We start from the raw sequence: 57,671 nt of genomic DNA, 5'->3' as shown, positions 1-57,671 counted from the left end.
TGCCGTCACCGGTCTTGTTGATAGGCACGGAGCTCTTCCATGCTTCAGGGTCTCTGTGACCCCATTCGGCAACTTTCTTCGGATCGTCGCCAAAGCTTCCGGAAGCGAGAATGACCGCTTTGCCGGAAATGTGATAAGTGTTGCCCTTGTTGTCTTTAGCGATAACGCCAACGACTTTGTCGTCTTTCTTAATCAGATCGACGGCAGGTGTGGCAAGCATGGTCTGCACACCGAGTTTATCGGCGGCATCTTTCATGCCCTTGATAAGACCGGCACCGTGGTTAACACCTTTGTAGTTCTTAATGATGTGCCAGGTGTTGTCCTTGAGCGGTGTTTCGCGAATGACTTCAAACTCAATGCCGTGCTTGGAGAGCCATTCGATGTTTTCAGCGGACCCTTCAACGAAATCCTTGTTTTTATACGGGTCTACGAGGTGGTTTTGGCGTTCGATGAACTGACGATAGGCTTCCTGACGTGTGAGCGGATCGCCTCTAAGACGGTTCCATTCGGAATCCACGGCAAAAAGGCCTTCGGCGTGTTGGGAATTGCCGCCGACATACGGATTCTTTTCAAGCAGAATCACTTTTTTACCGAGTTCAGCGCCCTGAACGGCAGCGGAAAGTCCGGCGGAACCCGCACCGACGACGATAAGGTCAGTGTTCAGATTCTGGTCCGCTGCGAAAGAATGACTGCCGAAACATAAGACGACAGCAGCGCATAATCCGGAAATTTTGATTTGAGACATCTTATTCTCCTGGTCTTTGTAAGGTTATGAAAATGCTAGCAAATCAGCGAAACGTACCCCGTTAAGCAGTTAACACATTTGAACAGCGTGAAATTCCCGAGTAAGAGTAAAAAAAGCGTTTTTTGCGTGAAATCCTTGAAGCCTCGGTGGCTATAATCCCCTGTATTGTTACTTAAAGCACAGAGAAAGAGAAAATGAAGATTCTTGTCCCGGTAAAACGGGTCGTGGATGCGAACATTAAAGTCAAACTCGGTGCGGACGGCACGCTTGATGTGAGTTCGCTCAAGAAATCCATGAACCCGTTTGATGAGATCGCCTTGGAACAGGCGGTTCAGATGAAAGAAAAAGGCATTGCGCATGAAGTTATCGCGGTCTCCGTCGGTGAAGCGCAGTGCGCAGAAACGCTTCGTGTCGCGCTTGCCATGGGCGCCGACAAAGCAGTCCTTTTGCAGACATCTCAGGCCTACGAGCTTGAGCCGCTGAATGTGGCCAAGATTCTGGCCGCTTATGTGAATCAGTCGACTCCTGATTTGATTATCTGCGGCAAGCAGGCCGTGGATGACGATGCGAATCAGGTCGGTCAGATGGTTGCCGCGCTTTGCGGCTACCCGCAGGGTACGCATGCATCTGGCGCGGAAATGAAAGAAGGCCGCCTTGTCGTTACCCGTGAAGTAGACGGAGGTTTTGAGATCGTCGAACTGACGCTGCCCGCGGTGGTGACCGCGGATCTGCGTCTGAACGCACCGCGTTATGTGACGCTGCCGATGATGATGAAGGCAAAGCGCAAGCCGCAGGAAGTCATTGAAGCGGCTTCGCTCGGCGTACAGCTTCGTGCGCACACTGAAGTTGTCGGCTATGAGGCTCCTGCCGCAAGAAAAGTCGGACAGCGTGTTGCCAGTGTCGATGAACTGATCGACAAACTCAAGAACGAGGCTAAGGTACTTTAAGGAGCGAAAACAATGTCTGTATTAATTATTGCTGATCACAATCAGGTCGCTCTGAATCCTGCGGTTTACTCGCTTGTGACCGCCGCTCAGAAAATCGGCGGAGATATCGATGTGTTTATCGCGGCACAGGACGGGTCTAAAGTGCTTGAAGAGGCGAGCTCTATTAAAGGCATCAGACGCGTTCTTCTGACGGAAGCGCCTTATTTTGCCGAAGAACTTCCAGAAAACATGAGCGCCTCTGTATTAGAAGTCAGCTCGGAATATTCCCATATTCTCTTTATCGCCAATCCGAGCGGCAAAGCCGCTGCGCCGCGCGTCGCGGCAAAACTCGATGTCGCACAGATTTCTGAAGTGACCGATGTGGTTGACGGCAAAACGTTTAAGCATCCGATCTACGCAGGCTCCGTGATCGAGACCGTTCGTACGCTTGACGAAAAAGTCGTTCTTACTGTCCGCGCGACCGCTTTTGATCCGGCAGAGAAGGGTGAAACTTCAGTGCAGATTGAGCGTGTGGTTCCGATTTCTCCTGTGATCAAAGTGACTTTCGTCCGTAAAGAGCAGGTTAAGAATGATCGTCCCGATCTGCAGAGCGCGAAGATTGTGCTTGCGGGCGGCAGAGGCTTGGTCGATGAGGCGGAGTTCGCAGAAATGGGCCGCTTAGCCGATAAGCTTGGCGCAGCGGTCGGCACAACGCGCGCGGTTGTGGACGCGGGCATTGCGCCCAATGATTGGCAGATCGGTCAGACCGGCAAGATCATTGCGCCGAACCTTTATATCGGTTTCGGTATTTCAGGCGCGATCCAGCACATTGCCGGCATTAAAGACGCCAAAGTCATTGTTGCGGTCAACAAGGATCCGGAAGCGCCGATCTTCGAAGTAGCTGATTACGGATTGGTGGCTGACGCCATGGCGACAGTCCGCGAATTGGAACAGAAGCTTTAATTTGTGATCCGGGAAAGGACGCGGCGTGCCGCGTTCTTTCGCTTTCCGCTTTTCCGTAACAATTCGGCAACAAATTATCGCTTGTGGATTGTTTAATTAGGAAAAATGGGATAGAATCACGTGTTTTCAGGCGTTATAGCGCCTACTATTTTCATTTTTAAAATATATTTCTATAGAGGTAATTTAACTATGGTCGTTATTCGTCTGGCTCGTGGCGGCTCCAAGAAGCGCCCCTTCTTTAACATCGTCGCGACCGACTCCCGCAATCCCCGTGACGGACGTTTCAATGAACGCATCGGTTTCTACAACCCGATGGCCAGCGGCGCTGCTCAGCGTCTCTCTATCAACGAAGCCAGCCTCAACGCTTGGGTTGCTAACGGCGCAAAGATGAGCGACACAGTTGCCCGTCTTTACAAGGAATTCAAAAAGACAGCCGCTCCCGCTGCCTAATTTTCCTCACCGTTTGTGACAAACGAAAAGAATTTCAGCGCCGAGCCTATACTGCTCGGCGTTTTGCATGGTGCTTACGGCTTGAAGGGCTGGGTTCGCGTTCAGCCTTTTCAGGACACTCAGGCGCTTCTGTCCTCCGAAAACTGGTTAATCTGTGATCGGGAGGGCGGTGTGCGTCCTATTCGCATGGAAAAAGCCAAGGTGCACGGAGCCGGTCTCATTGCCAAGCTCGAAGGGATTGAGACTCCGGAGCAGGCTGCCGAACTTAGAGGCGCTGTCGGCATGTACCGAAAGGATTTTCCGCAGATCGAAGAAGGCGAATTCTACTGGGTGGATCTGATCGGCTGTGAAGCGGTGAACAAGGCAGGCGAGACGATCGGAGTGGTTAAAGGTCTGATCGACAACGGCGTTCATGACATTTTGGATGTTCAGAAGCCTGACGGAAGTTCTGTTTTGATTCCCTTTGTGGACAGCTACTTTGTTGAGGCGGATTTAGAGAACAGAAAGATTGTTCTTGACTGGGATCCCACCTGGAGCTGATCGGCCGATGCGTATTGACGTCGTAACCCTTTTTCCGCAGATGCCGGCACTGATTGCCGAGTGCGGTATTACTTCGAGGGCTGCAAAGCTTGGCCTTTGGCAGCTCAAGATATGGAATCCGCGCAAATTCACGCATGATGCGCACCGCACTGTCGACGATCGTCCCTTCGGGGGCGGCCCCGGCATGGTCATGATGGCTGAGCCTTTAGCTCAGACGATTGACGCGATCCGCGCAGACGGAAACCGGGGACGTGTGTTCGCATTTGCGCCTTCTGGCCGTACGCTTTGCGATGAGCGAGTGCTTGAGCTTGCGGAAAGCGACGAGGACATGATTCTTGTCTGCGGGCGTTATGAAGGCATCGATCAGCGGTTTCTCGACACTTATGTGGACGAGATTATTTCCATCGGCGACTATGTCCTCTCCGGCGGAGAACTAGCGGCAATGGTTCTGATGGACGCGGTTGTGAGGCGTCTTCCCGGAGCCATTAAAGAGCTCTCGGCTTCGGACGAATCTTTCTCCACAGGTCTTTTGGACGCGCCGCACTATACGCGGCCGGAAGAGTGGAGAGGGATGAAAGTGCCGGAAGTGCTGGTCAACGGGCACCATAAGCATATTCAGGACTGGACGAGAAAAATGGCGTTACAAACAACCGCCACAAACCGTCCGGATTTGGTTAAAATAGCGCGCTCGAAGAATCTTCTCTCCGAAGAGGATGAGAAAGTTCTGAGAACGCTTAGTTCGGAGTCTTCGGACTTCTTGGTTTAAAACCCATCCTCTCGGCAGTTTAAGACGAAAAGATCTGCATGATGATGGTCATTGGAGATTACAAATGAATTTGATTGAAACACTTGAAAAGGAAGAGATTGCCCGTCTTTCTGAAGGCAAAACTTTCCCGCAGATCAACCCCGGCGACACCGTTGTTGTTAACGTCAACGTTGTTGAAGGTTCCCGCAAGCGTGTACAGGCCTTTGAAGGCGTTGTGATCGCTAAGCGCAACCGCGGTCTGAATTCCGCTTTCACCGTTCGTAAGATTTCCAGCGGCGAAGGCGTTGAACGTACTTTCCAGCTGTATTCTCCGATGATTGCCAGCATCGAAGTTAAGCGTCACGGCGATGTTCGCCGCGCTAAGCTTTACTACCTGCGCAATCTGTCCGGTAAGGCTGCCCGAATCAAAGAAAAACTGGTTCGCAAGGCCTAATCTTAGGATATGGGCGGTCCTTCCTAAAGCGGGGGACCGAGAAAGAGCTCGGAGCGCATCCGGGCTTTTTCTTTGTCCGGAAGAGATAAAAAAAGACCGCCGATCGGGCGGTCTAAGTATTTCAAGCCTTGGATAATCTGTAAGGCAGTGTCTTTCGGTTAGCTGCGCAGTACATTAGAGATTCTTTCGCTGGTCTTCATCAGATCATATGTCTGGCTGTCATCGAATGCGGCAAAGACGGTGCCGATCTTATCGGTGATGACGTACATGTCTTCGGGTGTCTTCTCGATCCAGCCAAGTTCGACGAGTTTTGCGAGTTTGCGGCGAACGGTTTCGCGAGGAATACCGGTCACGTCCGAAATAGAGAGTGCGTTGCACGGAAGCAGCTGTCTCTGACCGTGTGCGTCAGCCGGCATATAACCGCGGCGCTCGTCATAGAAACGTTCGGTATTGCGCGAAGCGATTTCACCGAGGACCAAACAAAGTGTCAGGTCACCGTCATAGGCCTGGTACATGGCGCGAAGTCTGCTTGTCATGAAACGAAGCAGCAGTACTGAGAGAATATCGCGATGAGAAGCATAAACTTCAGGAGAGACACCGGCCGGAATATGAAGTCCTGTAGGGAGTTCAGTGGGGAAAGCAGCTCTGTCTTTGGGTGTGCGGCGTGTTCTTAACATCTTTATCACTCCTATGTAATTTTTTAACCTCGACCTTTGATGAAATTCTTTTTTGTTTCCATCTAAGTTGAGAACATAATATCGGGAAATCCCGTAATGAGCAAGTGATTACACTAATTACAAGATAACTAGAACACGCTATTTTGAAGAAAATCTATAGGATTTTCTAGGTTTTTAAACCTAGGTATTTCCTCTAATCCCTTGATTGACAGGCACTTCGGGTTACTACTTAAATAAGTTGAGTTGCTTTAAAAATATATGTAATTAATTGTAAATTACTCATTAAGGCGATTAGTCAGCGAAGAATTGATAAACCCAAAATGTTGTGACGCACCAAAATGGTAAGAGCTGCGGTTCAGTGATTCCCAAAGATTACGGTTAGCATATGAAGAGAATTGTCCTGAGCTCTTTGGCAGGAATTGATTTCATTTGTACGAACATTTATTGGGCGGTTTGATCCTTGACAATCAATTTTCTTATTTAATCGAGAACGGATTTCTCTCTAATTTTTCTAAGTCAGACGAGTTTATAGATCACGTGAATGCGTTATATGATAAAAAAATACCGCCCGACGATTCCGTCGGACGGTGTTAAAACGCTGTCTTAGTATCTGCCGCTTTCTCTGGCAATCGCCTCTTCCGCGAGTTCCTTATAGAAGGCGTAGCGCTCGGGATCGATTTCTCCGTCTTCAACCGCCTTCTTCACCGCGCAGCCAGGCTCCTGCAGGTGACGACAGTTCGTAAAGCGGCAATGTTCCACACGATCACGAATTTCCGGCATGCCGCGCATAATATCGTTCAGTGTCAGGTGAGACAGGCCGAACTCTTGAAACCCCGGTGAGTCAACGAGCGCACCGCCCTCGAAGTTAAACCAGCGCGCGGCGGTAGTCGTCTGCTTGCCAAGATCGAGCGCGACGGAGTATTCCTGAGTTCTCTGCGCTGCGCCCGGAATCAGAAGATTAAGGATTGTGGATTTACCCATGCCGGACTGTCCGATCAGAAGCGTGATCTTATCCCTAAAGATCGGCTCTAAGATTTCCCTGGTTTTTTCCGGATCTTTGGTCGCGGAGACTTCAACAACCTCGGCTCCGAGTTCTTTAAGCTGATCGATAAAGGGGCGCACTGCAGCTTCATCCTGTATGTAGTCGCATTTATTGCGGATAATCACGGTCGGAATGTCCGCCGTTTCAGCCGCAAGGAGCGCCTTCCAAATAAAGTGCGGGTTGTAACTCGGTCGTGTGGCAAAGACGACCGCAACCTGATCTATGTTGGCTGCCAGCGGTTTCGTGCGCAGATCGTCGCTTCGATAAAGAAGTGATTTTCTCGGTTCAATCTTTTCAACGGAAACCTGCGTCGGTGAAGTCTGCAGGCACTGCGCAATATCTCCGACCACCACATCGCCTTTTTTGCCTTTACGCGTGGCTTCGAGTACCGTGCCGTCGTTTTTTTCCACAAAACTATGTTTGCCGTGGGTGGACACCACACGAGCATTAAACCGAACAGATTCAGCCATTATCTAGAACACCTTAATGAGACGCAGCTTTGGCTTTTTCGGCTTCTTCGATCGCCTGAATGCGGATTGCCGCGTCCGGGTGCGAAGAATAAAAGGCCGAATAAACCGGATCAGGCGTCAGCGTAGACGCATTGTCAGAAAAAAGCTTAACCAATGCACTAATGAGGGCATGTCCGTTGGAATATTTGACGGCAAAGGCGTCTGCTTCAAATTCATGCTTGCGTGAGAAGTAACTGCTGAGCGGAGCAAGAGGAAACATGAAGACAGGTACTGCGATGGAGAAGAGCACAAGCGCGGTTCCGTGACTTGCGCCTTGAATCAGGTTGACACCGAGTCCTTCATAGAACCATTGACAGTCAGCAAGAACGCTCAGAAGCCAAAAGAAGAGCAGGGAGAAAACGCAGGAGAAGGCGAGCATCTTATAAATGTGATTGAGCTTGTAGTGTCCGAGTTCGTGCGCAAGCACCGTTTCTGTTTCCTCAGGTGTGAGTTTATTCATGAGCGTGTCAAAAAGAACGATGCGTTTGTTCTTTCCAAAGCCGGTCATGTAGGCGTTGCCCTTAGCGCTGCGCTTGGAGGCATCCATGCTGTAAAGCCCGCGGGACGAGAAACCGATTCTGGAGAGCAGGGATTCGAGTCTGTCTTTGAGCTCACCATCGGGAAGCGGAGAGAATTTATTAAAGAGCGGTGCGATCACAGCCGGATACAGCCAAAGAATAATGACATTGAAAAGCATGTAAGCGGCCCAGGCCCAAACCCACCAGTAGGGGCCGGAGACATTCCAGAGCCAGAGAATCAGCGAAACAATGGGCACGCCAAGCACAATGCTGAGCGCAGCTGACATCAGTGTGTCCTTGATAAATCTTGCCGGCGTTGTGGTGTTGAAACCGTACTTTGCTTCAATCTTGAAGGTCTGGTACCAGCTGAAGGGAAGATCAATGAGGCCGGAGATAAAGCCGATCAGAAGGATGATGACGACCTGAGCGAGAATGGTGTTGCCAAGCCAGCCGGTTGTCATGAGATAAATAATTTGGAGCAGCCCGCCCACGGTAAGTATCAGCGTTAGCCCTAGAGAAACCAGTCTGGAGAGTTCTCCGAAGCGGACATTTTCAATTGAGTAATCCGCCGCTTTCTGATGAGCTTCCAGCGTTATTTTTTCTGCAAAGGCCTCCGGGACTTTTCCGCGATTCTCTCGGATACATCGAATTTCACGACAGTCCAAATAATATTTAAGCGCGAAGCCACCGAAAAGGAAGAAAAGAAAAAGAGTTTCAAAAGCAGAGGAATAGTTCATTTTTGGATATTTATAGTCCGATGTAAGAGCAAAGATAGCGCATTTTGCAGAGAAACGGACAGCTGCAGGATTATTAATCGCTAAAACGCTCAGAGTGGTTTGAGCAAAAAGCAGTGACAGACGGAATCTCTATACTTAAAACGAAAAGACATGGAAGGAGCTTCCTATGAATTTCAGAAAAATTTTAAGCGCATGCTGTTTATCAGTTTGTGTACTTCATTTTTCATCACCTATCGCACAAGCCGGTATTCATCTTGATGTAAATGTCGGTGTCGGAGCCCCGGGATATTATGGGATTCTTCCAATTCAGGGTGTCGTGCCTCAGGTTTTTAACAGTAATCCGGTTATTGCAGTAGGGACGGCAATTCCGGGTGTCGGTCCGATTTATCTTACTGTTCCTTTGGAACACAGAAAACATTGGGATAGGTATTGCGACCGCTACGATGCGTGTTCAAGACCTGTGTATTTCGTCCAACGCCCTTGGTACGATAAGCATTACGTGAAACACCACCATCCACATCACCGCCCGCATTTTGACCATGATGATCATCATCATGGGCATGATTTTCATAAGCATAAAAAATGGAAAAAACATCACAAGCATGACGATGATTAAGCGCGATCAAGCAAGCGCATAATTCGATGCATTAAAATGCGTCCATTCGTTTTGTGAGAATTTTGGAATGTCAGTCAATGAATTTAAAAGCGAGAGAAGCCCGCTTTTTAATGAACAGAATTTAATCTGGATGGATCTGGAAATGACAGGCCTGGAGCCTCAGATTAACCGTATTATTGAGCTGGCCGCGATCATCACGGATCCGCAGCTGAATGTGATCGCAGAGGGTCCAGTTATTGCGATTCATCAGGATAAAGCCGTTCTCGATACGATGGACTCGTGGAACACAGCGACACATACAAGAAGCGGATTAGTTGATCGCGTGCTGAAGAGCACGGTTGGTGAAGCCGAAGCCGCGAAAATTTATATTGATTTCTTCTCTCAATATGTACCGGCAGGCAAGAGTCCGCTTTGTGGGAATTCCATTGGTCAGGACAGAAGATTTATGGCGAGATGGATGCCGGATTTGGAGCAGTTTCTTCACTACCGCAATCTGGATGTCTCTTCCTTTAAGGAATGTGTTAAGCGCTGGGCTCCGGAAGTGGGTAAAAAGTATCAGAAGACTTCCAAACATGAGGCTTTGTCAGACATCTACGATTCGATTGAAGAGTTGAGGTTTTATCGGCAGGAAGTGATGAAGATTTAGGGACGGGCCCGCATTTGCGGGCTCTGTTGTTTATTGCTTCGGCTTTTGATTTAGTCGCAGAATGAGGCTTGACGTATCTAATCTTCCGCCGCCCATGTTCTGAATGTCACCATAGAACTGATCCACCAGCGCGGTAAGCGGAAGCGACGCACCGCTGCGTCGAGCCTGACTGAGCGCAATGCCTAAATCCTTGCGCATCCAATCCACGGCAAAACCAAAATTAAATTGGTTCTCAATCATAGATTTTCCTCTGCCGTTCATTTGCCAGGAACCTGCGGCGCCTTTGCCGATAACTTCCAAAACGAGTTCCATATTCAGGTTCGCGGTTTTACCAAAGGCGATCGCTTCAGAGAGTCCCTGCAGGATTCCTGCGATGCAAATCTGGTTGCACATCTTGGCAAGCTGGCCGCTGCCGCTATCTCCGATTCTTTTGACGGAACAGGCAAAAGCGGATGCGATTGGCGTGCAGCGCTCGATAACATCTTCGTCACCGCCGCACATAACAGTCAGAACGCCGTTTTCCGCACCTGCCTGTCCTCCGGAAACCGGAGCGTCTACAAAACTCAGGCCGAGTTGCTTAGCTTTGGCGTACATTTCCTGGGCTACCTCTGCAGAGTCGGTAGTTGCATCCCAAAGAACAGCTCCTTTCTTCATTCCGGCAAAAGCGCCGTTTTCTCCTAATAGAACGCTTCTGAGGTCTTCATCATTGCCAACGCATGTAAAAACGATGTCTGCGTCTTTGGCTGCTTCTGCAGGAGTTGAGGCGTATTTGCCGCCGAAGGTTTCAATCCAGTCTTTCGCTTTTGACGTGGTTCGGTTGTAGACAGTCATTTCGCACCCGGCCGCTTTCAAATGCGCGGCCATTGGACTGCCCATGACACCAAGGCCGATAAAAGCGGCTTTAGTTCCGGCCGGAATCGGTGTGTAATCTGTTTTAGGGAAGAAGTTCATAGCTTACTTACTCCATAAAAATCCCGCCGTGAAAGGCGGGAAAAATTAAAAACTCTAGCGGCGTCCTCGGATCTTAATGATCTCTTCGGCAACCTTCACAACTCTTCGGGAGAGAGAAGATGTCGGGTCAATAACAGCCGCGCTGCAGTCGCCAAGATCGAGATTGTCTGTCTCATCAAGAATCAGAGGGAGTTCCGTACAGCCGAGTACGAGAACAGTCGCACCTTTTTCCTTAGCGAGGTGGCGGGCTGCCTTCAGAAGAACCTCTTTGCAGTGTCCTTCGGTGTAACCGGCTTTCGCGCCGAGCTCACCGTAAATCGCTTCCATGACAAGCGCCTGATATTCCTTATCCGGCGTGACCATGGAAAGATTCATGCTCTTAGCCTTATTAGAATAAATTCCGGTTTGGATGGTGCCGTCGGTGGCCATAAGGCCGACCACTGCGTTTTTACCGTACTTCTCGATAATCTCTTCGAGTGTGACCTGCTGCATATTGATGAGCGGGACGGACAAATGAGGAAGGATGGTTTCGAAGTAAGCGTGGGCTGTGTTGCAGGCGATTACGATGGCGTCGACGTCATCGTTTTCCAGTCGTTTACAGGCCTGGTATAAGGCAAGTGTCGGGTCAACACCGCCTTCGAGCAGGTATTTCGTGCGGTCAGGAACCTGAGGGTTCTGCTCAACCGCGACTTTAATATGCTTTTGATCGGTTTTAGCCAGTGTAAAGCGCGTAATTTTATCGTACAGGTCAACAGTCGCAGCCGGTCCGAGGCCGCCCACAATACCGATCTTGAAGGGTTTCGGAAGGTTGTGCCACTCGGTGAAGCAGAGATAATCAGCGAAGGCTTTGACGACATCGATAACCGGATAGCCTTTGGCGTTTAAAGCTTCCGAGAGAAGTGCCTGAAGGCCGCAGGTCGGAAGGATTTTTTCTGCGCCGCCTCTGACTAATTCGGAGCAGAGCATGGCGAGTTTATCGAGCGCTTCCTTTTCATCGGAAGATTTGCCCTTATGGAGCAGTTCCTGGATTTCTTCAACGATCGGGTCGAAAGACTTGTCAAGATCAACCCACTGCGGCTTGAAGACCTTTTCAACCGCTTCTTTGATCGCAGCTGCCTTCGGAGCGGAAGTGCTTCCCAAATAGCCGAGTTTTAAATTCGGGTTCTCAGAGACGGCATGCGCGCATGCAGTGGGGAAGTCAGTAATCGGCGTTGTGATTTCTTCCTGAAGCTCATTTTTAAAACCGAGAGTGCGGCAGTTTGTCACAGCTGCGACCTTAGCACCAGCGGCTCTCAGTCGGCTGACTTCTTCGAAGGCGCGGATCTTGAAATCTCCGTCGCGTACGAGTTTAGAAGCATCGCTATTTGGGCTCTGCCACTCAAAATCGACGGTTTTGAGGATGGCTTTTGTACCGTCGGGTAAGTAGGTATTCGCGATTTTTTCTTTCAGGGCTTTAACAAAGGGGGCAGGGGAACCGACTTGGCAAAGTCCGATGATTGTCTGATCTTTGGCTGACATAGTTTTATCGATCCGGGGAATGTAGATAGAGGAAGTATAGACGCAATAACACATGCAATGGCCAGAAACAGCAATGACGTTCTTGATTTTTTCTCAGCAGATTTCTCCAGTAAAAAGAGGGGAATCAAAAACGGTTCAATTTGAATCGCGTATTTATAATTATGACGTCTAATGCGTTTGCCTAAAAATAGGCTTACCTACTAATACTAAATAAAAATTTATGTCTGTACTAAAAACGATTCTTTCAAGTGTACTGTGGGCGCTCTTAGTTCTTTTTATTCCTATCTTTGGTTTAGAGACAGTGTCTCAGTCCTCCCTTGGTATTGGACTGTTTAAATTTTTTATCCTTGCGCTGATTTCCCTCTTTTGCTTCAGTGGTCTCATAACGTCTATTGAGTCCGCTTTACTCCGGCGTTATCGCCTGAAGCTGCTCTTCTATCTGTCCCTGCTCTTAGGTTTGATACCGGTCATCATTCAAATTTTTGTTGCCGGCTCGATATCTGCTCGACCGCTAACAACAGCTATTTACTGGCTCGCCGGGATTTCAGTTGTTCTCGCGCTAATACCTTATGTTGCCGGGGGTTGCTTTTCAAAGATCGGTAACGACAATGCTGCCCGAGTATTGAGTGCGTTTCTTGTCTTCTTATGCATGGCTATTCCGGCCTTTCTCAGCTTGTCTTTTTTCTCTTATTACTTAGTCTCCGGTTCCGTATTATCTGCAGATACTTTGCTTGCAATCGCCCAGACAAACAACAATGAGGCTTTTGCGTATTTAAAAGAGAATATGACTGTCGGTTCGTCGCTGCTTTTTGTCGTTGCCGCTCTTTTCATTTTCTGTTTAGTTATTCTTCTTGCTAAATCAGTAGTGACACAGCAGACAGATCATGGGACTACAAATAAGGAAACAAGGTCGTATACTGATGCAAAGAAACTAAGGATTAGGCTCTTTGGTACTGCATTTATCTCGCTGCTTGCGATTGTTATTTCTTCCATTTTGATTAGTAAAACTAGTCACAATCTAATCACTAAACCCTTTATAGGTTTAGCTGAAGGCTTGAAACTATATAAAGACTTTAAAGATGCCTCTCTTGAGAGGATTCACAAATTTGGAACACTCGCTATAGAGAAAGACGGATATAAAGGTTTATACATCCTGGTGATAGGAGAGTCTCAGAACAGAAATCACATGTCCGCTTACGGGTATAAGCGAGAGACGACACCGTGGCTATCGAAAATGAAGAATGATCCGAATGCGGTTATCTTTTCTAACGCATATTCCAATCACACCCATACCGTTCCGGCTTTAACGTATGCTCTGACCTCTAAGTCTCAATACGATGACAATCTTCTTCAGGATTGTCCTTCGTTAATTGAATTGGCAAATGCGTCAGGATACGAAACCTATTGGATAAGTAATCAAGTCAAGCTGTCGGCTTGGGATACGCCTGTCACGCTTATAGCCTCGACGGCGGATCATCAGATGTTCATTAATACGAACTTTGGCACGGATACAGGTACTACCTTTTACGACGGAGAATTGGTCAACAGTCTCAAAAATCTGCACAGCAATAGCGACCGTATTTTGATTGTTCTTCATCTAATGGACAACCATACAGTTTATGAAGAAAGATACCCGGGCTCCTTTAAGAAATTTGGTCGAACTTCAATTGATAAGTACGACAACAGTATGCTTTATAACGATGCTGTAGTAAAAGATATTTATGAATGGGCTAAAAAACAACCTAACTTTATGTCTTTGACATATGTAGCAGATCACTCAGAAGGCGTTGATAGGGGAGTATCTCATGACAGCAGTCAATTTGGCTGGGATTTAACGGAAATTCCTTTCTGGATGGTCTTCTCTGACAAATATGCGAAGGATCACTCGTCTGTTGTTAGGAATCTGAAAAAGAATTCAGATAAGCCGTTCACTAATGACATGCTGTTTGACACGATGTCGAGCGTTCTAGGCATTGAAAGCAAATTCAAAAATGACAACAATGATATTTCCTCCGAAAGCTACGGATGCACTATGAATGAATTGAAGACACTGCACGGCAGGAAATCTTTTGAGGAGAGAAAAGAATGAGGAAAGGGAAAATTACCTTAGGAGTCATAGCGATTCTGCTAGTTCTTGCTCTTGCTTTTGTTGCGTTGCGCAATTCTTATTATTTATGGCTGGTAGGCAAATTTCAGGATATTCCTGAAAAATTTTGGCTGCATCGTGTGAACTCTCCCTTAAAAATGAAAGAGTTTTCGGAGAAATACAGCCGTTTCGAAATGGATGCGCTCTACAACGAGAAAGACAGAATTTTCAATAACTCTCATGATGCAGGAGATGGTCAAGTTCCTTTATCTGAAACGCTGAAGTTTCTTAAGCCATCAAAGGGAGCTTGGTTTGATGTTAAGAATTTAACTGAAGCAAATAGCTTTAACGCAGAGGAAGACCTTTCAAAAATTGTCAAGGAGGCTGGTATTGATAAGAATAAATGCATTGTGGAGAGCCATTGCGTTCCATGTCTTAATTTCTTTGCTTCAAAAGGATGGAAAACAGCTTTTTATCTGATCGGTGAAGGAAAGCGCCAGGAAGATGTAAAAACACAAATTTATGAAGCATATAAATCAAACTGCAAATACCTTTCTATGGACGGTCATATGTATGAGCTTGTTAAAAAGAATGACCTTCTGAAGAATAAGAAGTATTTAGTTTGGTATTACTGGGAACCTTGGTACAAGGTGAACAACAAAAAAATGTACCAGGATGCTGTGAAAAATAAGGATGTTGAAGTTATTCTCGTTAAGGAAAGAGGACATTTTCACAGGTGAATAAAAGAAGCATCAAGGTGCCGGATCCAAATAGCATCTAGGTTGTTTTCTCCCCAATAAGTGTCGGAGGTATTTTTCATAAGTTGTAAGATGCCCATCGATCCTTTTCTGCCGTATTTCTACTCGAGAAATTGAGTCTAATGAGGAGTAACGCGTGAATGTCGTATTGGAAAAGCGACATTAAGTTGTTTTTCATGATTATTCTTCTGTTGAGACTCGCACTGTTCAAGTGCAGACTTGTATTCTCTGATAATATCCTCCGTATCTTCTCTCGGAATGGATATCCTGAGATTTACAAGGACAGCAGCTTCCGCTGTTACTGTGGACAAAAGACATGTTCGGAATTAAAAAAGAAATTCAAAATTTCAGCAGGCTGGAAATCATTTTCTTGTTTGCTTTTTCCCTTTTTATTTTTTTTCAGTGTTTATCAATTGCTGTTGCGAATATTTTCTTAGGAATTTCCATTTTTTTTGCGATTCTTGTTTTGGCAAAAAGAATAAAAGAAAAAAAGATTAATGATATTTATTTAAAAATTAAAAATAATCGAACTTGGTTTCTGATATTTGGCTTTTTCTGGGCAATAATGCTGCTTTCTGCTCTGTTTAGTGGTGAGCCTATAGAAGGCGCTAAAGTATTTTTTAATACCTACGTGTTTAGAACCTTTCCATTTTTTTTCATTCTTCTGTTCTTTGATAAACCTAAATTAGTATTTATTTTTCTAATAATAAGTATTATCTCTTGTGCGCTTGATGTGATCGGAGGGTATATTATTGCGCCGGCCGGAGCAGTGAGACTTAAAGGGCTATTTGGCCACATGATGACCTTGGCGGGTTTTCTTTGTGTGTCTCTTCCGTTGTGTTTATCTCTAATTCTGAATAGAGCTCAAAAATTACCATTCCTAATATTCAACTTAGTTCTATTTTCTATCCTTGCAGTAGGTCTGATGCTAAATGCGACAAGGGGAGCATGGCTTGGAGTAATACCAGCGCTCTTTTTGGTTGGGATGTGGTTTTCTCTCAAATCCGTCAAAAAAACCATGGCATTTATTGTGATCGCCGCGATCTGTGCATCTTTATTTTGTTCGCTTGATCAGGTTCAAAGACGAGTAGATACAATCACAGATATGGCCTATCAATCCAATTCTGAGCGTTTGCTGATGTGGAAGAGCGCCACTAACATGTTCTTAGATCATCCGGTCTTAGGGGTCGGAGTTGGCCAATATGCGGATAAATATCAAAAAGAATACATTCTTCCTGAAGCGAAAGAGAGAAGACAAAAGCATGCGCACAGCAATATTTTTCAGATGCTTGGACAAAGTGGAGCTATTGGGCTGATTTCTTTTGTTCTCCTATTTGGATATATCTTTTGGTTTGGCTTTAAGAGCATGTGGAGGAATAAAAATCTTTATGGGATGCTCATTGTCTCAGTATCAATGTCTTTCTTTATTCAAGGTTTAACTGAATTTAATTTTGGTAATTCTGCTGTTGTGAAATTTTACTGGGTAGCTCTCGCTTCGCTTATTGTGCTCTCGCGTATTAAAGATATGAAAAATAATGAGGCGCGGCCTGCCTAAGAACTTTTAAATGTTTTTTCGCAACGCATTTGTTGAGTTCTGACGGGCAGTCTAACTGCCCGCTCTCCGGTTTACGAATCTTCTTTTTTGGGCGTCACAACAACATCATTTTCAATTGATGTTTCGTGACAGCTTTTCCAAGACGGCCTTGGTCGCTTTAGTTGGGTGATTAGAGGAATCAACTGTAGCAGTGATTGACAGCCAGGTTTTACTCATGGCGATTCCCACTGCGATCACAACCGGACCGAGGATAATGCCCATGAAGCCGAAGGCAATGATGCCGCCGAAAACGCCTAAATAGATCAAAGAAAGCGGCAGCGAAGCGCCCTTTGAAATGAGAAGCGGCTTCAGGAAATTATCAACGCTCGATACGGCAAGAGAGCCCCAGAGCACCAGAAAGATCGCCATTCCGACCTCTCCTTTGTAGTAAAGCCAGCAGGCAGCCGGTCCCCAAACAAGAGGAGGTCCGATCGGTACGGCAGATAGCACGAACACAGCAATGCCCAGAGTCAATGCACCGGGAACTCCGGCAATCCAAAAGCCGATTAACGCAACAATCCCTTGGCCTGCTGCGCTGCCGACAATGCCGAACACAACACTTCTGGTAGTGTTGACGATAATATTTCGAACTTCTACAGCAATGTTTCCGCTCATGCGTGTCAGAAGCGCCAGGCACTTCTGGGACAAATATTCACCGTCGCGGTAGAAGAAGAAAATTACAAACAGCATTAAGAAGAGCTGGAAGAGGCCGTCTCCCAACATAACCGCGCCCGCAAGCGCTGCACGGCTAACCGGGTCAAAAAGCTTTTGAGCTAGCGCAGTAAGGTCCTCTTTACTGCCAAGCAAATCATGAGCCTGATCAAAGATCCAATTGCCAATCAGCGGTATCTCTTTGATTTGCTCGGGGATGTTAAAACCGGAGGCAATCCAATCACGGATATAACGAATGAGTGTCGGAATTTCCTGCGCGGAAACAAGAGAAAGAGCCGCGATCGGAAGTACGATCAAAACAGCGAGCAAGCCCACGATAATGCAGGTTGCCAACAGATTACGTCCGCCTACAGCTGAGCGAATTCGTTTGAATAAGGGCCACGAGACCATTGCGATAACTGCCGCAACGGAAATTGCCGTAGCGAAAGGCCAAACGACCAACACGCATCCAATTGCGATGAAGGATCCAAATAAGAATCGCACAACAAAATCGGTGCGATCCATGAATGATGGCAGTTTCATATCTGATCTGATGTCTTAACTGCTTCCAATATTAATTCAAATTCATTGAAGATCACGTCCTTTCCCCAACAATGAGCAGAAAAATTGAGATATTTAATCCTGATTACGGGTCTTAGTCAGAGGATTCAGCCGCATTGTTAAGACAGGTCTTTCCCCAGCTGCAAAGGGCTTGAAGTATCGGTTCCAGCGACTTTCCTTTCGTTGTGAGGGAATATTCTACTTTCGGAGGAACAACCGCATAGACCTGACGGAGGACCAAACCATCCTGTTCCAACTCACGAAGCTGCTGCGTCAGCATCTTAGGCGTCGCTTTGGGTACTTGCTTACGAAGCTCAGAAAATCTCAGCGTTCTATTCATGAGCTTCCATAAAATTAGTGCCTTGTATTTTCCTCCGATGAGATTCAATGAGGTCTCTATGGGGCATGGGCAGCGGCAGTCATCTTGATTGGCAGATGAATGATTATCTTTCATGGTATATTTTATATACTAATATACAAAACAGTTAGTTCTTGCTAATAAGATAATAATACGTAAAATAATACCGCTACGCAAGGAAATAATATGCAGAAAAAGAATTTTGATGTGACTGGGATGAGCTGCTCGGCCTGCTCAGCCAGAGTTGAGAAGGCGGTCTCTTCCATACCCGGGGTTGACAATGTGAATGTCAATCTCCTGAAAAACAGTATGACCGTCGAGTTTGACGACGCAAAGACAAATGTCGGGGAGATCGTCAAAGCGGTAACGGACGCCGGCTATGGCGCGTCGGAAAGGAGTGAAGATAAAGGAGGTTCGGTTCAAACAGCGGATCCTGCGCTTGAGGCTAAAAAGGCTTCCGAAGAAATGAAGTTTAGGCTTTGGGTATCCTTGATTTTTGCCGGAATTCTTATGATTTTGGCAATGGGACCAATGCTCGGGATGCCTTTGCCTGAGATTCTCAGCGGAACAAAGAATGCACCGATAAACGCTCTGACCCAGTTTTTGCTTACGCTTCCGGTCATTTTTGTGAACTTTAAGTATTTCCGAAACGGTTTTAAGTCCCTTTGGCATCGGGCGCCAAATATGGATTCTCTGGTGGCGATCGGCTCAGCCGCCTCTGTCTTATTCGGACTGTTTGCCCTTTACATGATGCTTTGGGCACTTGCCCAAGGAAATGAGAAACAGCTTGCGCATTATGCACATAATCTGTACTTTGACTCAGCCGCAATGATATTGGCACTTATCACATTGGGCAAATATTTTGAGTCGAGAGCAAAGCACAAGACGACGGATGCGATCTCCAAATTGATGGCCTTGGTTCCGGAAAATGCGTTGGTCGAAAGAGACGGTAAGCAGGAAGTTGTGCCTTTGGAGCAAATCGCTGTAGGAGATTTGGTTCTTTTAAAAACCGGTTCAAGGGTTCCGGTTGACGGTGTTGTAGAGGACGGAAGCGGGACAGTAGATGAATCTTCCCTGACGGGAGAGAGTGTTCCGGTAGAAAAAACGGTTGGTTCTCAAATGTCGGCTTCTACGCTTCTGACGAGCGGTTATATCAAAATGAAGGCCACTCGAGTAGGCGGAGATACTGCTCTGGCTCAGATCATTAAACTTGTTGATGAAGCAACATCAACAAAACCGCCGGTTGCAAGACTCGCTGATAAAATCAGCGGCATCTTTGTTCCAACGGTGATCTCGATCGCAATTGCAGCTTCCCTGGTTTGGCTGATGCTTGGATATTCGTGGGAATTCGCGCTGATGATCGGCGTTTCAGTTCTTGTGATCTCTTGTCCATGCGCATTGGGTTTGGCGACTCCGACAGCAATCATGGTTGGAAGCGGTCGAGGCGCACAGAACGGAATCCTTTTCCGCTCGGCAGAAGCTATTGAAACAACCGAAAAAGTCAATGTTATTGTGCTTGACAAGACAGGAACGGTCACCAGCGGAAAACCTGCACTAACAGATGTTGTCAGTTTCAGTCTTCCCCCCAAGGAACTCTTGAGTCTCGTCGCCTCTGTGGAAAATAAGTCGGAGCATCCGCTTGCGGCAGCTGTCGTTGATGGAGCAAAGTCCTTAGAAGTGCCGCTTCGGGAGGCTTCAAACTTCACGCAAAATCTGGGTAATGTGTCTGCTCAGGTAATTGGGAAAAATGTGAAAATCGGCAATAAGAGCGTTGTTGTCGGTGAGTTGCCTGAACAAGTTCGTGAATTAGCGGATCAATTAGCGGATCAAGGTAAAACTCCGCTTTATGTTCTGCTGGACGGAAAACTTTCCGGTTTGATCGCGGCTGCTGATCCTGTGCGAGCTGACAGCAAAGACGCAGTTCAAGCGATGCTCAAGCAGGACAAAGAAGTTTGGATGCTGACAGGGGACAATATTAAGACAGCGCAAGCTGTGGCCGCACAAGTCGGTATCAAAAATATTCGTGCAGAAGTTAAACCCGCAGAAAAAGAGGCTCTTGTCCGTGAACTTCAGGAAGCCGGAAAGAAGGTCATGATGGTTGGGGACGGAATTAACGATGCGCCGTCTCTTGCAAGAGCGGATGTTGGAGCGGCAATCGGCGCCGGTACAGATGTAGCGATTGAAGCGGCTGATATCGTGATCATGAAGAGCCGCCTTTCTGATGTTGTCAATGCCGGAGCGCTCTCACACTCCTGTATGAACAACATTCGTGAAAATCTATTCTGGGCATTTATTTACAACATCATCGGCATTCCGGTTGCCGCAGGTGTCTTTTATACAGTTTTTGGATGGGTGCTTAACCCGATGATTGCAGCAGCCGCCATGAGCATGAGCTCGGTGAGTGTGGTTTCTAATGCACTGAGACTGCGTCGCTGGCGTCCTGTACTTTCGGGAGCAATGGATAATGAAAATCAGAGAATGGAACCTAAACTTATGAACTTAGCCATCGAGAAAACCGCTGCAGAAACGCCTAAGTATGAATACAAGATTTATATCTCCGGCATGATGTGCCAGCATTGTGTAAAAGCAGTAACCGGCATGATTACCGGATTGCCCGGAGTTATCGACTGCAAAGTCGATTTAGAGAAGGGGACTGCAGATGTACAAAGCTCAGCCCCGATCGACGAGGCAAAATTAAAATCATTGATCGAGGAAGACGGCTACAAATTAGAGTCGATTGAATGTATTTCAACGCCTGGGCAGACAAAGGGTTTTAATTATTTACTTGGGATCGAAGGCATGATGTGCTGTCATTGCGTTAAGTCGGTAACTAAGAAACTATCAGGACTTGACGGGGTAGTTCATTGCGAGGTGTCTTTGGAGAATAAATCTGCACAGGTTGAATCCTCTAAGCCGATTACGGAATCAGAATTTCAGCAAGCGATAGAGGAGGAAGGCTATGAGCTGACAGAGGCAAGAGAGGCGTAAGTCATCAAAATGTAGAGTCTCGGAGGGAAAACGGTAATTTCCCATTGCTTTTATAATCAGCGGCTTTTGTAGTTTGATGTAGTCCCGATGAAAAAAATATTACTGTTTTTCGCTCTTCTTTCCTGCTGTTCTTCTGTAGCTTTTAGCGCGGCTAACTACAAAGGAAATTATTCAATTGACAGCTTTAATAAAGCCAAGAAGCTGCTCGAACGAAATGTCGTTTACGATCAAAGGACAACGATATATTGCGGAGTAAAGTTCGATGAACATAAAAATACAATACTCCCATCCGGCTTTGAATCACCGGTTCATCCTAAGCGGGCAGGAAAAATTGAATGGGAACATGTTGTCCCTGCAGAAAATCTCGGTCAGACGTTTTCGGAGTGGCGCAGCGGACATCCTGACTGCGTGGACAGCAAAGGGAAATCCTTTAAGGGCCGCAAATGCGCAGAAAAGGTAAACAAAGAGTTCCGTTACATGCAGAGCGATATGTACAACCTTTATCCTGCGGTTGGTTCTGTGAACGCGGATAGAGGTAATAAAAACTTTGAAGCAATGGCGAAGTCGGTCCCTTCCAAGTTTGGTGTTTGCGAAATGAAGATTGTGGGCAACAAAGCGGAGCCGCCTGCGAGAGCCAAAGGTGCTGTCGCAAGAACTTATAAATATATGGAGTACGCCTACCCTCGATATCAAATGAGTTCGGCTCAGCGCAGACTGATGGACGCATGGGACAAGCAGTATCCCGTTGAACAGTGGGAATGCACGCGTGCACTCAGAATTGAAAGGCTTCAGAGAAACGAAAATCCGTTCGTCAAAGAAGCCTGTGTGAATAAGGGAATGTGGAGATAGAAAAAAGAAGCGGTGCCTCGGCACCGCTTCTTCTATGATGGATTAAATGGACTCAGTTTCCATGTTGATTGCGCCGCATGGACATTCCTGAGAACATACGCCGCAGCCCTTGCAATAGTCATAATTGAAAATGTAGGGCACGTTGTCGTCTCCGGTCTTGATGACCGCGTTATCCGGGCAGACACCATAGCAGTTATCGCACTGCAGGCAGTTGCCGCAAGACATGCAGCGACGAGCTTCAAAAAGCGCGTTTTCTTCAGTCAGACCGTGCTGGACTTCATCAAACGTGCTCTGTCGGCGAACCAAATCAAGCATCGGACGAACAGTCTTCGGGGCGTCCGAGTAGTACCAAGTATTCAGGTTCTTAAATTCAGCAACCTGTTTCTTCGGATGATCAACAGGTTCTTTGCCGTTCAGGAAGCAGTCAATCGCATAGGCCGCTTTATAGCCGTGACCGATAGCAACCGTTACGTTTCTGTCGCCGGGGACCATGTCGCCGCCCGCATAGATACCGGGAACGTTGGTACGCATGAAACGGTCAACCTGAACAACGCCTTTCTCGATATTAAGATTCGGAATCTTATCAATGAGACTCTGGTCAACGTTCTGACCAAGAGCGAGAACAACAGTATCGGCTTCAACCGTTTCGAATTCACCTGTCGGCTGCGGATTTCCGTTTTCATCAAGTTTCATCTTTTCAATCTTGATTTCTTTCGGATTCTCAGCTTCGGAAATTGTAGAAAGCCACTTCACAGAAACACCTTCCTGAAGGGCTTCTTCAACTTCGAAGTCATGCGCAGGCATCTTGTCGCGTGTTCTGCGATAAATGATGAGCGGTTCTGCGCCAAGACGTTTTGCGGAGCGAGCAACGTCAATTGCCGTATTGCCGCCGCCGTAAACGACAACTCTGCGTCCAAGCAGCGGTTCTTCTTCGCCTTCCATGGAACGAAGAACAGAGACGGCATCCATCATGTGTTTCGAGTCACCGCCCGGAATGTAGGCATTCTTGGCCATACCGGCGCCGACACCGAGGAATACAGCGTCATAACCGAATTTTTCTTTTTCTTCCTCAATGCTCTTGACGGTGTAGTTGAGTTCAATCTTGACACCCAGTTCCGCGATTCGAGCGATTTCCTGATCGAGCACTCGGCGCGGCAGACGATACTTAGGAATACCGTAGCGCATCATGCCGCCAGCCTCAGGACTGCCTTCCTTAACAGTGACTTCATGACCTTTGAGTGCGAGCTGATAAGCCGCGGAAAGACCGGCAGGGCCGGATCCGACGATCAGAACTTTCTTACCGGTTTTCTTTGCGGGTTTCTCAAACTTATAGCCGTTTTCCAGAGCATTGTCGCCAAGGAAGCGTTCCACAGAATTGATACCTACGGACTCATCAAGCTGTCCGCGGTTGCAAGCACCTTCGCAGGTGTGATAGCAGACACGACCCATGCAGGAAGGGAAAGGATTGCGTTTGACCAGATGGCGCCATGCTTTTTCATAATTTCCGCTTTCTGCATAGAAAAGCCAGCCCTGAATATCTTCGCCCGCAGGACATTGTTTATTGCAGGGCGGCAGTTTGTGGACATAGGTCGGACGAAGTGTTCTCCAGCTGCCGGTTCTGTTTTCCAAAGAGGTTCCGACATCCAGCGTAATAGCAAATGGTTTTTTCATAAATGTAATTCCTCTTAGATTCGATCTGCGCGTTCGTCAGCCTGAACAGCAGGCGGAATAATTTCGGGTTCTTCTTCGCCGAGAAGACCGAATCTGCGGATGTTTCTCTCTGATATTGCCTGAATTCTCGTGAGCGCTTCGGTGTCGGCTTTAGCGCCGAACAGGTGCGCATAGCGTTTCTGAAGCTTCATGTATTCTTCAACCGGGCGAAGCTGACGAATCTTATGAACGTTTGTGATTTCGCCGTATTCAGCTTCAAATACCGGGAAAAGGCCGGTTTCGGTGGCAAGACGGGCTAAACGTACCGTGTCGGAGGATTTGGCTCCCCAGCCGAGCGGGCAGGGAACCAGAACGTGCAGATAGCGCGCTCCGTGGAATGTCATCGCCTTTTCAACTTTTCTTTCCAGATCACGAAGATCAGCGATTGTAGCAGTTGCCACATAAGGAATGCCGTGAGCCATAGCGATCAGAGGAACATCCTTGCCCTGACCGAATGCGTTTCCGGGGTGGCTGCCGAGAATCTGAGTCGTGGCTGTGCGAACTGCGGGAGGTGTGGCTGAGGAGCGCTGAACACCGGTGTTCATGTAGCCTTCGTTGTCGTAGCAGATGTACAGAACGTCGTCGTTGCGTTCGAACATACCGGACAGGCAGCCGAAACCGATATCTGTGGTACCGCCGTCACCGCCTTGAGCGATAACGCGGACCAGCGGTTTGCTGGTCTTTTTGGCTTTAACACGAGCGACAGCGGCCATACCTGTGCCGACGGCCGCAGTATTACCAAAAAGCGAATGGAACCAAGGCAGCTGCCAGCTGGTTTCCGGATAAGGAGTAGAGAACACTTCAAGACAGCCGGTCGCGTTGGCGGCGATCAGGCGGCCGTGAGTAGCGCGCATTGCGGCGTCAACTGCGTAGCGTGCGCCAAGCGCTTCACCGCAGCCCTGACAGGCGCGATGGCCGGAGTTCAAGGAGTTGTAACGCTCGATATTAGCCTGACCGCTTCGCTGATCAGGATTCAGGAGACGGTTGCCGACAGTGAACGTGCCTGTCTGATAAAACTTAATCTGATGCTCGGACATGACTTATACCTCTCCTTTATGGTGATCCGCAACCGCTCGAACAATCGCTTCGGCGGTTGGTCCGATGTGGCGCTCTTCCTGCTCGTGTCTCAGCTGATCGTTAACAACTTTTTCTTCAAGGTCCAAGAAACTCAGCTCAGGAAGCTCATTTCTAAGCGCAGCATCAAATACTTTGTGCAGGCTTCTCTTGTAGATCGGACGTCCGCCAAGACCCGCGATAACGCCGCAGATGTTCAGCTTGTCCAAACCTCTGGTAGAACGAATGATGTCGTCGGTTACAACGCCGCCGATGCCGACCTGAAGCGCTCGGTCAATAACAACCGCTGTTTTAACCTTTTCAAGAGCCGCGAAGACTTCCTGCTGCGGGAACGGGCGATAGGCTTTAATACCGAGAAGACCGACTTTCTTGCCGTCTTCACGCATTTCATCAATAACGTCTTTGATGGTTCCAATAGTGGAGCCAAGCGCGATAACCATGACCTCAGCGTCTTCTGCGCGATAAAGGTCGATGAGTCCGCCGGTTTTTCTTCCGATGATTTCTTCAAATTCTTTAGAAACACGGTCGATGACCTGCAGAGACTGCAGATGGTGCGCGTGTGCAAGATAGCGAACTTCAGTGAACGCTTCGGGTCCAACCATGGCGCCGATTGAAACCGGGTTTTCCGGGTCCAAACTCTGACGCGGATCGTAAGGCGGAAGGAAGGCGTCAACCTGTTCCTGAGTCGGAATGTCCATTCTTTCGAACGCGTGTGTCAGCACGAAGCCGTCCATACAGACCATAACAGGAAGAGAAACTTCTTCAGCGATTTTGAACGCCTGGATGTGCAGATCCACCGCTTCCTGGTTGTCTTCAGCAAAGAGCTGAATCCATCCGCAGTCACGCTGGCTCAGAGAGTCGGAGTGGTCATTCCAAATATTGATCGGAGCTCCGATTGCTCGAGATGCGACAGTCATCACAATAGGGAGGCCGAGGCCGGAAGCGTTGTATACGGCCTCAGCCATGTACAGCAGACCCTGAGAAGCGGTAGCGGTATAAGCACGGCCGCCTGCGACAGAGCCGCCGATTGCGACACTCATAGCGGCGAATTCACTTTCCACGTTAATGAATTCGCAGTCTGTAAGCGTGCCTTTTTTGACCATGGCGCCCAGATTTTCAACGATATGTGTCTGGGGAGAAATAGGATAAGCACAGACGACTTCAGGACGGCAAAGCGCTACAGCTTCGGCTACGCCCAGTGAGCCTTCGATTTGTTTGAGCATTGAGGCTCTCCTTAAAAGTTTTTCTTAGCGTTAAGAACAAAATTGAAAGCGTCGGATGCGACATCGGCATTGGCCTGAGCAACCTTTCCTTTGTAGCGTGTCATGAACGCCTGCTGAACGCTTTCAAGCTTAAGTTTTCCGGTCAGAGCGGCAAAGCCCGCAAGCATCGCGGCGCCGGGAAGGGGACGTCCGATTCTTTCCATCGCGAACTTGGTGGCGGGCAGCGTAATGACATGTCCCTTGGGAAGGCGATTCACAAGATCAGCCAAACCGAGTTCTTCAGGAGTCTGAGAGCTGTTGAGAAGAACGTAAGCGTTATCTGTGAGACCGCTAAAGACGTTGACGCTTTCAAGCAGCGTACGGTCCTGGATAAGCACCGCATCCGGCTCTGTAATCGGTTCACGAAGACGGATCTGATGGTCGCTGACTCGAGCAAAGGCGACAACAGGAGCGCCGGTTCGTTCACTTCCGAAACTTGGGAAAGCCTGGGCGTAATGGCCCTCTGTAAAGGCTGCAAGAGAAAGCATTTCCGCACTCGTTACAACACCTTGGCCTCCTCGGCCGTGTAATCTGATCTGGAACACTTTTTTTCCTTATAACTAAATTGCAAACAAGAGATCGAGCGATTAAGTCAGCGAGACTTTGATACGGCCGTCGACGGCAATGGGTTCACCATTCTTATCACTGATCATCAAGGGGTTGATATCTAATTCTTCAATAGAGGGATAGTCTTCAACAAGCTGAGAAAGTCTCATCAGTGTTTCTTCAACTTTGTCGATTTGAGCCGGAATAGCGCCTCGCGCTCCCTGCAGAAGTTTGTACGCTTTAACGGATGTAATCATGTCATTTGCGTCTTCAGGCGTAAGCGGTGCAAGGCGGAAGGTGACATCTTTCATCACTTCGACAAACACGCCGCCAAGACCGAACATCATCATCGGACCGTACTGAGGATCTTTAGCGCAGCCGCAGACCATTTCTCTGTCGCTCTTGACCATTTCCTGAACAATGACGCCTTCAAAACCCTCCATAAGACCTTTGGCTTCAAGCTTTGCCACCAGATCAGCGTATTCAGCTCTCAGCTGTTCAGCATCTTTAATTCCGACGCGAACACCGCCAACGTCTGTCTTATGGGAAATTTTCTTTGAGTTGAGCTTCATGACAACGGGATAACCGATTTCTTCTGCCAGTGCGACTGCTTCGTCGGCATTTTTCGCCTCGCCGTCTTTACAGACACGAATGCCGTAGGCAGAAAGAACCTGGAGGGATTCGCCAGTTGTCAGCTGTTCGCGGTTTTCCGCTGCAGCATTGCTGAAAATCTTTGCTGCCTTTTCTGCGTCAACGTCAAAGCGCATAGGTGACGTGATCGGACGCTCAATCCACTTTCTTTGCTGGTTGAGACGATTCAGACCCATGACCGCTTCTTCAGCAAACATAAAGAACGGTACGTTGACTTCCATGTCGGAGAGTTTGGCGAAGAATTCGTTCTTTGTCATGAACACACCGACAATCGGTTTGTTCGGATGCTGAGCTTTGATGTCCATAACCGCTTTGGCGACATCGATATCTTTTAGGCCAAGGAAGGGCAGGTAAATCACAATGACCATATCGACGCCGTCGTCAGAGAGTACTGTCTCGAGCGTTTGCTGATAATGGTCAAGAGGAGCTGAAGCAATCATGTCCACCGGGTTTTTAACCGAAGCCGCGGCCGGCAGGAAAGAGCGCAGTTTTTCTTTAGTCGCTTCGCTCAGTTCTGCCATCTGCATGCCGCATTCAACGACGGTGTCGGTCGCCATAATTCCGGGACCGCCGGAGTTGGTTACGATAGCGACTCTGTCGCCCTTAGGAATAGGGCAGTGGCTGAACACTTTAGCTGTATTAAATAGGTTCTGAAGCGTGAATTCGCGGATGACGCCGGACTGCTTCAGCAAAGCGTCTGCCGCTTTGTCAGCACCGGCAAGCGAACCGGTGTGTGAAGAAGCAGCAGAAGCGCCTGCAGCCGAGCGGCCGGCTTTCAGTGCGAGAATCGTTTTTTTCTTTGTGGTGCTGGTTGCAAGCTTTCTGAATTTCTTCGGGTCCGCGATGGATTCCATATAGAGGAGAATCTGACGGACGTCATCCACATTTTCCCAGTATTCAATAGCAGAGTCAGCGTTTACGTCAGCCTGATTGCCAATAGAAATAAACTGGGCAAAGCCGAGATTCAGGTCTTTAAGAATATTGAGAATTCCGCCTCCGAGCGCGCCTGATTGGGAGACAAAGCCGATATCGCCGCGTACGGGGAGCGACTCAGCAAAGCAGGCGTCAAGGCGAACTGCGGGGTCGGTATTTACAACGCCCAGGCAGTTGGGTCCAACCAGCGTCATGCCGTATTCGTGAATCTTTGCCGCGAGCTGCTTTTCAAGTTCGGCGCCGGCTGATCCGGTTTCTTTAAATCCGGCACTGATTACTACGACACCTTTGATGCCTTTCCGATGACACTGATCAATTACGGAGAGAACGTACTTCGCATTGATAACGATAAGCGCCATATCGATGTCATCGGCAACATCGAGAACGGATGGATATGCTTTGAGTCCGTGAATTTCGGAGTCTTTCGGATTGATAGGATAAATATTGCCCGTGTATCCGTACTCGAGCAGACGTTTCATAATATCTGAACCGATTGTGTGTTCCTTGGTTGAGGCGCCGATGACCGCAATGCTGCGGGGACGCATAATCTTATCTAATCCGTGCATATATGACATCCGTTAAAAGGTTTGCATAACCTACTAATTTTAGGTCAGAAAGAGACCTGATACCGTAGCGTGTTTAGAATCTTTTCACATTATGAAAAGTCATTCCAAAAACTTGATTGGCATTGTAGATAAGAGCAGAGAAAAGGCAAGAGTTACAACTTTTTTAAACAAATTATTAACGGCAAAAAATGCTTTTCAAGTGAATCAAATAATGAGTAGACGGCCGAAGTGTTGTTAATACGCAAAAACTTGTAGTAATCCTAGAGAGTTACGCCTAAGACGCTCAAATCAGCGTAATATATTACTGTTATATGAATGTCAACTCGGTTTACATAGGAGAGACCAATGAACAAGACAGAAATGATTGACGCAGTTGCCAAAGTGACAGGTGTCACAAAAGCAGATGTCGCCAAAGTCATCAACGCCTACACCGATGAAATCGTCAAAGCAGTTGCTGCCGGCGACGATTACGTTACAGTTGGCTTCGGCAAGTTCTATCAGTCCGAACGTCAGGCTCGCATCGGCCGCAACCCTTCAACCGGCGCCGAGATCAAGATCCCTGCCGCTAAAGTTCCGAAGTTCTCTGCCGGCAAAGCTTTCAAAGACGCTGTCAACGCTCCGAAAAAAGCTGCAAAAGGTGCACGCAAAGCTAAGAAATAATTAGCTTGTTTCGCATTCAGAGAAAGCCTCCTTTGTTTGGGAGGCTTTTCTGTTTATAGTTACTAAGATATTTGCATCGGTGTTTAGTGATGCGCAGAAGTGTCATATCTAGGATGATCTAATGAAGATTTGTTTTGTGAACCTTGCTTCGGGGTATAGCGGAGGCGAAAATCAAACATTTTTGCTGGCCCGGGAATTGAAGAGGGTAAATATTGATTTAGTTGCAGTGACTCATCCTAGAAGTCCGTTAACATCAAAATTAGAACAGATTGGCGTAGAAGTTGTTAAGACGACAAATTTTTTCCGAGGACATAACGCTCCTCTCCTTAAAGATGTTTCTTTGCTGCATGTTCACGACGGACGCGGGGTTCACTGGGCCTCTGTCCATAATATGCTCCGAGGTACCCCGTTTATCATCACGAGACGAATTGACAATAATATAAGTGAGAGATTTCTAACGAAATTAAGCTATGAAAGGGCTTCCTTGCTTGTTGGAATTTCGCGAAAAATCTGCAGTGTATTAAAAGAATATCTTCCGCAAAAAGATGTTGAGCTTATACCGTCTTCGCCGGTTTCATATGAGCTTGAGGAGCAGGTTGTCAATGGAATAAGAGCGCAATATCAGGGGAAGTTTTTAGTTGTTCAGGCGGCAACTCTTCTAGAGCATAAAGGTTTTGATATCTCGATCAGCGCAGCGCGGGAGTTGGAGAATGAAGATGTCCAATTTTTATTTCTCGGAGACGGGCCGTATAAAACTCAATTGACGGCCCTTGCAAAGGGATGCTCCAATGTTCAATTCTTAGGAAAGCGCTCAGACATGGGGAATTGGTTTAATGCGGCGGATTGCTTGATTCTGCCGTCCCGTAATGAAGGGTTGGGCAGCGTTCTATTGGAGGCTATGCAGGCGGGAACGCCTGTTATTGGAGCTAATGTCGGCGGTATCCCGGATGTTATTAAAGATAGAACGACAGGTCTTTTGATCCCGCCGAATTCTCCGCGAGCTCTTGCTGATGCGATTCTTCTAGAAAAAAATGATGAAGGACTAAAAAAGCAAATGGTCGAAAATGCCCGTCTTTTTGTTCGATCTATTGCAATTGAGCAAACCGCACCTAAATACTTGGCAATATATGAACGCGTGCTGGGTTACAACTGATTGTACTAATTATTTTTTTTTGGCTCAGTACTCATATTATTTTGGATCTCGTAGGCTCGCGCATATTTACAGAACGTCCCATAAGAAGAGGTAAGCGAGATAATTAGTCCTGCCCAGCCGTCAAGGAGCCCAAGCTTGAGAAAGTAGTGCCTAAGGAATCTGCCGCTTCCGTGCAGCAAAGCAGAACCCATAGTTATCTTCTTATTTTTTTTTGCTAACTCATTTGCGCCTATTTCGGCGTATTTCTGTGATTTTACAAAATAACTTTTGAGATCTTTGAATGAATAATGAAGAAAGGGTTCATTGAGATACCCAAGAGGTCCGTCTACGATGAGGCCCTCATGGACGTTTTTGTCGTCATAGATCGCATGCTTTTTGCTAAACGCAACAGGATGTCGATAATCCGGATACCAGCCTGAGTGTTTAATTTTCTTTCCTAGAAGAAAATTTTGTCTCGGAGCTTTAATTGCGGCGTATTTTCCGGAAGCGATAGCTGCACTTAATTCTTTAGATAGAGCTTCAGTACAAATTTCATCTGCATCGAAACATACAATCCAATCCGCCTCAATTGTTCGGATGATTTCGTTTCTTGTTTTTCCGAACCCTTGAAAAGGTATATTTACAACCCGTGCGCCCGCTTCAAGGGCCTTTTCTTTGGTTTTGTCCGTTGAGCCTGTATCGGCGACGACAACGTCGTCGCACCAAGCTAGGTTTCTAACACAGGCCTGAATGGTTGACTCCTCATTCTTAGCCATTATGTAGGCAGTGACTTTCATCTCTTTCTCAGTTGTTATGAAAGATATCTCTAGTGAAGACCTTATCTTTTACATCTTCTAAATCTTTAGAAAACCGATTAGCTATGATTAAGTCTGTTTTTTCTTTAAATTGGTTTAAATCAGAGATCACCGGGATTCCTTTAAAAGAGCTTCCCTGGTAGGACGGTTCATAAATTATTAGATCCTTGCCCTTGTTCGTCAGTTCCTCGATTATGTCTTGAATTGCGGAATCCCTGAAATTATCGGAGCCGCTCTTCATTATTAGTCTGAAAATCCCAATCGTATTAGCAGACTTGGAGGCAACTAGGTCGCTAATGAAGTTCTTGCGAATTTTGTTTGATTCAACAATTGCTCGGATCAAAGTCTGAGGAACACCCGCAAAGTTTGCCAGAAGCTGCTTTGTATCTTTTGGGAGACAGTAACCACCGTAGCCGAAGGAGGGATTACAGTAGTGATCTCCAATTCTAGGGTCGAGACAAACACCTTTGATTATTTCGTCAGAGCTGAGTTTCTTGGCCAGGGCATAACTGTCGAGTTCGTTGAAAAAAGCGACTCTCATTGCAAGGTAGGTGTTGGAGAAGAGCTTGATTGCCTCCGCTTCCGTTGAAGAGGCGTAAAGAATGGGAACATCTTTATCCAAAGCGCCTTCTTTTAACAGAGACGCAAATTCTTTTGCTTTATCTGAAAAGTCTCCGATGACGATACGAGAAGGATGCAGATTGTCGTACAACGCTTTTCCCTCTCTGAGAAATTCAGGGATAAAGATTACATTTTTATATCTGCGTTTCTTTAACCCTTCGGTATAGCCGACCGGAACTGTGGATTTAATAACAACGGTAGTGTTTGGATTGATGGCTTTAACTTGATCCAGGACCGTTTCAACGCTTGAAGTGTCAAATTTATTAGTTTCAGGATCATAATTGGTGGGAGTACAGATAACGACGAAATCCGCAGTTTTTACCGATTCGCTGGCGTCAGTTGTCGCCCATAAATTTAATTTTTTGTTTTTTAAGTAATCCTGAATTTCTTTATCTTCAATTGGGCTCTTTTTATTGTTAATCAGTTGAACTTTGCTATCGACAATATCAACGGCAACTACATGATTGTGCTGCGCAAGAAGAACTGCGTTGGAAAGTCCAACATATCCAGTTCCAAATATCACAATGTTTTTCATTATCTAACCCAATACAGTCTTTTTAGCCTGAGGCATTTGTCTTAAAGGAGAAATCCGCTTTCGCGCGGCTTCAGCTATATCCAGCAGATCAAAAAAGGAATGGTCTTCCCTACAAATCACTATTCGTGCTGAAAGCCAATTTCGTCCCGTCAGATTTTAGAATATATTATTTAAAGAGTCTGAGAAAAGTTATTAGTTAATTTGAACCGAAAGCAGGCTGTGATTTCTGCCGGATTTTCAGACAACACTTTAATTAATAGAAAAACACATTGACAGCAGAGGGCTTAATTACATGCAAATAAAAGTACAATTAACTGTTTTATTTTTAAGTGCTGTGGTCAATAGTCCGGCTGCATATGCTTGTTTTTAGTCATTGTAAGGTAAAACAATCAGCAATACTTTTAAACCAACTCTTCAAAATTCTGGTGCGAGCTTTTTCCAAAGAGACAGAGTAAGTTTATTAGAGAAGATTCTATAAGATGAAATCCACAAAACATCTCTCCGGAAGTAGTAGGCCCTTTCTCCTACTTTTGCTGAATTCTATTTTTATTGCGATTATTTCTATCGCCTTAGGGGCTGTTTCGATCAACGCTTTAGGTCTTTGCGCTGCATGGAGTTGGTTTCAAAAACTGCTCTTTGCGGCTTTTACCGGTGGAGCTTATTTTGTCTATTCCCTTGTTATCGTCGGATTGTTATTTTTACTTCTGAAGCTCTTTCGTTTGAATTATCTTATTCCGATGGCGGCAGCACTATTCGATTTTTTAGTTATCGTATACCTTGCCGCAGATACATTTGTTTATCCGATGTACCGGACCCATCTGAATCTGGCGATGCTTCAAATGACCTTCCTTGGAGGGGGAAGAATTGTGAGCTTTTCTCTTCCGATGATCGTTGAAATTATTGGTTATCTTGTAGTTATTTCAACAGTCATTGCATTGTTTTTTAAGGCTGCGAGGAGAGTGTCAGGGGTCAAAATAGTTGGAATTATTTCCCTGGTTTGTTTACTCGGCTTTATTTGGGCAAATGTTTATTACGCCTGGGGGTTCGTCCATTTTGATACTCGAGTTACGACAGTTCCCGAGAAAATTCCCTTAGCTCGGCCTCTGAGAATGAACAATGTTTTTATAAAGCTCGGCCTTGTTAATAGAGATGCTATTAATGCAAATTCCCAGAAAATTCAAGCAGACGGTTCTTCGAATATGAAATATCCGCTGGAACCTCTTACATGCCATGGAGGCAAACGCTACAACATATTATTTCTTTTTGTCGACACGCTTCGGTATGACATGCTGACGGCGGATGTTATGCCTAATACCTATGCGTTCTCAAAGAAGAACATTACTTTCACGAATCATTATTCCAACGGCAACAATACACGGCATGGTATTTTCTCTCTATTTACCGGACTGCCCGGAAGCTATTGGAAGAAAGCACTGACCGGGTCAACTCCCGGAATCCTTATCACCGCTCTGCAGGATGCTCATTACAACATCGGAATATTTGCAGGGGCTCCGTTGGATATGCCGGAATTCCATAAAACCATCTTTTCCTCTATTAAGGGTTTGCGCATCGATCCGAGAGGAGACAATTCAGTCGAATCAGATAAGTTTGCCGTAGAGGATTTTGAAAAGTGGCAGCAATCAATCAAGAACGGAGAACCTTTTTTCGGCTTTATCTTCTTAGATTCAGTGCACGCTTATGATTTTCCAAGAGAGCCAAAGTATGAGGTGTTTAAGCCCTATTGGAAGAACGTCAATCATTTAGAACTGTCTAATTCTTTTGATCCCGCACCGTATTTAGCTCGATATAAGAACGCGGTTCGCTATGCGGACGATCAGATTGAAAATGTCTTGAAGTTCCTTGAAGAAAAGAAACTAATGGACAATACTATTGTCGTTATTAGTTCGGATCACGGAGACGAATTTAACGATAACAAACTGAATTATTGGAGCCATGGTGGAAACTTTACGGATCCTCAGGTCAAGGTGCCTTTAGTCATTCATTGGCCGGGGAAAGAAGCCAGAGAGGTAAATTACCTAACATCACATCTTGATTTGGTTCCGACAATTCTTCCGGAGGTTTTGGGCTGTACAAATCCAACAAAAGACTACTCTGTAGGACAGTCGATTTGGGAGCCTGAGAACAGAAGAGATTGGGTATACGTTAGCGGTTACAGCCTTGACGGATTTGTTGAACCCGATCGGATTGTTCTTATTAATCGAGCCGGAATGCTGGAACACTTAGACAAAACCTTCAGACCCGCTCCCGACAAAGATATACCGAATTACATGCCGGAAGTGTTAGAGGAGCTAAGGCGCTATTCCAAGTAGCAGACACCGACATTGAAGTGAAGTTCTATGTTGGAATTAGACAGAGAGTTGCGCCTTAAAAGAAGCGACGGAAATAGTGAACTAGTTTAAAGGCAGGTTGTTGATCTATGATGCTGTGTCCTTTATTGGACGTTGTTATTGAATATGCGAGGGGGCTCCTAAAATCTCGAGAGACTGCATGGCAGCCAATGCGCTTATTTAAAGACCCTGATACAACCGGAAGATTTTAGAAAAGTTATTGAACAATGTTGTAGAGGCTGAGCGCGGGGCGCCCTCTATTGAACTTTTAATACTGAGAAATATATGGTTTGGCAGACTAAAGTCAAAAAAGCTTTTTTATTTTTTTTGATAGGGCTTGTAATCCTGTCTTTGTACCGTTTTGTTTTCTTTATTTTTTATTCCTCAGGTAATCCGAATATCACTTTAATGGATTTCCTTCCTGCGGTTTGGACGGGAATAAGAGTTGATGCTAAATGGCTTGGCTTAGCCCTAATCCCAGCTTGGTTGGCACTTATCCTTTCCTGTTGGATCAGATCCTTCTACATCATTTCATGCGTACTTGCCGGCATCGGATATTTCCTGTTGATTCTTCTGGACGCCGGGAATTTTGGTTTTTACGGATTCTATAAGACTCCGATCAGCGCTCTGGTTTACGGATTGCTTCAAGATGATACTAAGGCGATTATCGAAACGATATGGGAAGATTGGCCTGTAGTTAGTTATTTAATCGTTATATTGGTTTCCGTGGCGATTCCTTTCTTGTGCTGCCGCATGGTTAAAAGTCCGAAAACCTGTTCACCAATGGGTAGGGGCAGGGCGTTTGTTTTGGGCTTGTGTATTACTCTTGTATTAGCAGTTATTGTTCGGGGATCTTTGACGAAGTTTCCTTTACGCCAAGAGGACTTTTCTGTAAGCAAAATAAGCCTGATTAATTCCTGCGTACCCAATGGAGCTGCGGCATTATATGAAGCAACAAAAGCTTGGAAAAATACACAGATCGCAGGCGATCCAAATCAGGCTCTGCATAAGTTTGGTTATACCTCAAGAGAGGAAGCGGAGAAGAAGCTGACACCCGCATCAAAAGAACCAGTCGCCCCTTCTGATAAGCCTAATGTTGTTTTTGCTGTTATGGAATCGATGAGCGCAGACATCTTTCTTTCTCATAATCCGTCGAAAGGCAACAATACACTAGGAAGTTTGGAAGAAGCATTATCGTCTGCAGTGGTATTTAAGAAGGCCGTCAGTATCATGAACGGGACCTTCCCTTCTTTAGAAGGACTTATTTTTGACACACCTATCACGCCTATTTCACAAGGTATTTACGGAAGAAACAAATTAACTTTTTCTCAGATTTTTGACTTCAAGAAGGCGGGGTATAAGACAATATTTCTTACAGGTTCTCCAGAGTCATGGCGACAAATTAACGAAACCTTTAGAAATTTCGGATTCGATGAAGTCATAGGAAGTGCAGCTATATCCGATAAGTTTCCTGAGGCCGAACTTGGCCCTTGGGGAATTGGGGATAAGTGGATGTTCAAGTATGCTGAGGATATTCTCGATAAAGCGGAAAAAGACAAACAGCCTGTATTCATTATGATGTTGTCTACCACTAATCACCCGCCTTTTAAAGTTCCTGATAATGAAACAGTGCAGGGGACCAATTTCAGTGTTTTGCCGAATTACATTAAGAGAGATTCCTCTGAAGAACAAAACAATTTGCTTTTGCAGACGTATCAGTATGCGGCTGACAACTTAGGAAAATTTGTCTTGAATTTAGACAAAAACGGCTGGCTGAAAAATACAGTTGTCGCAGCTACGGGTGATCATAATGCTCGTTTGAAATATATTGTAGAAGGTAACTGGCACCATGTTTATGGAGTTCCGATTATCTTCTGGATTCCTAATGCGGGAACAAGACAGCTTGCGAACACGGATAAATGGGCTTCGCATAGAGACATAATTCCAACGCTTCTTTCTGCGGCTACGGGTGCAAAATCGGGGATCAGTAAGGGAAGAAATCTTTTTGCAAAAGAGAAAATACCTGATGGCGCAGTTTCCTTCATATCCTGGGATAACAATGGATTTACGATAGGAGATGCCGGTCTCGTGACCTTAAAAGGCGGCAATTCTTACGATTGCTACAAATGGCATGGGGATACTTTACAAAGGTCTGACTCCTGCACTAATGAACAGATTGAGATGGGCGAGATTGCACGTGCTCAGAGAGCGCTTAGTGAACTGATCGTAAGAGAAGGTTTAATAGCGAAATGAGAAATGGACAATGATTTTGAGTCGGTTGTCATCGGCGATATATGTATGACAGAAACCCCAAAGGGAGAGGTTTTTACACTAAATCTCTGACAGCTAATTGTTTGGGGATAAGTTGTTAACAAAGATGGTTTGGATGCATAGTCTCGCAGGGATTCATATACAATCTGAGCAAGACTAATCATTGCCCTTCCAAGAGTTGAGGTGCGAGAGTTGGAGGACTGAAATTTCTAATGCCGACAAATTACGTAATGGTGGCTTAATCGGGCTTTATTTACTCGGCGCTGTTGCAATAGGTTTGATTTTTTCCTCCTGCTGTCTCGGTTTAGTCAGAGGCCTGCAGATCTCTGTCTTTTTTCTGCCGTTTGTCTTTCTCACTGCTCTTTTAAGAAGAAAGGTCCATCGCATACTCAGTTTTATTGCTGCAGTCGTTCTGTCGTTTATTGTTTTTTCTTATTGCGGATTGCAGGGATATTTCTACGAGAACTATGATGCAAGTCTTACTTCGAGGTTCATCGTGGAGTCCATCTCAAACACGAATCAAAAAGAAGCATCAGACTACATTCAAACGAGTCTGCAGAATATTGTTCTTTGGACTTGCCTTGCCATTTTTGCGTACGCTGTTTATGTATACGCTTTGGTTAAATTGCTTGCTGCAAAGCCTGTCGTTTCCAAAATATTAGACGGAGTCGCGTTTCTTCTTCTGCTTCTTTTCTGCTTCTCCTTTTACCAGGATGCATGGCGCAACAGGTTTCCAATCTGCGTGTATATGGACTTGTATCACCAGTTAAGCATCCAAAAAGATTTCTGGACAAATATTGAAAAGGAAAACGAAAAGTACCTTCACACTGCAGAAAAATACATTACCCAAGCCGGAGATAAGCCGCAGACGATTGTCTTAGTAATCGGTGAAAGCATGAACCGCGAAGACATGAGTTTGTACGGCTACTCCAGAAAAACAACGCCTCGTTTAGAGGAGATTGATAAAAACGAGAGAAATTTCCTCAAAGCAAAAATCGCGTACTCCACTCGATTCAGTACGGTAGCAGCATTTAATACGATGCTTGAGTTCGATCCTGCGCCTTTGCCTGAACACGGTCATGTCCTGGCATTTTTTAAGAAAGCCGGATTTCATATTGTATGGATCAGTAATCAGGAAGATACGGCGATACATGCGGAATATCAGACTTTTTCCGATGAGAACGTCAGTTTGAACAGAAAAGGCGGCCGCTCAAGCGCTTCTATGGATGAAAAAGTGCTTCCGGAATTGGCGTCAGCACTGGAAAAAGCACATGGAAAAACACTTATCATTGTGCATTTAATCGGACTTCATCCTCATTTTTCTCTGAGATATCCACATGATCTCAAACCTAATTGGGACGAAAATGATGAAGTGAAACAAATGCTGAAAGATAACGGTCAAAGCTTGAGAAATCAACTTCTGAAAAGTCAATATGATCTGGCAATGCTGTATCAGGATAGGATCCTCGCGAAGACTTTTGAAATTACAAAAGAGCACTCAGCCGGACAGCCTGTTTCCTGGGTTTACTTATCCGACCATGGCGCAGAGACAGGCCGTCGTGATGATTTGATGGGGCATTCCTCAACAACGTTAGGCGGATATACAATACCGTTTCTCTTTTGGACAAATCGATCGGATGTGAAGCTGATCGCTGAGGATTTGGAAAAGAGGCCGTTCAGGGGCGACTGGCTTTCATATATGCTGCTCGATATCGCAGGAATACAATGTAAATTTCCGTATGCAGAAAAATCTTGGCTTAACGAGAATTACTTGTGGACTGAACCAAAGGAAATTACAGAATTAAAAAAACACGAAAAGAATCAGGAAATTTATTAATCCTCTTTCTTTAAGGAGGTTAGGTACTCTTTGAGCTCCGAACGCCAGTCCGGCATAGGAGATAAACCGTACCGTCGAAGAGCGTTCTTAGACAGACAAGAATTGTTTGGTCTGGGCGCCGGCCTCGGAAACTGCTCAGAGCTGCACGGAACAACCTTTTGCGAAATATTCGCAAGTCTAAAAATTTCTTCAGCAAATTCATATCGAGTTGCCGAACCTTCGCTCGTGACATGAATAGTTCCGTTAATATCCGGCCGCTGTAATATTTCCCGGATTTTTTCTGCAACGCTGACAGCGCTTGTGGGATTGCCGCGCTGATCGGAAACAACTTTGAGTTCAGGAACTCCTTTCCGAGAAAGTGAAAGCATGGAATCAACAAAGTTTTTTCCGCCGCGGCCGTACAGCCACGCCGTGCGAATAATAACGTGGTTGGGATTTAACGCCCGAATGAACTCCTCTCCGATAAATTTTGAACGTCCGTATACGGAATCTCCGCCGTTTGCCGCATCTTCTTCTCCATACGGTTCGGACTGTTTTCCGTCAAAGACATAATCTGTTGAGACGGAGATGAGTCTTGCTTTAACGAGATGGCTGACGGCTGCAGCGTATCCGCATCCTACGGCGTTGACGAGATATGCTTGCCTTTTATCCGTTTCACAGGCGTCGACATCGGTCATGGCGGCACAATGGATAATGACATCCGGCTTAACTTCAGAGGCGAACTTTTTAAAGTCCTCTAAGTTTGTGACATCGGGCTCGTCTCTGCCGGCTAAAACCAGTCTTTCGTTTTTTAAAGTTTGAGCAAGCGCTTGTCCAAGAAGTCCTTTGGCGCCGGTAATCAGAATTTTCATAGTGATTTAAGGGCTTCACTGAATCTCGGAGCTGCGGCATCCTTCTTGCTGAGAAGGGGAGAATCGCAAATAGGCCAGCTGATCGACAGAGTCGGGTCATTCCAGCAGATGCTGCCTTCGTCTTCGGGATGGTAAAAATCCGTGCACTTATAGATAATGTGCGCAGAAGGAGAGAGCGTTAAAAATCCATGCGCAAATCCGGGCGGAATCCACAGCTGATTGCATCGCTTCTCAGATAACCGAAAAGAACACCAGGAACCAAACGTCGGAGAATCTCTGCGAATGTCTACGACGACATCAAATACTTCGCCGGTGACCGCGTAAATCAGCTTACCTTGCGGAAACTTTTTTTGAAAATGCAGTCCTCTCAGTGTTCCTTTGACTGAAAACGAGTGATTGTCCTGAACGAATCTTTCGGGAAGCCCAAGCGAGCAATAGTGCTCCGACTGCCAGGTTTCAACAAAAAAGCCTCGTTCGTCCGAAAATACCTTCGGCCTTATTTCCAATACTCCGGAAAGGTCTGAAGCAATGACGTTCATTTCTCATCCTCAAAGCGAGGTTCGGCGTAATTCAGTTCATACCAATCTTTGTATGAACGGCTTTGAATGGTCTCAAGCCAGCCGTCATTGGCGAGATACCAGCTGATGGTGTCGTGAAGACCGGAAGCCAAGGAATGCGTCGGTTTCCAACCAAAGTCACGACGGATTTTTTCCGCATTTATCGCATAACGAAAATCATGTCCCGGACGGTCTTTAACGAAAGCAATTTGATCGCTGTAAGACTTTCCGTCTGCTCTTGGCTTGATTTCATCAAGCATACCTGTCACTGCGTACGCTATGTCCAGATTGCTTTTTTCGCAATTACCGCCGATATTGTAGGTTTCTCCGGGACGAGAACGGGTCAGAACCGTGTCAATCGCCTGACAGTGGTCTTCAACGTAGAGCCAGTCCCGAATATTGGTTCCGTTTCCATAAATCGGCAGCCGCTTACCCTGAAGCGCATTGATGACCAGCAGCGGAATGAATTTCTCCGGATACTGACGCGGCCCGTAATTATTCGAGCAGTTTGTGATTAAAGTCGGCAGACCGTATGTTTCATGGAACGAGCGAACATAAAAGTCTGCAGCAGCCTTTGAAGCGGAATAGGGGCTTCTCGGACGATATGGACTTTCTTCAGAAAAAGCCGCTTCATCACCAGAGAGCGAGCCAAATACTTCGTCCGTGGAAATGTGTAAGAAACGAAACGATTCCCGCTGTGCTTTTGACAAATTCTTCCACCAGTTTAGTGTTTCGATCAAAAGCGACGCTGTTCCGTACGCATTGGTTTTAAAAAAGGGTGTCGGATCGACTATAGAGCGGTCTACATGCGTTTCAGCGGCGAAATTGACAACTGCGTCAGGACAAAATTCCTGAAGCAGTCCGGAAACTAGAACTCGATCGCCAATATCGCCATGCGCAAAATAATAGTTTGGGGAGCAGGCGGCAGAATATAAGTTTTCAGGATTGCCGGCGTAGGAGAGAACATCAAGGTTAAGAACGGTTCTTCCAAGGCTGAGCTGCTGAAGAATAAATGCGGAACCGATAAAGCCGCAGCCGCCGGTGACAAGAATTTTCATGACAGGTTAATACGCTCCGTTTTTAGAGCTGAGAAGTACTCTGATGGTTTTAACGATAAGACTGATGTCAAGCCAAATATTCCAGTTGCGCACATACCAGGCATCAAGTCGAACACGTCTTTCGTAAGAAGTGTCGCTTCTGCCGCTGGTCTGCCATAGACCCGTCATTCCGGGACGAACCATTTTGTAGTCAGAGAAGTAGTCTCCGTACTTCGGGATTTCAGAGTCAACAATCGGTCTGGGTCCCACCAGACTCATCTGTCCGATAATGACATTAAAGAGCTGCGGCAGCTCATCCAGCGAAGTTCTGCGCAGGAATGCGCCGATTTTTGTGACGCGAGGATCATGTTTGAGCTTCTGGGTCTCAGCCCATTCTTTTGCCGCCTTAGGATTAGCGGCGAGATATTGTTTCAGCTGCTCATCCGCATTCTGAACCATCGAACGGAACTTATAGCAGTTAAAGTGCTTTCCATTCTTTCCGACACGGCGATGCGCATATATCGCAGGTCCGGGACTCGTGCAGACAATAATGAGCGCAATTGTCGCTAAGAAAGGCGAAATCACTAAAGTACCGAAAAACGCCGCTAAGAAGTCAAATACCCGTTTAAAAACCTGGTTGTACCATCTCGAGAGGTTGTTCTTTACCGAAATAACAACCATGTTCTCCGAGTAGAGTCGATGGATCTCCATGTTGGAAACCGGCATGTCTTCAGTACTGGGAACAAACGAGATGTTTTTTACGTAGGGGAAGAGGCTGTCCATTAAACTGTGCAGCCTCTGCGATTTCATGTTGGGCGCAAGTACGAGTACATTCTGGACTTTTGTTTTTCTAACGATGTCCTGGGCCTCGGCAAGAGGTCCGAGGAGCGGAAACTTTCCTTCGAGGGCTTTGCCTTTGGGACTGTCATCGATAATTCCGACAACCTTAATTCCGAAGAAAGAGTTGCTCGCCGTATAGTTTAAGAGCCTGCGTGCTGTTTGGTCCGAACCGATGAGGATGGTCGGCTCCAAAAGCAGATTCCATCGATTGCAGATAAGACGCCAAACCAAGCGGGCAAAGCAGACAAAAATGAAAACAAAAATGCCTAAGAAGGTAATAAAGAGTCGGGAAATAACCGGCGCTTTGCCGGCGAGGAATAAAACCACAATCGAAGCGATAATGGCGTAGAGCACAGAATAAAAAGTTCTGCGTACCATTTCTCCGATGGAAAGCAGCCGAATATAAGTACGTCCCCAGTGAAGGAAGACGAGAAATACCAGAGGAATAAGGACGTAAAAATCCAGATCTTCAATATCAAAGGCGTCATATTCACGATCAAGAAGCACTAAAACGCATTCACGGAATAAAACGGCAAAAGCTTCCGCCGCAATAATGGAGACATAATCCAAGTACAGCAGAAAAATCGGCTGCAGCGTAGAGCTGAACCGGTCTGAAAATGAGATCTTTACTGGCTTCATCGGTATGCTTGGTAGAGATATTGTCCTGAATTCTACTCTCAGCATCTTCGGACTGTGAATGGTACAGCAATTTGGGATCTGCTATTAATTTTAAGGACATCAATTGTCGCACAATTGCCTACAATAGAATGACTAAAATGCGTAAAACGTTTTTTTAAAGATTATGGCTTCAAAATCAAAAACCAAAACCGCCTGGGTCTGCTCAGAGTGCGGTTATGACGCTCCTAAGTGGTTCGGTCAGTGCCCGTCCTGTAAGGCCTACAACACAATGAAAGAATTTCGTATCGAGGCTGAAAGCACCAATCGATTCGCCAGAGCGGAATCGAAGTCGGCTTCTTCGACCGCGGGCAGAGGCAGAGCTTCTCTTGCGGGCACCTCTGATATCGTTGACTTGTCGGAGATTGAAGCCAAAGAGTCACCGCGGATTCTGATCGGATTCGCCGAACTCGAGCGAGCGCTCGGAGGCGGCTTTGTTCCCGGCTCAGTCGTTCTTATCGGCGGAGATCCGGGTATCGGTAAATCAACACTGCTGCTGCAGTCAATGTGCAAGATGGTCGCTCTGGGCCAAGTCTGTCTTTATGCGAGCGGCGAAGAAAGTCCGACACAGGTCGCGCTCAGAGCTCAGCGTTTGGAAGTCAGTACCAAAGGTTTGAAATTTATCAGTGAAATTCAATTGGAAAAAATTGAAGCCGTCATTGATGATGTCTCTCCGCAGTGGGTTGTTATCGATTCCATTCAGACGCTGTTTTCTGAAGAGTTGTCAGCAGCTCCGGGATCAGTCTCTCAGGTAAAGGAATGCGCGGCGAGACTGACTCGAATCGCCAAAAGAAAAGGCATCGGTGTGATTTTTGTCGGTCATGTCACTAAGGAAGGCGCAATGGCAGGTCCCCGTGTGCTTGAACATATGGTCGACACGGTACTGTATTTCGAGGGTGATCCAGAATCCAACTACCGCATCCTCAGGGCCTGTAAAAACCGCTTCGGTTCGGTCAATGAGATCGGAGTTTTCGGGATGACGGATAAAGGACTCAGAGGCGTGCGCAATCCTTCCGCTCTGTTTCTCGCTGAGCGGCGCGAAGGTGTCCCCGGCAGCGTCACATTTATTAATTTGGAAGGGACAAGGCCGATTCTGATTGAGATTCAGGCACTCGTGGATAAATCCATGCTACCTAATCCGAAACGACTGACAGTAGGGACGGACGGGCAGCGCCTGACAATGCTTCTTGCCATCCTGCACAGGCATGTGAACCTGCCGACGTATGATCAGGACGTGTTTTTAAACGCAGTCGGCGGTATAAAAATCACGGAAACCGCGAGCGATTTGGCTGTACTGACGGCCATTGTTTCTTCTATGTGCAATCGTCCTGTAAGCAGCAAAACGGCGATCTTCGGAGAGGTCGGTCTGGGCGGGGAAATCAGACCGGTCGCAAGAGGACAGGAGAGAATCCGTGAGGCAGCTAAACTCGGATTCAGCCGCCTGATTGTCCCCCTTAAAAATAAAGCCCAGGATATCCCGGGCGTGGAAATTGTCGGTGTCGACAACCTGAAGGAAGCGATGCGGATTATTTTCGGATCCACCGTCAGAAGACATGACGAAGAAGTCTATCCGGAAGAGTAGCCGCCGCTTCTTAGATGCTGTTGTCAGCCTTTAGAAATCTGATTCAGAAAACCGACCAGATCGGACTGCTGCGGCGTCATCGGACGATGGTTCGACTTATCTGCAGCGGGCTCGATAGCGATACCCGCCTGAGTATCCGCATTGGGCAGATCTTCTTTCATGATCTCGTCTAAGACGGTTTCGTGTGCGGCTTCAGGCGATTTTGCCTGAGCCTTCGCTCCGGAAAGTCCTTTGAGAAGAGAGACAATTCCGGATTCATCCGCTTTCATGGGACGATGGTTTGCACTGTTGGTCTGAACTTCGCCCGAGTTTTGCTGTGCCATAGGTGTTCCTTGTGAAGTGGTTTGCCGTGTCGGTTCATACGGATTGTTACTGTCGGAAGTGTATACCACTTGACCGTAGGGACCGTAAATGTTTTGCGCGATATTCGGAACAATATCATCGGGCGTTCTCGGCGCTCTCAGCCCGTATGCGTTCGGACGCGGGCTGGAGGGCAGTAAAAGCATAATCAGTACAACGAGGTTCAGTACCGGAATAAACTGAGCCAGAATCCATAATGCGCTGTGATTTCTGTCGTGCAGTCTGCGCATTGTGACGGCAAATGACGGTATTAAGATCGCCAGAATAAAAATCAGATAAAGCGTTCCGAAGAGAATTGAAAGCACCGGATCTTCCGGAAGCGCATCGGCCTGTCCGACTGCCGCAGGATCTGCGGGCGCGTCCACCACTCGGGAGATCAGCCAGAAGAGTATGAATATCGCGGCATTGATCAGAGTAAAACTCCAATACTCTTTTCTGGAAGCTCTGCCGCCGCCGGAAAAATATTTTTTAAAGCAGTAGCGGTACCAGGCAAAAATCATTTTTTTAGTCTCCTCTTTTGAGTTCTTTCCAATGAGTTTAGTGGAAAGCCCGCAGACTTATACGCTCCGTTCTCCAATTTGCGTCCATAAACCTCCGGAAGAAAGAAATTCATCTTTTGCTCGTACAATAGAGGCGTCTTAAACCCGTGATGTTCAATCGTCTATGCTTAATCGATTCAGGATTTGTTTGCTCTTATCGTCTCTCAGCGCGGTGCTGCTCAGCGGCTGCAGTACGCCTGAGCCTTATGTAACCTACGCCTACGAGCCTAACGCGCAGAACGCGCGAAGTGTTAAACGTCTTCAGGCCGAAGATGTCGCGGTGGCGGAAGTTCGAGTAGCTAAAGCGATGGATCTTGACTGCGCAGGAACGATTTTTCCGATCCCGGGGGAAGAAAAATATAAAAACCTCAATGATGCGTTTGCCGCTTATTGGAAAAACGCCTTTATGGCGGACCTGAAAAACGGAGGCGCTTTGAATCAGGACAAACCGAAGGTCAAAATCTACAACCTGATCGATTCAGTCAAGATTCAAGCTGAGCCGACGATGCTGGCTTGGCGAATCAATATGGAGATCTTCTCTTCAAACGGCTCCTCCATGAAAGCGGCGGTTGTCTACAACGTGCCTACGGATTCCCTTAAAAACATGCAGGACGGATGCCGCCGTTTAGCCGCAGGGCTGGATAAGGCGGTTCGCTGGTCCATCCTGGAGATTACAAGCGATCCGAGATTCCAAAATCTGGTTCAGCCGGGTCTTGATTTTGTGCCGAGCATGAAGGCGGCAAGCATCCAGAGTGTTTTCCTTGGGGAGGACGAAGAGGAGCGCTGGTCTAAAACCAACAAGATCAAGTAATCCGCTGCACAAAACAGACAAAAGGCCTGAGAAAAATTTTCCAGGCCTTAAGTTTTATGACGATAAAACGTTTTCCGGGTTTTGCCAGAGATAGAAGAACCTTGTCTTCGATTGGCTGTACCAGCGATCATTATCCAAGTACCACTTGACTGTGGCAGAAAGCCCTTCGCTCAGCGGTGTTTTAGTAAGGTGACCGAGCCTATCCAGACTCGCTTCATTCTTTGGAATTTCAGGAGCAGGCGGTGTATCCGCGGCGATCTCTTCGATGAGTGCCTGGTAGCGTCCCACCGGCGGAGGAAGGTATTTATTCAGCACTGAACAGATACAGTCGGCCGCTTCGATATTTGTGAAAGAGGGCTGAGTTCCCTCCATCTCGTAATGAACGCCGATCTGACCGCGGTCTTCAACTAAAAGACAGGCTTCCGCGACATCCTTGACGTAGACCAGATCTCCGGCCGGCTCTTCCGGATACATGACCGGAATCGTCTCGCCTTCGATCGCGCGATAGATGATGAGCGGAATCGGGCTGTCGGGCTGCTGAAAAGGCCCGAAAGCAATCGGTACAAAAAGAGATGTGACCGGCAGGCCCTCAGCGACATACTGATCAATAACCGCTTTAATGTCGTCATAGACCTTTTTCAGCTGTTTCTGAGATTTGTGGAACTCAGAAATCACGATCACAATCTTGCTGACCGGAAGAACACGGTCGGCAAAGGTTTCCCGCCAGTTTTTAAGTGTCTTTAGAAAGCATTCAAAGGGCTCGAGCGCATTGCTGCTGTCCAGCTTTTTCGGAGTAATGCAGAAAAAGATCGTATCGGGCGCGGCCATGAGCAGCGACTGACGAATCTCTTCGGAGTTTGTCACATCGCAGCGCGCAAAACTATGATTGCTTTGCTGCATGAGCTCGGCAATATTCAGCAGATTTCCTAATCCGGAAAGGTTGTCAAAATTAAAAACTTGACAGCCGTTATCTATCAACCGATAGACCAAGTTTGTACCGACAAAACCGGCACCACCAAAAACTGCGGCTCGCATAACCATTCTTTTTCTCCTGTACAGGCATTCTAGGCGCAGAGGCGATCTAAGAGTATTAGTAATTGTTATTAAGGTAGTTTTCCTAATATCTGAGCTTTCCGCCGCATTTGTCCTTTTTACGAGTCGTTAACTAAACATTTCTCATGGATGATATCAATAGATTGGACAATTATGACGACGATTGTGCAGGTTTGGCGAAAATTGCCGTGTCTAATTGTCATTCGTATGTGAGTCTAAACTAGGAAAAGCACATAATTTTGGTATATACGTTATTCAAATTTATTAGCGGTATACCGGAAATAGTTACCGATGGACTCATAAGTGATAAGTGATGTGCTAGTTTAACCGGACTTTGATGAAACGATTTGTATAAAGGAGGCTGAACAATGTTTAAATCTGTTGTTGCCGCGACGGTTATGGCAGCTGCGGCCGTCACAAGCTCTGCTGAAGAATTCAATCTGCAGCCTGAGGGCAAAGACGCGCAGATTATGCTCACAGCGACCGCTCAGCTGAGTTTTAAAAATGATCTGGCTACGATACGCCTTTATGCGCAGGCCGAAGAGCATGATCTGGCGGATGCGCAAAGCAAGGTTAACGCGGCTATGGCAAAGGCTCAGGGGACAATCCGAGAGTTTTCTTCAATGGTACGTATTGAAAACGACGGCTACTACACCCAGGCGGTTTACACCGAACCGAAAAAAGGAGAGGCGCCCCAAATCGCAGGTTGGAGAGCCAGACAGTCGATTCGCGTGGTGACTGAAGATGTAGACGGAGTAGGTTCTCTCGTGCAGTTAGCGCAGCAGTCCGGCCTTGCTTTAGACGGTGTCTCGTACTCTATGAGCGACGAAGCAAAATCGTCCGCCCGGGATCATCTCTCAAAGGCGGCCGTGCAGGCCCTGAATCAGCAGACCGAATCCGTGGCGCTTGCGATGAAGCTTGCGCCTCAGTCACTGAAATTCAAAAAACTTGAATTTACAGACGGAGGATTCCCCGAAGGCGTGATGGCTAGAGGCGTTTATATGAGCGCGGCAGCGAACGCAAAAGTCGCGGCTCCGGCATTTGAAGCAGGTTCAACCAAGCTTTCCATGTCGGTTGCAGCGACCCTGACCGTGGACTCCCCATTAACGCCTTAATGCGTTCTCATTAATCGTAAACATTTACAGAAGCTTTTTTTGGCTAAAATAGCCACTTGAGTCGGCACGCTCAGCATGTTGCGTGAGCAGTGCTGCCTGAACCAGTAAAGGAGAAAGGCTTGAAATTAAATTCTTCATATCCCATCTTGGCTAAAGAAGGTTGGGGCATTATCGGAGCAGCCATATTCATTGCGCTGTTAGTTTGGTGGCTCATCGGAGGCTTTATCTCCTTTATCTTTTGGGTCATCCTGATTTTTGTTATTCAGTTCTTCCGCGATCCTCCGCGAGAGATCAGCCAGACGCCGCACAGCGTGCTTGCGGGCGCCGACGGCCGCATCTGCAAGATTCAAAAGGTCGAGAATCCTTACACAGGCAAGGAAGAAGTCCTGATTTCGACTTTTATGAATGTCTTTAATATTCACTCCAACCGCAGCCCGATCGGCGGAAAGGTTGAAGCGATCTACTACAAGCCCGGCAAATTCCTCAACGCCGATCTTGACAAGGCCAGCAGCGAAAACGAACGTAATGCGATTGTGATCCAGTCTGACGAAGGCCCTGTAATCACATGCGTGCAGATCGCCGGGCTGATCGCCCGACGCATCGTCTGCCATCTGCATATCGGTCAGGAAGTGACAAGAGGCGAACGCTTCGGTTTTATCCGCTTCGGTTCTCGTGTGGATATTTATGTTCCGACAGACGCGGAAGTTTTGGTTTTTGTCGGTCAGAAAGTTCGTGCCGCTGATACCGTTCTTGCGCTTTTGAACCCTCAGAAGCCGGAGTCTTCGGAAGAAGCTCCCGAGTTGAATGCTCCTGCCGCCGCAGAAGCTGAAGTTCAGACTGCTGAACAGATGACACCGACTGCAGAGCCGGAAGTCAAATAACCGGAGACGCTCCAATGGCAATTCAAAATAAAAACAGACCGGCGCTCAGAAGAAACTTCAAACCGCGTCCTCGCGTAACGCCGCAGGCTCTTGTGAAAGAGAGAATTAACACGGTTCGTAAAAAAGGCATTTATTTACTGCCGAATCTTTTTACGCTCTCAAGTCTTTTCTCCGGTTTCTATGCGGTTGTGGTCGCTATGGCGGGCGACTTCGAGAAGGCAGCGATCGCGATTTTCGTCTCCATGATTCTGGACGGCTGCGACGGCCGTGTCGCGCGTCTCACACATACTCAGAGTTCATTTGGCGAGCAGTTTGACTCGCTCGCCGATATGTGCGCGTTCGGTATGGCGCCTGCGATGGTGGTTTATCAGTGGGCGCTTCACGATCTCGGACGACTCGGCTGGGCCGCGGCGTTTGTGTACTGCGCGGGCGCAGCGCTTCGTCTTGCGCGCTTTAACACGAACATCGGCGTAGTGGATAAGAGCTTCTTCCAGGGACTGCCTTCTCCGGCGGCCGCTGCGTTGGTCGCAGGTTTTGTCTGGCTCGCTGTGGATCAGAGAATGCCGGTGAACAGTGACTGGCTGCCTTGGCTTGCCATGATTATTACGGTTTATGCAGGTCTTACCATGGTCTGCAATGCGCCATTCTATTCCGGCAAGAGCTTCCATTACGGCAAAAGCGTGCCTTTCTGGGTTCTGATCGCCGCCGTGATTCTGCTCTTTATCCTGTCGACGGATCCGGCCTTGATGGTCTTTATCCTCTTCTGCCTGTACGCGCTTTCCGGTTTTGTTTATCAGTTCTATCTCTGGTACACCGGACAGCCCAACCCGGTCATTCCTCAGCGTTCCGATATTGATTTTGACGAACCAGAGGATGAGCAGCACTAAGCTGTAGATCCGCATAATTCCGCCCGGCATTGTCCGGGCTTTTTTCTTGTTTTCTGCGGTAAAACAATGGCAAAAAACTTGGTGCGAAAGTCTTTGACCTCTATACTTAATAGGTTACGGGCCAAAACCTAAAGAGAAATAAAAATGAACAAAGTACGCGATAAACTCATTATTTTTGATACTACTCTGCGCGACGGAGAACAGAGTCCCGGAGCGGGCATGAGCGCTTCGGACAAACTGAGAATCGCCAAAAAACTGGAATTTTTGGGAGTGGATGTCATTGAGGCCGGTTTCGCGGCCGCTTCACCGGGAGATTTCGAAGCGGTCTGCGCGATTGCGAAATCGATTCGCAATTCCACGGTCTGCTCGCTCGCGCGAGCAAAAGTCGAAGACGTCCGCAAAGCGGGCGAGGCGATTGCCGCAGCTCCGAGAAGACGTATCCATACGTTTATTGCGACTTCTACGCTGCATATGGAGAAGAAACTCCAGATGACGCCTGAGCAGGTTATCGCGCGTGCGGTTGAAGCGATTCGTGTCGCAAAAGAATATACGGACGATATTGAGTTTTCCTGTGAAGATGCTTCGAGATCAGCGCCGGAATTCCTGTATCGCATCATTGAAGCTGCGATCCGCGAAGGCGCGACCACGATCAATATTCCGGACACGGTCGGCTATGCGCTTCCGTCTCAGTTCGGACATTTCATTAAAGATCTGCGCGAGCATGTTTATAACGCGGATCAGGCCGTCTGGTCGGTGCACTGTCATAATGACCTAGGGCTTGCGCTTGCCAATTCGCTCTCCGGTGTCATCCACGGCGGAGCCCGTCAGGTGGAATGCTCGATTAACGGTTTGGGAGAAAGAGCCGGCAACTGCGCGCTGGAAGAGCTCGTTATGGCGGTCAAGACCCGCAACGACTACTTTAACCTCGGCGTGGACATTAATACCCAGCAGTTAGTCCCGGCTTCCAAACTGGTTTCTTCCATTACCGGCTTCCCGATTCAGCCTAATAAAGCGATTGTGGGCGCCAACGCCTTTGCTCATGCCTCCGGTATCCATCAGGACGGCGTATTAAAGAGCAAAGAAACTTATGAAATCATGACTCCGGAGTCTGTCGGCTGGAAGAGCAACCGTATGGTGCTGGGAAAACTCTCTGGGCGTTCTGCTTTCCGTCAGCGAGTTCGAGAACTAGCGATTCCGACCAAGAGTGAAACAGAGATTGATGAAGCGTTCGCACGCTTTAAAGATCTGGCAGACCGCAAGTCTGAAATTTTTGATGAAGACATTCAGTCGCTCTTTGATACACGCAATGTAGTGCAGCAGGCGATTCATTTTGTTTCACTGAAACAGTCGAGTGAGACAGGACAGCGTCCTCAGGCGGAAGTTGTTTACATGGACCACGGCGAAGAGCGGGTCGGAAGAGCAGACGGCAACGGTCCGGTTGATGCGACTTTCAGAGCAATTGAAAGCTGCGCCAAGAGCGGGGCAGAGCTGCTTCTTTTCTCGATCAACGCGCTGACGAGCGGAGCGGAGTCTCAGGGCGAAGTTACTGTCAGACTGACTTTAGGCGGACGAGTTGTGAACGGCAACGGTTCAGACCCAGATATTCTTGCCGCGAGTGCTAAAGCTTACCTTGACGCGCTGAATAAGCTCACGAATCAGGCGGAGAGAACCAATCCGCAGTTCGGCCAGGAACCGACTCCTTAATTTTCTTTTTGTTTCGGACGGGCGTATTAACGCCCGTTCTCACTTTTAGGTCTGCTGCGGCTGAGTATGGAAAAGTTTCGGATATTGATTAGAGTCTGATTAGTCTTAATTCAGCCCGTAATGGTTCTATACGGAAGAGGACCTCGAAACCGGCTGAATGCTTTGAATTTAGGATTAAAACAGAGTTTTATTACCTCCTAGATGAATTGGCGGCACGCACCAAATGATTGTCTAAAGTAAATAAAGGTAAGATTTTTATTTGTTTTTAATGGGCAGATCGGGATTTTCCTATATAATTCATGTTCGTTTTTAAACACGTCCCGATGTATTTCCAGCGGGATCGCACGTAACGCCTAAAAGGCAAAGGAAATTTTAAAATGGCACAGTCTACTGCACAGAAAGCTGAAATCATTGCGAAGTACGCCCAGTCTCAGGGTGACACCGGTTCCTCTCAGGTTCAGGTTGCTCTCCTGACAGCTCGTATCAACGAACTCACTGAGCACTTCAAAGCCAACCCGAAAGATCATCACAGCCGTCGCGGCCTTCTGAAGATGGTCTCTCGCCGTCGTAAACTTCTTGATTATCTCAAGAGAACAAACCTCGACGGTTATAAAGCTCTGATCGAATCTCTCGGTCTGCGCAAGTAATTTTGTCGGTAGGATGATTTTGGCAGCGGTCTTCGGCGTCATAGCCGTGGACCGCTGTGTTTGTTTGTATTGCTGAATTATTGTTTGCCTCGGGCGCGTTGCTGTATGTACGTAAGGCGGCTTAGCCGCCGAGTCGTAGATACCGCAATGTGCCGGGGAATAAAAAAGGAAAAATCGTCATGACGATGTTTAACAAAGTAGTTAAATCTTTTCAGTACGGCGACCATAAGGTTCGCCTTGAAACCGGTGAAATCGCTCGTCAGGCCACAGGCGCAGTTCTCTGCGACATGGATGACACCGTGGTGCTTGCAACCGTAGTTGCAAAAAAAGAAATCAAACCTGGACAGGATTTCTTCCCTCTGACAGTCGATTACATTGAAAAAACCTATGCTGCGGGAAAAATCCCCGGCGGCTTCTTTAAACGTGAAGGCCGTCCGAGCGAAAAAGAAACTCTGACTTCCCGTCTGATCGACCGTCCGATTCGTCCGCTTTTCCCGGAAGGATTCTTTAACGAAGTTCAGATCATTATTCATGTTCTTTCCGTGAACTCTGAAGTTGATCCGGATATTCCTTCCATGATCGCTGCATCTGCGGCACTTGCTGTTTCCGGCGTCCCCTTCAACGGACCGATCGCGGCCGCGCGCGTCGGTTATATCAATAATGAGTATGTTCTCTGCCCGAATCTTTCTCAGATGAAGGACTCCAAGCTGGACTTGGTTGTCGCGGGTACTGAAAGAGCCGTTCTGATGGTGGAATCCGAAGCGGATCAGCTCTCTGAAGAAGTCATGCTCGGCGCCGTTATGTTTGGTCACGAGAAGATGCAGGTCGTTATCGACGCGATTGACGAACTGGTGGAAGAAGGCGGCAAACCGCTGTGGGATTGGCAGCCTGCTCCGAGAGATCCGAAACTCGTCGCCCTCATTACCGAAATCGTCGGCAACCGCATTCATGAAGCGTTTGAACACAGAAGCAAGCAGGATAGAAACGAATGCCTGCGTGCGGTATATGAAGATGTTAACGCGAAGGTTGATGCGGCTGTTGAAGCCGGCGAGCTTGGCGAAATCGGAGAAAACGAAGTCAACAACATCCTCTTTGAGATGGAAGCTCAGCACGTCCGCGGTAAGATCCTTAACGGTGAACCTCGTATTGATGGCCGTGATACCCGCACTGTACGTCCGATTGAAATTCGTACCGGAGTTCTTCCGCGCGCTCATGGTTCTGCGCTCTTTACCCGCGGTGAAACCCAGGCGCTTGTTGTCACTACGCTCGGTACAAAGCAGGACGAACAGGTTGTTGACAGTCTGACCGGCGAACAGCGTGAACGCTTCATGCTTCACTACAACATGCCTCCGTTTGCTACCGGTGAAACCGGCCGCGTCGGTTCTCCGAAGCGCCGTGAAATCGGCCACGGACGTCTTGCAAAACGAGCTCTTCTTGCCGTTCTTCCTAAGGAAGAAGATTTCCAGTACACCATGCGTGTTGTTAGCGAAATCTGCGAATCCAACGGTTCTTCTTCTATGGCCAGCGTCTGCGGCGGCTGCCTCTCTCTGATGGACGCCGGTGTTCCGCTGAGCGATTTCGTTGCCGGCGTCGCAATGGGTCTTATTAAGGAAGGCAATAAGTTTGCAGTTCTGACCGATATTCTTGGTGATGAAGACCACCTTGGCGATATGGACTTTAAGGTTGCCGGTACGGATCACGGCGTGACCGCTCTGCAGATGGATATCAAGATTGAAGGTATCAACAAAGAAATTATGCAGGTCGCTTTGGCTCAGGCTAAAGAAGGCCGTATGCATATTCTTTCTAAGATGCATGAAGCGCTCTCCGCTCCGAAGACAGAGCTTTCTCCATACGCTCCTCGTCTGATCAGCTTCAAGATCAACCCCGAGAAGATTCGTGACGTGATCGGTAAGGGCGGTGCCGTTATCCGCGCGCTGACCGAAGAAACTGGAACAACAATCAACATTGAAGACGACGGTTCTGTGACCATTGCTTCTGTTGATCAGGCTGCCGGCCAGGAAGCCCGCCGCAGAATCGAAGAGATTACTGCTGAAGTTGAAGTTGGTAAGGTTTATGAAGGCACAGTTCAGAAACTTCTCGATTTCGGCGCCATTGTTCAGGTACTGCCAGGAAGAGACGGACTGCTTCATATCAGCCAGATCGCCCATGAGCGTGTCAACCAGGTTGGCGATTATCTGAAGGAAGGTCAGGTTGTCCGCGTTAAGGTACTGGAAATGGATGAAAAAGGCCGTATCCGTCTTTCCATGAAGGCTTTGCTTGAAAAGCCCGTCAAGGAAGAAAAAGCGGAACAGCAGGAAAATGAAAGTCCTGACGTTATCAAAGGCTAATTGATCCTTTAAAAGATAATCCCGGTGGAACGAACATTTCATCGGGATTTTTATAATTCAACACTTACCAAAAATTAAATCATTTGCGCTATATTTGCAGATATTGCAATCTTAAAGTAAATCAATCGTGTCGTCCGGTGATAAGTTTACTGAGCTGAGCGGAACGAGCAGATGAAAGAAAAGATATGAAAAGTTTAGAAACTCTTCTCAAACAAACTGTTTTTTCGGATGAAGAGATTGTTTATCTTTTAGGCCTGAAAGACGAACAGGACTGCCGAGCGCTTCAGAAAGCCGCATACGATCGGACAACTGAACTGATGGGCAGCAACGTCTATTACCGCGGCCTGATAGAAGTATCAAATGTCTGCACTTCGGATTGCCGCTATTGCGGTATTCGCAAAGACAATCATTCGGTTCCTCGTTTTGAAATGACAAAGGAGGAGATTGTCGGCTGCGCCAAATTTGCGGCTGATCACGGCTACGGCAGCATCTGTCTTCAGGCGGGAGAGAGAAACGATCCTAAATTTATTGAATTTATTGCGGATGCACTTCGCGCGATACATGCTGAAACGATAAGCGAGCAGCTGCCGAACGGCGTTGGTATAACGCTTTCTCTTGGAGATCAGACGAAGGAAGTTTACGAATACTGGGCCGATTGCAGCGGCAATAGAGATAATCTGCGCTATTTGGCCCGCTTTGAAACTTCAAATCATGAACTTTTTAATTTTCTTCATCACACGCCAAAGAAGAAGAACAAGCATCTTGAGCATCGCCTGCAGTGTCTGCAGTGGCTGAGAGAATGCGGCTATCAGGTTGGCACAGGCGTTATGATCGGGATTCCGGGTCAGACGCTGCATGATCTTTGTGCGGACATTCGTCTTTTTCAAAAAATTGACGCCGACATGATCGGTATGGGTCCGTACCTGATGAGTGAAGGGGCGGATCTGAAAGAGATCGGACAGATGGAGGCTAAGCAATTAATTCGTCTGACACTGAACATGATTGCAGTCACTCGGCTGGTTCTCGGCAATATCAACATTGCCGCGGCCACTGCGCTTCAGGTTCTTGATCCGGAAGGGCGAGAGAAGGGGATTGAACACGGGGCCAATGTCATTATGCCGAATTTGACGCCGCTTTGTTATCGAGGTGATTACCAGCTTTACGATAAGAAGCCGAATCTTACGGACGATCCTTCATTTTTTGCAGCCGGCCTGCAGCAGAGAATTGAATCTCGCGGCAGAACTGTCGGATTCAATCAGAGCGGTTCTTCCCGTAAATGGCTTATGCGCAAGGAAGCCGGGCTTCAGCAAAGTGCTGTAAAACAAATTCCGATTAAAGCGGTTTAGTTTTTTCCTCGAGTCAACTAAAATAGTCCGATTATTAATCAGTTCGGAGTTCCCGGATGCGCAGAAATTTGGTTGTAGCGAATTGGAAAATGAACGGTTCCCTTGAAGCGAATCGTAAATGGGTGCAGGAATTTTCAGCTTTTTCTCCGTTAGACACGGAGTTGGTTGTGTGTTCTCCCTTTGTTTATCTCAATGAACTTCAGCAGAGTTTCCTGACTTCGGCGCTTATGATCAACACGGGTGCTCAGGACTGTTCTGCGCACGAGAACGGCGCGTTTACCGGTGAAGTCAGCGCCGCGATGCTGAGAGATATCGGATGTCCCTGGGTTATTGTCGGTCATTCCGAGCGTCGTCACGGTCTTGGAGAAACCAATGAGATCGTTGCGGCCAAGGCAAAGATGGCCGTTCAGTATGGACTGCGTCCGATTGTCTGTGTTGGCGAAACACTGGAAGAAAGAGAGGCCGGAAGAACTTCTGACGTTGTTTTGTCTCAGCTTAACGCGGTTCTGGACGCGATCGGCGCTGAAGCTTTAGCCTCGGGTGCGCTCGCTTATGAACCTGTTTGGGCGATTGGTACTGGTAAAACCGCGACGCCTCAGCAAGCTGAAGTTGTGCACGCTGCGCTCAGGGATAGTGTAGAATCGCGTGATCCGCGTGCCGCGGAAGCGCTGCGTATTTTATACGGCGGTTCCGTAAAGCCTTCGAACGCGAAAGAACTGTTCGCGTGCAATGATATTGACGGAGGCTTAATTGGCGGGGCTTCGCTGAAAGCCAATGAATTTTACGAAATAGCTCAGGCCGCTTGCGGTTCTGACATGATTTAAACGGAAACTTATTATGCAATTATTGATTACGATCGCTGTAGTGCTGCAGGTAATGTCTGCTTTAGCGATTATCGTGCTGGTTCTTCTTCAGCATGGTAAAGGTGCCGACATGGGTGCGGCGTTTGGCGGCGGCGCTTCCGGTTCTTTATTCGGTGCGACCGGCAGTGCAAACTTTTTATCTCGCTCGACTGCGATTGCCTCGACAATTTTCTTCTGCGCGACACTGGCTTTAACTTTCGGCGGTCAGACTGTCCGCAAAGCGCCTGCAGCCGGCGGTGTTCTGAGCACAGTGGTTGAACAGAAAGCTCCTGTTACAACTCCGGCAACGGAAAAGAGCAGTGAACCCACTAATGCTCCTGCAAAAAATCTAATTCCGCAGTAGAATATCTATCTTTCGGAGCTGATGGAGATCAGATTCGATAAATAAAGCCTTCGTGGTGAAATTGGTAGACACGCCATCTTGAGGGGGTGGTGACGAAAGTCGTATGAGTTCGAGTCTCATCGAAGGCACCAAAATTCTAAAAGTCCGTAAATTTAGTTTTACGGGCTTTTTATTTTTTTCATCGAAACATCACGAAGGACTGAAATATTGCAGAATCTAGAGCCTCTAGCAGAGGCTCAGCTTTTAATCTGAAGGCATCTTCTTTAGAAGTCTGTCTCTTCTTCGTCGTCTTCGTAGACCTGCGCCTTTTCAGGCTCTGCATCAGGAACCGGAACCCCGAGGGCTTCAAATAACATCCGTCTTTTCCCTGCGATTTCACCGAAGTAGTA

At 47.2% G+C, this 57,671-nt stretch carries 50 protein-coding genes and 1 tRNA gene (1 of these 51 running past the window's edge); 30 read left to right on the top strand and 21 right to left on the bottom strand.

Annotated elements, in window-relative coordinates; all coding sequences use genetic code 11:
- Positions 1–745 carry the 5' end (the start) of an FAD-dependent oxidoreductase gene (locus E5987_RS03375; RefSeq protein WP_160334681.1) on the bottom strand. 773 nt of this gene lie to the left of the window's left edge, so the window shows 745 of its 1,518 coding nt (coding positions 1–745); the start codon lies at positions 743–745; its stop codon lies off the left edge, out of view.
- A gap of 194 nt (positions 746–939) precedes the next feature.
- Between E5987_RS03375 and E5987_RS03370 the strand changes: the two genes are divergently transcribed.
- From E5987_RS03370 to rplS, 6 genes are all read left to right on the top strand, one after another.
- Positions 940–1,692: an electron transfer flavoprotein subunit beta/FixA family protein gene (locus E5987_RS03370; protein ID WP_160334680.1), complete on the top strand. Its 753-nt coding sequence runs from the start codon at positions 940–942 to the stop codon at positions 1,690–1,692.
- Positions 1,693–1,704: 12 nt separating this feature from the next.
- Positions 1,705–2,634 (top strand): electron transfer flavoprotein subunit alpha/FixB family protein, encoded by a 930-nt coding sequence (locus E5987_RS03365; RefSeq protein WP_160334679.1) that lies wholly within the window; start codon positions 1,705–1,707, stop codon positions 2,632–2,634.
- A 189-nt stretch (positions 2,635–2,823) separates the two neighbouring features.
- Positions 2,824–3,084: a 30S ribosomal protein S16 gene (gene rpsP, locus E5987_RS03360; protein ID WP_160334678.1), complete on the top strand. Its 261-nt coding sequence runs from the start codon at positions 2,824–2,826 to the stop codon at positions 3,082–3,084.
- 15 nt (positions 3,085–3,099) lie between these two features.
- Positions 3,100–3,624, top strand: a complete 525-nt coding sequence (rimM, locus tag E5987_RS03355; protein ID WP_160334677.1) for a ribosome maturation factor RimM — start codon at positions 3,100–3,102, stop codon at positions 3,622–3,624.
- Positions 3,625–3,631: 7 nt separating this feature from the next.
- Positions 3,632–4,390, top strand: a complete 759-nt coding sequence (gene trmD, locus E5987_RS03350) for a tRNA (guanosine(37)-N1)-methyltransferase TrmD (RefSeq protein WP_160334676.1) — start codon at positions 3,632–3,634, stop codon at positions 4,388–4,390.
- A gap of 64 nt (positions 4,391–4,454) precedes the next feature.
- Complete coding sequence (rplS, locus tag E5987_RS03345; RefSeq protein WP_160334675.1) at positions 4,455–4,823, top strand: 50S ribosomal protein L19; 369 nt, start codon at positions 4,455–4,457, stop codon at positions 4,821–4,823.
- Positions 4,824–4,981: 158 nt separating this feature from the next.
- Here rplS and E5987_RS03340 read toward each other — a convergent pair whose 3' ends face one another.
- From E5987_RS03340 to E5987_RS03330, 3 genes are all read right to left on the bottom strand, one after another.
- The gene (locus E5987_RS03340; protein WP_160334674.1) at positions 4,982–5,500 is read right to left on the bottom strand and encodes a Crp/Fnr family transcriptional regulator; all 519 of its coding nucleotides are present in this window, start codon (positions 5,498–5,500) and stop codon (positions 4,982–4,984) included.
- Positions 5,501–6,103: 603 nt separating this feature from the next.
- Positions 6,104–7,012 (bottom strand): ribosome small subunit-dependent GTPase A, encoded by a 909-nt coding sequence (gene rsgA, locus E5987_RS03335; protein WP_160334673.1) that lies wholly within the window; start codon positions 7,010–7,012, stop codon positions 6,104–6,106.
- Between the two features lie 13 nt (positions 7,013–7,025).
- Positions 7,026–8,306 (bottom strand): M48 family metallopeptidase, encoded by a 1,281-nt coding sequence (locus tag E5987_RS03330; protein ID WP_160334672.1) that lies wholly within the window; start codon positions 8,304–8,306, stop codon positions 7,026–7,028.
- Positions 8,307–8,472: 166 nt separating this feature from the next.
- Between E5987_RS03330 and E5987_RS03325 the strand changes: the two genes are divergently transcribed.
- Together E5987_RS03325 and orn are read left to right on the top strand one after the other, a co-directional pair.
- Positions 8,473–8,922 (top strand): hypothetical protein, encoded by a 450-nt coding sequence (locus tag E5987_RS03325; RefSeq protein WP_160334671.1) that lies wholly within the window; start codon positions 8,473–8,475, stop codon positions 8,920–8,922.
- A gap of 67 nt (positions 8,923–8,989) precedes the next feature.
- Positions 8,990–9,568: an oligoribonuclease gene (gene orn / locus E5987_RS03320; protein ID WP_160334670.1), complete on the top strand. Its 579-nt coding sequence runs from the start codon at positions 8,990–8,992 to the stop codon at positions 9,566–9,568.
- Between the two features lie 30 nt (positions 9,569–9,598).
- Here orn and E5987_RS03315 read toward each other — a convergent pair whose 3' ends face one another.
- Both E5987_RS03315 and cuyB read right to left on the bottom strand, forming a co-directional pair.
- Positions 9,599–10,519 carry an NAD(P)-dependent oxidoreductase gene (locus E5987_RS03315; protein WP_160334669.1) on the bottom strand — a complete coding sequence of 307 codons (921 nt, stop codon included), beginning with the start codon at positions 10,517–10,519 and terminating at the stop codon, positions 9,599–9,601.
- A gap of 54 nt (positions 10,520–10,573) precedes the next feature.
- Complete coding sequence (gene cuyB / locus E5987_RS03310) at positions 10,574–12,037, bottom strand: cysteate racemase (protein ID WP_160334668.1); 1,464 nt, start codon at positions 12,035–12,037, stop codon at positions 10,574–10,576.
- Between the two features lie 220 nt (positions 12,038–12,257).
- Between cuyB and E5987_RS03305 the strand changes: the two genes are divergently transcribed.
- The 3 genes from E5987_RS03305 to E5987_RS03295 all read left to right on the top strand — a co-directional run bounded on the left by E5987_RS03305 (position 12,258) and on the right by E5987_RS03295 (position 16,436).
- A complete protein-coding gene (locus E5987_RS03305) occupies positions 12,258–14,126 on the top strand; it encodes a phosphoethanolamine transferase family protein (protein ID WP_160334667.1) in 1,869 nt (622 codons plus the stop codon).
- Positions 14,123–14,863, top strand: a complete 741-nt coding sequence (locus E5987_RS03300; protein ID WP_160334666.1) for a hypothetical protein — start codon at positions 14,123–14,125, stop codon at positions 14,861–14,863. The genes E5987_RS03305 and E5987_RS03300 overlap by 4 nt, the downstream gene beginning before the upstream one ends.
- 334 nt (positions 14,864–15,197) lie before the next feature.
- The gene (locus E5987_RS03295; protein WP_160334665.1) at positions 15,198–16,436 is read left to right on the top strand and encodes an O-antigen ligase family protein; all 1,239 of its coding nucleotides are present in this window, start codon (positions 15,198–15,200) and stop codon (positions 16,434–16,436) included.
- Between the two features lie 111 nt (positions 16,437–16,547).
- Here E5987_RS03295 and E5987_RS03290 read toward each other — a convergent pair whose 3' ends face one another.
- The gene (locus tag E5987_RS03290) at positions 16,548–17,669 is read right to left on the bottom strand and encodes an AI-2E family transporter (RefSeq protein ID WP_237178710.1); all 1,122 of its coding nucleotides are present in this window, start codon (positions 17,667–17,669) and stop codon (positions 16,548–16,550) included.
- A gap of 112 nt (positions 17,670–17,781) precedes the next feature.
- Positions 17,782–18,141 carry a winged helix-turn-helix transcriptional regulator gene (locus E5987_RS03285; protein WP_160334664.1) on the bottom strand — a complete coding sequence of 120 codons (360 nt, stop codon included), beginning with the start codon at positions 18,139–18,141 and terminating at the stop codon, positions 17,782–17,784.
- A gap of 90 nt (positions 18,142–18,231) precedes the next feature.
- Here E5987_RS03285 and E5987_RS03280 point away from each other — a divergent pair, with 90 nt between their 5' ends.
- Positions 18,232–21,033, top strand: a complete 2,802-nt coding sequence (locus E5987_RS03280) for a heavy metal translocating P-type ATPase (RefSeq protein WP_160334663.1) — start codon at positions 18,232–18,234, stop codon at positions 21,031–21,033.
- Between the two features lie 87 nt (positions 21,034–21,120).
- Entirely contained in the window at positions 21,121–21,882 is a 762-nt protein-coding gene (locus E5987_RS03275; RefSeq protein WP_160334662.1) for an endonuclease, read from the top strand.
- Positions 21,883–21,924: 42 nt separating this feature from the next.
- On the opposite strand, the gene E5987_RS03270 is transcribed toward E5987_RS03275, so the two are convergent.
- Genes E5987_RS03270 through E5987_RS03250 form a run of 5 tightly spaced genes read right to left on the bottom strand, consistent with a single transcriptional unit; the run spans position 21,925 to position 28,624 of the window.
- Positions 21,925–23,553, bottom strand: a complete 1,629-nt coding sequence (locus E5987_RS03270; protein WP_160334661.1) for an NAD(P)-binding protein — start codon at positions 23,551–23,553, stop codon at positions 21,925–21,927.
- Between the two features lie 14 nt (positions 23,554–23,567).
- Positions 23,568–24,629: a thiamine pyrophosphate-dependent enzyme gene (locus tag E5987_RS03265; protein WP_160334660.1), complete on the bottom strand. Its 1,062-nt coding sequence runs from the start codon at positions 24,627–24,629 to the stop codon at positions 23,568–23,570.
- A 3-nt stretch (positions 24,630–24,632) separates the two neighbouring features.
- Positions 24,633–25,889 carry a pyruvate ferredoxin oxidoreductase gene (gene porA / locus E5987_RS03260; RefSeq protein WP_160334659.1) on the bottom strand — a complete coding sequence of 419 codons (1,257 nt, stop codon included), beginning with the start codon at positions 25,887–25,889 and terminating at the stop codon, positions 24,633–24,635.
- A gap of 11 nt (positions 25,890–25,900) precedes the next feature.
- Complete coding sequence (locus E5987_RS03255) at positions 25,901–26,473, bottom strand: 2-oxoacid:acceptor oxidoreductase family protein (RefSeq protein WP_160334658.1); 573 nt, start codon at positions 26,471–26,473, stop codon at positions 25,901–25,903.
- Between the two features lie 42 nt (positions 26,474–26,515).
- Positions 26,516–28,624: an acetate--CoA ligase family protein gene (locus E5987_RS03250; RefSeq protein ID WP_237178709.1), complete on the bottom strand. Its 2,109-nt coding sequence runs from the start codon at positions 28,622–28,624 to the stop codon at positions 26,516–26,518.
- 345 nt (positions 28,625–28,969) lie between these two features.
- On the opposite strand from E5987_RS03250, the gene E5987_RS03245 reads away from it, so the two are divergent.
- Both E5987_RS03245 and E5987_RS03240 read left to right on the top strand, forming a co-directional pair.
- Entirely contained in the window at positions 28,970–29,284 is a 315-nt protein-coding gene (locus E5987_RS03245) for an HU family DNA-binding protein (protein WP_160334656.1), read from the top strand.
- A gap of 121 nt (positions 29,285–29,405) precedes the next feature.
- The gene (locus E5987_RS03240; RefSeq protein WP_160334655.1) at positions 29,406–30,437 is read left to right on the top strand and encodes a glycosyltransferase family 4 protein; all 1,032 of its coding nucleotides are present in this window, start codon (positions 29,406–29,408) and stop codon (positions 30,435–30,437) included.
- Positions 30,438–30,442: 5 nt separating this feature from the next.
- Here the strand turns inward: E5987_RS03240 and E5987_RS03235 are convergent, their stop codons facing one another.
- Complete coding sequence (locus E5987_RS03235; RefSeq protein ID WP_160334654.1) at positions 30,443–31,213, bottom strand: glycosyltransferase family 2 protein; 771 nt, start codon at positions 31,211–31,213, stop codon at positions 30,443–30,445.
- A 7-nt stretch (positions 31,214–31,220) separates the two neighbouring features.
- Positions 31,221–32,387, bottom strand: a complete 1,167-nt coding sequence (locus tag E5987_RS03230) for a nucleotide sugar dehydrogenase (RefSeq protein WP_160334653.1) — start codon at positions 32,385–32,387, stop codon at positions 31,221–31,223.
- Between the two features lie 479 nt (positions 32,388–32,866).
- Here E5987_RS03230 and E5987_RS03225 point away from each other — a divergent pair, with 479 nt between their 5' ends.
- The 3 genes from E5987_RS03225 to E5987_RS03215 all read left to right on the top strand — a co-directional run bounded on the left by E5987_RS03225 (position 32,867) and on the right by E5987_RS03215 (position 38,843).
- Positions 32,867–34,717, top strand: coding sequence for a sulfatase-like hydrolase/transferase (locus E5987_RS03225; RefSeq protein WP_160334652.1), 1,851 nt, complete (start codon positions 32,867–32,869; stop codon positions 34,715–34,717).
- A gap of 303 nt (positions 34,718–35,020) precedes the next feature.
- Positions 35,021–36,988 carry an LTA synthase family protein gene (locus tag E5987_RS03220; protein WP_160334651.1) on the top strand — a complete coding sequence of 656 codons (1,968 nt, stop codon included), beginning with the start codon at positions 35,021–35,023 and terminating at the stop codon, positions 36,986–36,988.
- A gap of 514 nt (positions 36,989–37,502) precedes the next feature.
- Entirely contained in the window at positions 37,503–38,843 is a 1,341-nt protein-coding gene (locus E5987_RS03215; RefSeq protein WP_160334650.1) for a phosphoethanolamine transferase, read from the top strand.
- Here E5987_RS03215 and rfbD read toward each other — a convergent pair.
- From rfbD to wbaP, 4 genes are read right to left on the bottom strand one after another with little or no spacing between them, the layout of a single operon-like run.
- Positions 38,840–39,694 carry a dTDP-4-dehydrorhamnose reductase gene (rfbD, locus tag E5987_RS03210; protein ID WP_160334649.1) on the bottom strand — a complete coding sequence of 285 codons (855 nt, stop codon included), beginning with the start codon at positions 39,692–39,694 and terminating at the stop codon, positions 38,840–38,842. The genes E5987_RS03215 and rfbD overlap by 4 nt on opposite strands.
- Positions 39,691–40,233, bottom strand: a complete 543-nt coding sequence (rfbC, locus tag E5987_RS03205; RefSeq protein ID WP_160334648.1) for a dTDP-4-dehydrorhamnose 3,5-epimerase — start codon at positions 40,231–40,233, stop codon at positions 39,691–39,693. Before rfbC ends, rfbD begins: the two co-directional genes overlap by 4 nt.
- Positions 40,230–41,309 (bottom strand): dTDP-glucose 4,6-dehydratase, encoded by a 1,080-nt coding sequence (gene rfbB, locus E5987_RS03200; RefSeq protein WP_160334647.1) that lies wholly within the window; start codon positions 41,307–41,309, stop codon positions 40,230–40,232. Before rfbB ends, rfbC begins: the two co-directional genes overlap by 4 nt.
- A 6-nt stretch (positions 41,310–41,315) precedes the next feature.
- Positions 41,316–42,767 carry an undecaprenyl-phosphate galactose phosphotransferase WbaP gene (gene wbaP / locus E5987_RS03195; RefSeq protein WP_160334646.1) on the bottom strand — a complete coding sequence of 484 codons (1,452 nt, stop codon included), beginning with the start codon at positions 42,765–42,767 and terminating at the stop codon, positions 41,316–41,318.
- Between the two features lie 163 nt (positions 42,768–42,930).
- Here wbaP and radA point away from each other — a divergent pair, with 163 nt between their 5' ends.
- Positions 42,931–44,385 carry a DNA repair protein RadA gene (gene radA, locus E5987_RS03190; RefSeq protein WP_160334645.1) on the top strand — a complete coding sequence of 485 codons (1,455 nt, stop codon included), beginning with the start codon at positions 42,931–42,933 and terminating at the stop codon, positions 44,383–44,385.
- A 23-nt stretch (positions 44,386–44,408) separates the two neighbouring features.
- On the opposite strand, the gene E5987_RS03185 is transcribed toward radA, so the two are convergent.
- Positions 44,409–45,245 carry a DUF805 domain-containing protein gene (locus tag E5987_RS03185; RefSeq protein ID WP_160334644.1) on the bottom strand — a complete coding sequence of 279 codons (837 nt, stop codon included), beginning with the start codon at positions 45,243–45,245 and terminating at the stop codon, positions 44,409–44,411.
- Positions 45,246–45,432: 187 nt separating this feature from the next.
- Between E5987_RS03185 and E5987_RS03180 the strand changes: the two genes are divergently transcribed.
- Positions 45,433–46,095 carry a hypothetical protein gene (locus E5987_RS03180; protein ID WP_160334643.1) on the top strand — a complete coding sequence of 221 codons (663 nt, stop codon included), beginning with the start codon at positions 45,433–45,435 and terminating at the stop codon, positions 46,093–46,095.
- Positions 46,096–46,149: 54 nt separating this feature from the next.
- On the opposite strand, the gene E5987_RS03175 is transcribed toward E5987_RS03180, so the two are convergent.
- Positions 46,150–47,136 (bottom strand): NAD-dependent epimerase/dehydratase family protein, encoded by a 987-nt coding sequence (locus E5987_RS03175; protein ID WP_160334642.1) that lies wholly within the window; start codon positions 47,134–47,136, stop codon positions 46,150–46,152.
- Positions 47,137–47,516: 380 nt separating this feature from the next.
- On the opposite strand from E5987_RS03175, the gene E5987_RS03170 reads away from it, so the two are divergent.
- The 10 genes from E5987_RS03170 to E5987_RS03125 all read left to right on the top strand — a co-directional run bounded on the left by E5987_RS03170 (position 47,517) and on the right by E5987_RS03125 (position 57,413).
- On the top strand, positions 47,517–48,263 hold the full coding sequence (locus tag E5987_RS03170) for an SIMPL domain-containing protein (RefSeq protein WP_160334641.1): 747 nt from the start codon (positions 47,517–47,519) through the stop codon (positions 48,261–48,263).
- A 119-nt stretch (positions 48,264–48,382) separates the two neighbouring features.
- Complete coding sequence (locus E5987_RS03165; protein WP_289163812.1) at positions 48,383–49,144, top strand: phosphatidylserine decarboxylase; 762 nt, start codon at positions 48,383–48,385, stop codon at positions 49,142–49,144.
- A gap of 14 nt (positions 49,145–49,158) precedes the next feature.
- Complete coding sequence (pssA, locus tag E5987_RS03160; protein WP_160334640.1) at positions 49,159–50,031, top strand: CDP-diacylglycerol--serine O-phosphatidyltransferase; 873 nt, start codon at positions 49,159–49,161, stop codon at positions 50,029–50,031.
- A gap of 144 nt (positions 50,032–50,175) precedes the next feature.
- Positions 50,176–51,735: a 2-isopropylmalate synthase gene (locus tag E5987_RS03155; RefSeq protein ID WP_160334639.1), complete on the top strand. Its 1,560-nt coding sequence runs from the start codon at positions 50,176–50,178 to the stop codon at positions 51,733–51,735.
- 377 nt (positions 51,736–52,112) lie between these two features.
- Positions 52,113–52,382, top strand: coding sequence for a 30S ribosomal protein S15 (rpsO, locus tag E5987_RS03150; protein WP_160334638.1), 270 nt, complete (start codon positions 52,113–52,115; stop codon positions 52,380–52,382).
- 179 nt (positions 52,383–52,561) lie between these two features.
- Entirely contained in the window at positions 52,562–54,730 is a 2,169-nt protein-coding gene (pnp, locus tag E5987_RS03145; protein WP_160334637.1) for a polyribonucleotide nucleotidyltransferase, read from the top strand.
- Positions 54,731–54,915: 185 nt separating this feature from the next.
- Complete coding sequence (gene hydE / locus E5987_RS03140; protein WP_160334636.1) at positions 54,916–56,076, top strand: [FeFe] hydrogenase H-cluster radical SAM maturase HydE; 1,161 nt, start codon at positions 54,916–54,918, stop codon at positions 56,074–56,076.
- Positions 56,077–56,132: 56 nt separating this feature from the next.
- On the top strand, positions 56,133–56,900 hold the full coding sequence (gene tpiA, locus E5987_RS03135) for a triose-phosphate isomerase (RefSeq protein WP_160334635.1): 768 nt from the start codon (positions 56,133–56,135) through the stop codon (positions 56,898–56,900).
- Positions 56,901–56,913: 13 nt separating this feature from the next.
- Positions 56,914–57,282, top strand: coding sequence for a preprotein translocase subunit SecG (secG, locus tag E5987_RS03130; protein WP_160334634.1), 369 nt, complete (start codon positions 56,914–56,916; stop codon positions 57,280–57,282).
- Between the two features lie 46 nt (positions 57,283–57,328).
- A tRNA-Leu gene (locus E5987_RS03125) sits at positions 57,329–57,413 on the top strand.
- Positions 57,414–57,671: the final 258 nt, after the last annotated feature.

The sequence above is a fragment of the Parasutterella muris genome, from assembly GCF_009767915.1.
Lineage (GTDB): Bacteria > Pseudomonadota > Gammaproteobacteria > Burkholderiales > Burkholderiaceae_F > Parasutterella > Parasutterella muris.
Note: the sequence above shows the minus strand (reverse complement) of the source record. Positions and strands in the feature narration are given on the sequence as shown.

Excerpts from the sequence above, each read along its gene's own strand:
- E5987_RS03370 (WP_160334680.1), top strand. The coding sequence starts at position 940 with ATGAAGATTCTTGTCCCGGTAAAACGGGTCGTGGATGCGAACATTAAA.
- E5987_RS03365 (WP_160334679.1), top strand. The coding sequence starts at position 1,705 with ATGTCTGTATTAATTATTGCTGATCACAATCAGGTCGCTCTGAATCCT.
- rpsP (WP_160334678.1), top strand. The coding sequence starts at position 2,824 with ATGGTCGTTATTCGTCTGGCTCGTGGCGGCTCCAAGAAGCGCCCCTTC.
- trmD (WP_160334676.1), top strand. The coding sequence starts at position 3,632 with ATGCGTATTGACGTCGTAACCCTTTTTCCGCAGATGCCGGCACTGATT.
- rplS (WP_160334675.1), top strand. The coding sequence starts at position 4,455 with ATGAATTTGATTGAAACACTTGAAAAGGAAGAGATTGCCCGTCTTTCT.
- E5987_RS03340 (WP_160334674.1), bottom strand. The coding sequence starts at position 5,500 with ATGTTAAGAACACGCCGCACACCCAAAGACAGAGCTGCTTTCCCCACT.
- rsgA (WP_160334673.1), bottom strand. The coding sequence starts at position 7,012 with ATGGCTGAATCTGTTCGGTTTAATGCTCGTGTGGTGTCCACCCACGGC.
- E5987_RS03330 (WP_160334672.1), bottom strand. The coding sequence starts at position 8,306 with ATGAACTATTCCTCTGCTTTTGAAACTCTTTTTCTTTTCTTCCTTTTC.
- E5987_RS03325 (WP_160334671.1), top strand. The coding sequence starts at position 8,473 with ATGAATTTCAGAAAAATTTTAAGCGCATGCTGTTTATCAGTTTGTGTA.
- orn (WP_160334670.1), top strand. The coding sequence starts at position 8,990 with ATGTCAGTCAATGAATTTAAAAGCGAGAGAAGCCCGCTTTTTAATGAA.
- E5987_RS03315 (WP_160334669.1), bottom strand. The coding sequence starts at position 10,519 with ATGAACTTCTTCCCTAAAACAGATTACACACCGATTCCGGCCGGAACT.
- cuyB (WP_160334668.1), bottom strand. The coding sequence starts at position 12,037 with ATGTCAGCCAAAGATCAGACAATCATCGGACTTTGCCAAGTCGGTTCC.
- E5987_RS03305 (WP_160334667.1), top strand. The coding sequence starts at position 12,258 with ATGTCTGTACTAAAAACGATTCTTTCAAGTGTACTGTGGGCGCTCTTA.
- E5987_RS03300 (WP_160334666.1), top strand. The coding sequence starts at position 14,123 with ATGAGGAAAGGGAAAATTACCTTAGGAGTCATAGCGATTCTGCTAGTT.
- E5987_RS03295 (WP_160334665.1), top strand. The coding sequence starts at position 15,198 with ATGTTCGGAATTAAAAAAGAAATTCAAAATTTCAGCAGGCTGGAAATC.
- E5987_RS03290 (WP_237178710.1), bottom strand. The coding sequence starts at position 17,669 with ATGAAACTGCCATCATTCATGGATCGCACCGATTTTGTTGTGCGATTC.
- E5987_RS03285 (WP_160334664.1), bottom strand. The coding sequence starts at position 18,141 with ATGAAAGATAATCATTCATCTGCCAATCAAGATGACTGCCGCTGCCCA.
- E5987_RS03280 (WP_160334663.1), top strand. The coding sequence starts at position 18,232 with ATGCAGAAAAAGAATTTTGATGTGACTGGGATGAGCTGCTCGGCCTGC.
- E5987_RS03275 (WP_160334662.1), top strand. The coding sequence starts at position 21,121 with ATGAAAAAAATATTACTGTTTTTCGCTCTTCTTTCCTGCTGTTCTTCT.
- E5987_RS03270 (WP_160334661.1), bottom strand. The coding sequence starts at position 23,553 with ATGAAAAAACCATTTGCTATTACGCTGGATGTCGGAACCTCTTTGGAA.
- E5987_RS03265 (WP_160334660.1), bottom strand. The coding sequence starts at position 24,629 with ATGTCCGAGCATCAGATTAAGTTTTATCAGACAGGCACGTTCACTGTC.
- porA (WP_160334659.1), bottom strand. The coding sequence starts at position 25,889 with ATGCTCAAACAAATCGAAGGCTCACTGGGCGTAGCCGAAGCTGTAGCG.
- E5987_RS03250 (WP_237178709.1), bottom strand. The coding sequence starts at position 28,624 with ATGCACGGATTAGATAAGATTATGCGTCCCCGCAGCATTGCGGTCATC.
- E5987_RS03245 (WP_160334656.1), top strand. The coding sequence starts at position 28,970 with ATGAACAAGACAGAAATGATTGACGCAGTTGCCAAAGTGACAGGTGTC.
- E5987_RS03240 (WP_160334655.1), top strand. The coding sequence starts at position 29,406 with ATGAAGATTTGTTTTGTGAACCTTGCTTCGGGGTATAGCGGAGGCGAA.
- E5987_RS03235 (WP_160334654.1), bottom strand. The coding sequence starts at position 31,213 with ATGAAAGTCACTGCCTACATAATGGCTAAGAATGAGGAGTCAACCATT.
- E5987_RS03230 (WP_160334653.1), bottom strand. The coding sequence starts at position 32,387 with ATGAAAAACATTGTGATATTTGGAACTGGATATGTTGGACTTTCCAAC.
- E5987_RS03225 (WP_160334652.1), top strand. The coding sequence starts at position 32,867 with ATGAAATCCACAAAACATCTCTCCGGAAGTAGTAGGCCCTTTCTCCTA.
- E5987_RS03220 (WP_160334651.1), top strand. The coding sequence starts at position 35,021 with ATGGTTTGGCAGACTAAAGTCAAAAAAGCTTTTTTATTTTTTTTGATA.
- rfbD (WP_160334649.1), bottom strand. The coding sequence starts at position 39,694 with ATGAAAATTCTGATTACCGGCGCCAAAGGACTTCTTGGACAAGCGCTT.
- rfbC (WP_160334648.1), bottom strand. The coding sequence starts at position 40,233 with ATGAACGTCATTGCTTCAGACCTTTCCGGAGTATTGGAAATAAGGCCG.
- rfbB (WP_160334647.1), bottom strand. The coding sequence starts at position 41,309 with ATGAAAATTCTTGTCACCGGCGGCTGCGGCTTTATCGGTTCCGCATTT.
- wbaP (WP_160334646.1), bottom strand. The coding sequence starts at position 42,767 with ATGAAGCCAGTAAAGATCTCATTTTCAGACCGGTTCAGCTCTACGCTG.
- radA (WP_160334645.1), top strand. The coding sequence starts at position 42,931 with ATGGCTTCAAAATCAAAAACCAAAACCGCCTGGGTCTGCTCAGAGTGC.
- E5987_RS03185 (WP_160334644.1), bottom strand. The coding sequence starts at position 45,245 with ATGATTTTTGCCTGGTACCGCTACTGCTTTAAAAAATATTTTTCCGGC.
- E5987_RS03175 (WP_160334642.1), bottom strand. The coding sequence starts at position 47,136 with ATGGTTATGCGAGCCGCAGTTTTTGGTGGTGCCGGTTTTGTCGGTACA.
- E5987_RS03170 (WP_160334641.1), top strand. The coding sequence starts at position 47,517 with ATGTTTAAATCTGTTGTTGCCGCGACGGTTATGGCAGCTGCGGCCGTC.
- pssA (WP_160334640.1), top strand. The coding sequence starts at position 49,159 with ATGGCAATTCAAAATAAAAACAGACCGGCGCTCAGAAGAAACTTCAAA.
- E5987_RS03155 (WP_160334639.1), top strand. The coding sequence starts at position 50,176 with ATGAACAAAGTACGCGATAAACTCATTATTTTTGATACTACTCTGCGC.
- rpsO (WP_160334638.1), top strand. The coding sequence starts at position 52,113 with ATGGCACAGTCTACTGCACAGAAAGCTGAAATCATTGCGAAGTACGCC.
- pnp (WP_160334637.1), top strand. The coding sequence starts at position 52,562 with ATGACGATGTTTAACAAAGTAGTTAAATCTTTTCAGTACGGCGACCAT.
- hydE (WP_160334636.1), top strand. The coding sequence starts at position 54,916 with ATGAAAAGTTTAGAAACTCTTCTCAAACAAACTGTTTTTTCGGATGAA.
- tpiA (WP_160334635.1), top strand. The coding sequence starts at position 56,133 with ATGCGCAGAAATTTGGTTGTAGCGAATTGGAAAATGAACGGTTCCCTT.
- secG (WP_160334634.1), top strand. The coding sequence starts at position 56,914 with ATGCAATTATTGATTACGATCGCTGTAGTGCTGCAGGTAATGTCTGCT.